The organism is Stenotrophomonas maltophilia (assembly GCF_003970865.1).
In the GTDB taxonomy this organism is placed as follows: domain Bacteria; phylum Pseudomonadota; class Gammaproteobacteria; order Xanthomonadales; family Xanthomonadaceae; genus Stenotrophomonas; species Stenotrophomonas maltophilia_AR.
This window is the reverse complement of record NZ_RXLZ01000009.1, coordinates 57,672-98,721: the sequence shown is the minus strand read 5'-3', so window position 1 is coordinate 98,721 and position 41,050 is coordinate 57,672. Positions and strand designations below refer to the sequence as shown.

The 41,050-nt window shown below is 67.2% G+C and carries 30 protein-coding genes, 1 rRNA gene and 1 riboswitch (1 of these 32 running past the window's edge); of the genes, 20 read left to right on the top strand and 11 right to left on the bottom strand.

Features of this window, described 5'->3' with window-relative positions; translation table 11 throughout:
- Positions 1–3: 3 nt before the first annotated feature.
- Positions 4–118 (top strand): 5S ribosomal RNA (gene rrf / locus EKL94_RS04845).
- A gap of 499 nt (positions 119–617) precedes the next feature.
- Here the strand turns inward: rrf and EKL94_RS04840 are convergent.
- The 3 genes from EKL94_RS04840 to hemH form a co-directional block, all read right to left on the bottom strand.
- Positions 618–2,723 (bottom strand): methyl-accepting chemotaxis protein, encoded by a 2,106-nt coding sequence (locus EKL94_RS04840; RefSeq protein ID WP_126928206.1) that lies wholly within the window; start codon positions 2,721–2,723, stop codon positions 618–620.
- A 290-nt stretch (positions 2,724–3,013) separates the two neighbouring features.
- Positions 3,014–3,868 (bottom strand): alpha/beta fold hydrolase, encoded by an 855-nt coding sequence (locus EKL94_RS04835; RefSeq protein ID WP_126928205.1) that lies wholly within the window; start codon positions 3,866–3,868, stop codon positions 3,014–3,016.
- Complete coding sequence (gene hemH, locus EKL94_RS04830) at positions 3,865–4,827, bottom strand: ferrochelatase (RefSeq protein ID WP_126928204.1); 963 nt, start codon at positions 4,825–4,827, stop codon at positions 3,865–3,867. The genes EKL94_RS04835 and hemH overlap by 4 nt, the downstream gene beginning before the upstream one ends.
- Before the next feature lie 165 nt (positions 4,828–4,992).
- On the opposite strand from hemH, the gene EKL94_RS04825 reads away from it, so the two are divergent.
- From EKL94_RS04825 to tatC, 4 genes are all read left to right on the top strand, one after another.
- Positions 4,993–5,886, top strand: a complete 894-nt coding sequence (locus EKL94_RS04825) for a lipid-binding SYLF domain-containing protein (protein WP_126928203.1) — start codon at positions 4,993–4,995, stop codon at positions 5,884–5,886.
- Between the two features lie 75 nt (positions 5,887–5,961).
- Positions 5,962–6,189, top strand: a complete 228-nt coding sequence (gene tatA / locus EKL94_RS04820; RefSeq protein WP_005420453.1) for a Sec-independent protein translocase subunit TatA — start codon at positions 5,962–5,964, stop codon at positions 6,187–6,189.
- Positions 6,190–6,204: 15 nt separating this feature from the next.
- Positions 6,205–6,666, top strand: a complete 462-nt coding sequence (tatB, locus tag EKL94_RS04815; RefSeq protein WP_126928202.1) for a Sec-independent protein translocase protein TatB — start codon at positions 6,205–6,207, stop codon at positions 6,664–6,666.
- Complete coding sequence (gene tatC, locus EKL94_RS04810) at positions 6,663–7,412, top strand: twin-arginine translocase subunit TatC (RefSeq protein ID WP_126928201.1); 750 nt, start codon at positions 6,663–6,665, stop codon at positions 7,410–7,412. Before tatB ends, tatC begins: the two co-directional genes overlap by 4 nt.
- 110 nt (positions 7,413–7,522) lie before the next feature.
- Here the strand turns inward: tatC and EKL94_RS04805 are convergent, their stop codons facing one another.
- From EKL94_RS04805 to EKL94_RS04795, 3 genes are read right to left on the bottom strand one after another with little or no spacing between them, the layout of a single operon-like run.
- A complete protein-coding gene (locus tag EKL94_RS04805) occupies positions 7,523–8,434 on the bottom strand; it encodes a BPSS1780 family membrane protein (RefSeq protein WP_110714191.1) in 912 nt (303 codons plus the stop codon).
- 50 nt (positions 8,435–8,484) lie between these two features.
- Complete coding sequence (locus EKL94_RS04800) at positions 8,485–9,231, bottom strand: glutamine amidotransferase (protein WP_005411673.1); 747 nt, start codon at positions 9,229–9,231, stop codon at positions 8,485–8,487.
- Positions 9,203–11,038, bottom strand: coding sequence for a GspE/PulE family protein (locus EKL94_RS04795; protein WP_126928200.1), 1,836 nt, complete (start codon positions 11,036–11,038; stop codon positions 9,203–9,205). Before EKL94_RS04795 ends, EKL94_RS04800 begins: the two co-directional genes overlap by 29 nt.
- A gap of 83 nt (positions 11,039–11,121) precedes the next feature.
- Between EKL94_RS04795 and glyQ the strand changes: the two genes are divergently transcribed.
- The 4 genes from glyQ (at position 11,122) to EKL94_RS04775 (ending at position 20,085) form a co-directional block, all read left to right on the top strand.
- Positions 11,122–12,033: a glycine--tRNA ligase subunit alpha gene (gene glyQ / locus EKL94_RS04790; RefSeq protein WP_006403404.1), complete on the top strand. Its 912-nt coding sequence runs from the start codon at positions 11,122–11,124 to the stop codon at positions 12,031–12,033.
- 88 nt (positions 12,034–12,121) lie between these two features.
- Entirely contained in the window at positions 12,122–14,197 is a 2,076-nt protein-coding gene (glyS, locus tag EKL94_RS04785) for a glycine--tRNA ligase subunit beta (protein ID WP_126928199.1), read from the top strand.
- A 234-nt stretch (positions 14,198–14,431) separates the two neighbouring features.
- Positions 14,432–16,228 (top strand): autotransporter assembly complex protein TamA, encoded by a 1,797-nt coding sequence (locus EKL94_RS04780; protein WP_126928211.1) that lies wholly within the window; start codon positions 14,432–14,434, stop codon positions 16,226–16,228.
- On the top strand, positions 16,225–20,085 hold the full coding sequence (locus EKL94_RS04775) for a translocation/assembly module TamB domain-containing protein (RefSeq protein ID WP_126928198.1): 3,861 nt from the start codon (positions 16,225–16,227) through the stop codon (positions 20,083–20,085). The genes EKL94_RS04780 and EKL94_RS04775 overlap by 4 nt, the downstream gene beginning before the upstream one ends.
- Before the next feature lie 292 nt (positions 20,086–20,377).
- Here EKL94_RS04775 and EKL94_RS04770 read toward each other — a convergent pair whose 3' ends face one another.
- A complete protein-coding gene (locus EKL94_RS04770; protein ID WP_126928197.1) occupies positions 20,378–21,202 on the bottom strand; it encodes a hypothetical protein in 825 nt (274 codons plus the stop codon).
- 323 nt (positions 21,203–21,525) lie between these two features.
- Here EKL94_RS04770 and EKL94_RS04765 point away from each other — a divergent pair, with 323 nt between their 5' ends.
- Both EKL94_RS04765 and EKL94_RS04760 read left to right on the top strand, forming a co-directional pair.
- On the top strand, positions 21,526–23,673 hold the full coding sequence (locus tag EKL94_RS04765) for a S46 family peptidase (protein WP_126928196.1): 2,148 nt from the start codon (positions 21,526–21,528) through the stop codon (positions 23,671–23,673).
- A gap of 135 nt (positions 23,674–23,808) precedes the next feature.
- Positions 23,809–27,255, top strand: coding sequence for a hybrid sensor histidine kinase/response regulator (locus tag EKL94_RS04760; RefSeq protein ID WP_126928195.1), 3,447 nt, complete (start codon positions 23,809–23,811; stop codon positions 27,253–27,255).
- 72 nt (positions 27,256–27,327) lie between these two features.
- On the opposite strand, the gene EKL94_RS04755 is transcribed toward EKL94_RS04760, so the two are convergent.
- From EKL94_RS04755 to acs, 3 genes are all read right to left on the bottom strand, one after another.
- Positions 27,328–27,903, bottom strand: coding sequence for a manganese efflux pump MntP (locus EKL94_RS04755; RefSeq protein WP_126928194.1), 576 nt, complete (start codon positions 27,901–27,903; stop codon positions 27,328–27,330).
- Between the two features lie 88 nt (positions 27,904–27,991).
- A riboswitch (yybP-ykoY riboswitch) is annotated at positions 27,992–28,081 on the bottom strand.
- A 336-nt stretch (positions 28,082–28,417) separates the two neighbouring features.
- On the bottom strand, positions 28,418–29,083 hold the full coding sequence (locus EKL94_RS04750; protein ID WP_005420420.1) for a response regulator transcription factor: 666 nt from the start codon (positions 29,081–29,083) through the stop codon (positions 28,418–28,420).
- 121 nt (positions 29,084–29,204) lie between these two features.
- A complete protein-coding gene (acs, locus tag EKL94_RS04745; protein ID WP_110714184.1) occupies positions 29,205–31,148 on the bottom strand; it encodes an acetate--CoA ligase in 1,944 nt (647 codons plus the stop codon).
- Positions 31,149–31,393: 245 nt separating this feature from the next.
- On the opposite strand from acs, the gene EKL94_RS04740 reads away from it, so the two are divergent.
- The 4 genes from EKL94_RS04740 (at position 31,394) to xth (ending at position 37,182) form a co-directional block, all read left to right on the top strand.
- Complete coding sequence (locus EKL94_RS04740; protein WP_126928193.1) at positions 31,394–32,821, top strand: DcaP family trimeric outer membrane transporter; 1,428 nt, start codon at positions 31,394–31,396, stop codon at positions 32,819–32,821.
- 94 nt (positions 32,822–32,915) lie between these two features.
- Complete coding sequence (locus EKL94_RS04735) at positions 32,916–34,580, top strand: MFS transporter (RefSeq protein WP_126928192.1); 1,665 nt, start codon at positions 32,916–32,918, stop codon at positions 34,578–34,580.
- A 198-nt stretch (positions 34,581–34,778) separates the two neighbouring features.
- Positions 34,779–36,188: a coniferyl aldehyde dehydrogenase gene (locus tag EKL94_RS04730; RefSeq protein WP_126928191.1), complete on the top strand. Its 1,410-nt coding sequence runs from the start codon at positions 34,779–34,781 to the stop codon at positions 36,186–36,188.
- A gap of 211 nt (positions 36,189–36,399) precedes the next feature.
- A complete protein-coding gene (gene xth / locus EKL94_RS04725) occupies positions 36,400–37,182 on the top strand; it encodes an exodeoxyribonuclease III (protein ID WP_126928190.1) in 783 nt (260 codons plus the stop codon).
- Between the two features lie 104 nt (positions 37,183–37,286).
- Here the strand turns inward: xth and EKL94_RS04720 are convergent, their stop codons facing one another.
- Positions 37,287–37,538 carry a GlsB/YeaQ/YmgE family stress response membrane protein gene (locus tag EKL94_RS04720; protein WP_012512507.1) on the bottom strand — a complete coding sequence of 84 codons (252 nt, stop codon included), beginning with the start codon at positions 37,536–37,538 and terminating at the stop codon, positions 37,287–37,289.
- An 84-nt stretch (positions 37,539–37,622) separates the two neighbouring features.
- Between EKL94_RS04720 and EKL94_RS04715 the strand changes: the two genes are divergently transcribed.
- From EKL94_RS04715 to EKL94_RS04695, 5 genes are all read left to right on the top strand, one after another.
- Positions 37,623–38,222: a 4'-phosphopantetheinyl transferase family protein gene (locus EKL94_RS04715; protein ID WP_126928210.1), complete on the top strand. Its 600-nt coding sequence runs from the start codon at positions 37,623–37,625 to the stop codon at positions 38,220–38,222.
- A 39-nt stretch (positions 38,223–38,261) separates the two neighbouring features.
- Positions 38,262–38,900 (top strand): 16S rRNA (guanine(527)-N(7))-methyltransferase RsmG, encoded by a 639-nt coding sequence (rsmG, locus tag EKL94_RS04710; RefSeq protein WP_126928189.1) that lies wholly within the window; start codon positions 38,262–38,264, stop codon positions 38,898–38,900.
- Positions 38,901–39,012: 112 nt separating this feature from the next.
- Positions 39,013–39,810 carry a ParA family protein gene (locus EKL94_RS04705; RefSeq protein ID WP_032128472.1) on the top strand — a complete coding sequence of 266 codons (798 nt, stop codon included), beginning with the start codon at positions 39,013–39,015 and terminating at the stop codon, positions 39,808–39,810.
- A complete protein-coding gene (locus EKL94_RS04700; RefSeq protein WP_019338308.1) occupies positions 39,810–40,733 on the top strand; it encodes a ParB/RepB/Spo0J family partition protein in 924 nt (307 codons plus the stop codon). Before EKL94_RS04705 ends, EKL94_RS04700 begins: the two co-directional genes overlap by 1 nt.
- Before the next feature lie 126 nt (positions 40,734–40,859).
- On the top strand, positions 40,860–41,050 hold the 5' portion of the coding sequence (locus EKL94_RS04695; RefSeq protein WP_126928188.1) for a suppressor of fused domain protein. The gene runs 544 nt beyond the window's last position; 191 of the gene's 735 nt are visible here — the first part of the coding sequence; its start codon is at positions 40,860–40,862; the stop codon falls past the right edge of the window.

Here is a 41,050-nt window from a genome sequence, read left to right as displayed (position 1 = left end):
CTCCCTGGTGAAATTAGCGCTGTGGAACCACCCGATCCCATCCCGAACTCGGAAGTGAAACGCAGCTGCGCCGATGGTAGTGTGGCTCAAGCCATGCGAGAGTAGGTCATCGCCAGGGTTTACACCCAAAACCCCGCTGCTCACGCAGCGGGGTTTTTCTTTGTGCGCAGTAAATGCGGGTAGTGCCGGCCGCTGGCCGGCAACCCGATGGCATTACATCGCCCGGTAGATCCACGCCATGCGTGGATACCCCCCGCGAGGAGCAGCGGTGCCAACCAAGGTTGGCAGCTACCAACAACAGGCGCACACAGCGATCGTTTGCCGGCCAGCGGCCAGCACTACCGGTAGATCCACGCCATGCGTGGATGCCCCCTGCGAGAAGCCAAGGTGCCAACCACGGTTGGCCGCTACCAACAGCAGGCCCACACAGCGATCGTTTGCCGGCCAGCGGCCGGCACTACCAGCAGGTGCGTGGATGGGTTGTTCCTGAGAAAAGCGATGCCAACCAAGGTAGGCATCCACCGGTAGAAGCTTGACCGCTACCCAAGGCAGGTCACGCATAAAAAGACGGCGCCCTGCGGGCGCCGTCTTGATCAGGATCGAATTGAAGGCCCGGATCAGGCGGCCCGCGAGACCTCGTGCGGTTCCTGCTGGCGGAATACCGAGACCGCTTCGGTCAATGTGCCGGCCTGCGACTGCAGCTCGCGTGCGGCCGCGGTTGCTTCTTCCACCAGCGCCGCATTCTGCTGCGTGGCCTGATCCATCTGCACCACGGTCTGGTTGATCTGCTCGATACCGATCGACTGCTCCTGCGACGCTGCGGAAATCTCGCGCATCAGGTGGCTGACATCCTCCACGCCGCCGACAATTCCCTGCATGCGCTGGCCGGCGTCGGCCACCAGCTGGGCACCTTCCCCCACCTGCCGGCCCGCCTCGTCGATCAGCTTCTTGATCTCCTGTGCGGCCGCCGCCGAACGCTGTGCCAGCACGCGCACCTCGCTGGCCACCACGGCAAAGCCTCGGCCCTGCTCGCCGGCGCGTGCCGCCTCCACCGCTGCGTTCAACGCGAGGATATTGGTCTGGAAGGCAATGCCGTCGATGACGCCGGTGATGTCGCCGATCCGCTTCGAGGCACCTTCGATGGCCTGCATGGTATCGACCACCCGCTGCATGGCCGTGTTGCCGTCACTGGCAGCGCTCTGCGTGGAGGCCGCCAACGCACTGGCCTCACGCGCATGGGCGGCGTTCTGGCGCACGGTGGCGGTCAGCTCCTCCATCGATGCTGCGGTCTCCTGCAGGTGCGCGGCCTGGCGCTCGCTGCGCTCGGACAATGCGCCGTTGCCGGCGGCAATCTCGCTGGCGGCGGTACTGATCGACGCCGCACATTCCTGGATGCGGCCGACCATGCGTGCCAACTGCCCGGCCGTGGCGTTGGCATCGCGCTGGATGGCAGCGAAGGCGCCGTGATAGTCGCCGTGCATGCGCCGATCCAGATCACCGTTGGCCAGTGCCGAGAGCATCTGCCGCACGTCGTTGACGGTGCTGCCGAGCGTATCGAGCAGCTGGTTGATGCCACCGGTCAGGCCATCGAGGAAGCTGGCGCCTTCAGTGGCCTGCAGGCGCTGGTCGAGGTCACCGGCCGCTGCCGCTGCGACGATGCCGGCCACGGCGTTCTCCAACGCGAGCTCATGGGTGCGGTCATGCCATTCCACGGCGAAGCCCAGGCGCACGCCCTGCGCGTCGAACACCGGGGTGACCACCTGGGCGAAGTGCACCGGGCCGATCTGCACCTTGCCGTTGTGCGTGACCTGCAGACCGTTGAGGATCGCGCGGATGCGGTCCGGGTTGGCGTGGAAGCGATGGATGCTGCTGCCGACCAGGCGCTCGGCGTCGAAATCGGGGAAGGCCTGTCGCAACGTCGCCTGCTGGTTGCGCAGCAGTGCCACCACCGAGCGGTTCACGTAGCGGATCACATGGTCGTTGTCGGCAATCATCATCGCGGTGCGCGAGGCATCGAGGGCCTGGCGGATCTGCGCGTTCTCGGCATGCGACGCGGCTTCGCGTCCCCGCTGGGCCTGCACGTGGCGCGCAGTGTCGGCCAGGGCGTGGGCCAGTGAACCCGGCGCATAGGCGCCGGTATCGGCATGCGCGCCAAGATCGGCACCGGTGGCGATGTCGCGTGCAAGCGCGGCAAGCCGACGCGGGCCGTGGCCAAGGGACTCGGTCTGCTGCCGAAGGCGCAGTGCGACCTGGCCGAGGAACAGGGTCAGGCCCGCGAACATGCCGGCCTGCAGCAGCGTCGGCCACAGCGCGGCACCGCCCTGTAGCGGTGCCAGCAGGGCGAGAGTGCCAACACCACCGGCCAGCCATACCGGCAGGCGATCGCGGTGGCTGAGCAGCACGCCCAGCAGCAACGCGATCGGCAACGCTGGCGACAGGCCGACGATCGCGCACAACACGGCCAGCTGCAGCGACAACAGCAACGCCAGACCGTTGCGGGCGACGGCCCGGCCTGCCTGCGGTCCGCCCAACCACGCGGCGGGCAGCGCGGCGACGGCTGCCAACGCCGCGGCCTGCACCTGCAGGCCACGCAGGGCCAGCACCAGGCCAGCCAGGGCCAGTCCCGCGCTGCCAATCAGCAGGCGGCGGTCAGCGCGGTGCGCGAGCTGCTGCAGATGCGGCAGGCGGGCAATATCGGGGGGACGGGAGGATGCAACGGACATCGGCGACTCCTGGATCAGCAAACGACAACGGCCACGCCGCGGCGCACGCAGGAGTGCGTGACCAGGGCGCGAGCCGGGAATTCGGGGAATGCGACGCGATCAGCGACGCGGAGACGGGACACCGTGGCCACATCCTGTGGATGACGGTGCAATGGAGCAGGCATGCGGACTTCCTTGCAGAACCAGACACACGCCGCAGGCCCGACCGGGCATGCGTGCTGCGGACGCAGGGGCCCGCAACTGATGTATCGGCCGCAGACGCGCAGAGTGAAGCGCGCCGGTGCCTTCGCTCAGCCGGCGTTGTCGTTGCTGAAGAAGCGCAGGATCACGCCTGCGATCTGTTCCGGATCTTCCATGTGCAGGTGATGGTTGCCGGGAAACACCGCCAGACGGCCATCGCGCAGATGCTGCAGGCGATCGCTGCGCATCGGCTCGGGATAGTACGACTGTGCCGGCGTGGCGTAGATCACCTGCGTCGGGCAGGCGATGGCCTGCAGCAGGTTGTCGATCTGGCCTTCGCTGAGGCGGATCGCGGTGGGTAGCATCAGGCGCGGATCGCTGCACCAGCGGTAGCCGCCTTCAACCGGTTCCACGCCACGTTCGACCAGCAGGCGTGCGCAGCCTTCGCTGAGCTGGTTGGTCATCATCCGCGCGCGGACCGGCGCGGCGAGGTCGGGGAATACGCGCAACTGCTTGCGTGCCAGGGCGCGCGTGGCATTCACATGCTCGCGCAGGCGGTTGGCGGTTTCTTCTTCGGGACCACGCAGGCCGCCGAGTGCTTCGATTGCCACCAGCCGTTCGACACGGTCGCTGACCGAGGCGGTGAGGCTGGCGATGCCGGCGCCCATCGAATGGCCGAGCAGGCTGAAGCGGTCCCAGCCCAGTGCATCGGCCACATCGAGCACGTGGCAGATCGCGGCCGCCGTGGTGTAGCTGGCACCGGCCGGCAGATGTGCACTGTGGCCATGACCGGGTAAATCGATCGCCACCAATTGCAGCGACGACAGATGCGGCGCCAGCGGCACGAAGCTGGCCGCGTTGTCGAGCCAGCCGTGCAGGGCCAGCACGCGCGGGCCATCGCCGTGGTTGCGCAGGCCGGCGACGCGCGCGCCACCGACCTCCAGTTCAAACGGTTGAAGGCTCATGCCAGCGAGGCCACGGCCAGCCGCGCAAGCGCACGTGCGTGCTCCGGTTCGGCGTTGAGGCAGGGGATGTAGCGCATCGTCGCGCCGCGCTCGGCCAGCGTTTCGGTGAAGCCCATCGCGACCTCTTCCAGCGTCTCCAGGCAATCGGTGGCGAAGCCGGGGCAGACCACATCGATCTGCTTCACGCCGGACTCCGCCAGCGCCCACAGGCTGGGTTCGGCATACGGCTGCAGCCAGCGCTCGCGGCCGAAACGCGATTGGTAACCCATCTGCCACTCGTCCCTGGCCAGGCCCAGTGCCTTGGCGATGGCCTGCGCACTGGCCTCGCAGCGCTGCGGATACGGATCGCCGGCATCGGCCAGGCGCTGCGGGATGCCGTGGAAGGAGAACATCAGTTTCTGGCCGCGACCGTGCTGTTCCCAGTAGCGGCGGATCGAGCCGGCCACGGCGTCGACCCAGCCCGGATCGACCGAATAGTCGCGCACCAGGCTCACGGTCACGCCCGGATTGCGGCGCTGCCAGGCATCGACGCGGTCTTCGACCGAGGCGGTGGTGGTGGTGGAGTACTGCGGGTACAGCGGCAGCACCACGATGCGGCGCACACCGTCGGCCGCCAGGCGGTCGAGCTCGCTGGCCAGCGCCGGCTCGCCATAGCGCATTGCATGGCGAACCTTCAGGGGCGGCAACAGCGCTTGCATGGCCTGCGCCAGCTGGTGCGTGTGCACCATCAGCGGAGAGCCCTCCGGCAGCCAGACTTGGGCGTACTTGGCCGCTGAACGGCTGCTGCGCAGCGGCAGGATCAGTCCACGCAGCAGCGGCTGCCAGAGCAATGCCGGGATCGAGACCACGCGGGGGTCGGACAGGAATTCAGCCAGGTAACGGCGTACGGCGGGGGCCGTCGGCGTCTCGGGCGTGCCTAGGTTGACCGCCAGCACGGCGGTATCGGGTGCGTCGAGCATGAGCGGTATTGTCGCCGATCCGGTGCCGCGCCGGGATGCAGGGTTCGGATTGCAGGCATAGCGCGCATCAATGTGAGCAGGGAACGCTCATTGGGGATTCATGACAACACTACTAATTTCAGTCACTTGCTATATCTTCCTATGGACTGACTTCTGGAGCCTGCCATGCGTCGCCCGATCCAAGCCCTGCTGATCGCCGCCAGCCTGCTGTCCAGCCAGGCCATGGCCGGACCGCAGGAAGACCAGCGTGCCCGCAATGCCGTGCGCGTGCTGGCTGAAATCCAGGAAATCCCTGAACAGGGCATTCCGGACAAATTGCTCGACGAAGGCCGCGCGGTCATCGTCATTCCCGACACGATCAAGGCCGGTCTGGTCATTGGCGGTCGTCGTGGCCATGGCCTGATGTCGGTACGCATGCCCAACGGCGCCTGGTCCAATCCGGTGTTCGTGAAGCTTACTGGCGGCAGCATCGGCTTCCAGGCCGGCGTGCAGTCCTCCGATGTGGTGCTGGTGTTCCGCAACGACCGCAGCCTGGACAACCTGGTCAACGGCAAGTTCACGCTGGGCGCCGATGCCGGTGTCGCCGCCGGCCCGGTCGGCCGCAATGCCGCCGCTGCCACCGACGGCCAGCTGAAGGCCGAGATCTGGTCCTGGTCCCGCGCCCGCGGCCTGTTTGCTGGCGTTGCCCTGGATGGTGCGGTGCTGCAGATCGATGATGCCGCCAATCTGGACGCCTACGGCAGCAACACCACGCCGCGCATGATCTTCGAAGGCCGCGCCGCCGGTTCGCCGTCGATGGATGTGGTCACTTTCCGCGATCGTCTGGAAGAGGCCACCTACGCCGCGCGCAACAACCGCAGCGGTAACGGCGGCAGCGCCCCGCGTCCGGCAGCGGCCCCGGCGGTTGCTCCGGCGCCTGTTCAGGCAGCGCCGGCCGCCCCAGCCGAAGCCACCACCGCGCCGCTGCAGAACGTGCCGCAGACCCCGCCACCGCAGCAGCAGGGCTTCCAGCCGGTCAACGACGGCGAAATCCGCACGGAAACGCTGGGCGGAAACTGACTTTCGTCACGCGCGCCGGCTAACACCCGGTGCGCTATGCTCGACAGCCTGATCACTAACGTAACGAGCGTCTTTATGGGCAGTTTCAGCATCTGGCATTGGTTGGTCGTGCTGGCCATCGTCCTGCTGGTGTTCGGCACCAAGCGCCTGACCAGCGGCGCCAAGGATCTCGGTTCGGCGGTCAAGGAATTCAAGAAGGGCATGCGCGACGAGGACAAGCCGAACGCGCAGCTGGGCGATGAGTCGCGCAGCCAGGACGCCTCGCGCACCGCGCAGGACGAGCACGACCGTAACGCTCGCTGATCCGGAGCGGTTGCGGTGTTCGATATCGGCTTCAGCGAACTGCTGGTGATTGCAGTGGTCGCCCTGGTGGTGCTCGGTCCCGAGCGCCTGCCCAAGGCGGCCCGCTTCGCCGGCCTGTGGGTGCGTCGTGCCCGCAATCAGTGGGATTCGGTGAAACAGGAACTGGAGCGCGAACTGCAGGCCGAGGACATCAAGCGGCAGATGCAGGACGTGCGCCAGGGCATGCAGGACACCGAGAATCAGCTGCGCGCCAGCGGTGAAGCGATCCGTCGCGAAGCGCAGGAGGCCCAGCAGCAGGGCGATACGCTGGCGCAGGAGGTTCGCGCACCGGCGCCTGCGGATCTGCCGCCGCATATGAGCGCTGTGCCCGACGCCGATGCGCCGGCATACGAGAGCGTTGCTCCCGAGCCGACGCCGGCGACGCCCCCTGAAGCCGGTGCACCGCCGCCGCAGAGCAGCCCGGAGCGCCAGCCATGAGTGAACACGATTTCGGCGAAAGCTCGCTGGTCGAACATCTGGTGGAACTGCGCGGCCGTCTGGTGCGCGCGTTGCTGGGCCTGGGCGTGGTGCTGCTGGCGCTGCTGCCGTTTACCCAGAAGCTGTACAACGCGCTGGCCGAACCGCTGGTCTCGCAGTTGCCGAACGGGCAGACGATGATCGCCACCAATCCGGCCGGTGCCTTCTTCGCACCGCTGAAGCTGACCTTCTTCGTGGCCCTGTTCGTGGCGGTGCCGTGGCTGCTGTACCAGTTGTGGGCGTTCGTTGCCCCGGGCCTGTATGCGCGCGAGAAGCGCCTGGCGGTGCCGTTGCTGGTGTCGTCGGTGCTGCTGTTCTACGCCGGCTGTGCCTTCGCCTACTTCCTGGTGCTGCCGGCGGTATTCCACTTCCTCACCACCTTCAGCCCGGACGTGATCGCGATCACCCCGGATGCGAACGCCTACCTGGACTTCGTGCTGGCGATCTTCTTCGCCTTCGGCGGCAGTTTCGAACTGCCGGTGGCGATGGTGATCCTGGTGCTGCTGGGCTGGGTGACGCCGCAGCAGTTCAAGGAAGGCCGTGGTTACGCGATCGTCGGCATCTTCGTGGTCGCGGCGGTGCTGACCCCGCCGGACGTGGTCTCGCAGCTGATGCTGGCGATCCCGATGTGCCTGCTCTACGAGCTGGGCATCCACGCCGCACGCTGGCTGGTGCCGTCGTCGGTAGTGAAGAAGCCCGCTGCCTGAAAAAGGGGACGGGGGGGATTAAGTCGTTTGTGCCACTGTGCGGCTAACGACTTAATCCCCTCCGTCCCCTTTTTCTATCCACGCATGGCGTGGATCTACCTGCGTTCTGGTCAGGCGTGGAACACGTCGCTGGAGGTCGGCGTGGTCGGAATCGGCGGGGCCGCGCGGCTGCCGCGATGCACGAACATTTGCTTCCAGGCGGCGTAGACCGCGCCGACATACAGCGGCATCAGCACCGTGGTCAGCACCAGCTGGGCGATGAAGGCCGCGGCCAGCGGGCCACCGATCAGCATCGCGATCTGGATCACGATCACGAACAGGATGTACATGCAGAACGCGGCGATCAGGCCGAGTACGGCGAACACGAACATCGCGCCGATGTTCTCGATGCAGCCCTGCAGGCTCAGGCGCAGCGCATGCATGCCGCTCTGCTTGTCGAACACCACCAGCGCCGGCTGGGTGAACATCGCCAGCGACAGTGCTACCGCGCTCAGGAACACCAGCAGCATCCACAGCGCGATGCGCTTGGCCGGCAGGTTGGCGACCAGCGCGGCGGCATCATCCGGCTTGATCTGCTGGCCACTGCGGCTGATCTCTTCCATCTTGGTCATGACCTCGCTGAAGGCGGTGAAGCCCTCGCGGCCGATCATCATGAACAGCAGTGCGCCCAGCAGCAGTACCGCCAGCACCTGGATCGCCAGCGGCACCAGCAGGTGGCTGACGCGGTGGTCGCGGATCGGCTGCAGCAGGTGCGAGGCCAGGCCCGGGCGGCCTTCGTCGATCTCGCCCACGGCGTACAACATGCCGCCGAACATGATCGGCGAGATGGCCAGGGTCATCAGCTGCACGGCCATGCCGGCGGCGCCGGGAATCAGCGTCGACAGCAGCGTGACCACCCAGCTCACCAGCAGCCAGGTCAGGCCGATCCGGGCCAGCTGCAGCGGCGCACGCCGGTACAGCGAGAACGTATCCAGCAACCACTGCGCGCCCGCCGAAGCCGGCAGCTTGCGAATCTCTTTCATGGACATCCGGGAAGGACAGGAGGGGGCCGGGCGGCTGCCCGTGCCGCCGATTATCCCTGTTTTGCCACCGGCTGGGCTGAAGACAGCCGCGCCTGGCGGACGAAGCGGCGCAACAGCTGGCGGGCCAGCGGTGCGGCACTGACCGCGCGCTCGATGCTGCGGGCACAGCCACCGTGGCGACCGATGCAGTCGGCGCGGGCGCGCACGTAGCCGCGCATGTGGTGGGTGGCGAATTCCGGATGGAACTGCACGCCCCAGGCCTGGCGGCCCCAGCGGAAGGCGTGGCAGCCGTCCAGCGGTGAGCGTGCCAGCACCTCGGCGCCGTCGGGGGCGCGCAGCACGGTCTGCAGGTGGGTGGCATGGGCGGCGAAATGCTGCGGCAGGCCCTGGAACAGCGGGTCCTGCGCGGCCTGCGGCTGCAGTTCCAGTTCGATCGTGCCGGACTCACGGCCGGCCGGGTTGTAGGCCACCTCGCCCCCCAGCGCGTGCGCCAGCAGCTGGTGGCCGTAGCAGATGCCGAACACCGGCAGATCGTCGTGGGCGGTCTGGCGCAGCCATGCGGCGCTGCGTTCGCTCCACTCGGCGTGGTCGGTGACGAAGGCGGCCGAGCCGGTCACCAGCACGCCAGCGAAGGCATGTGGGTCGGGCAGGGCGCCACCGTGTTCGACATCGACCACCACCGTCTCGTGCTCTTCCAGCCCGGCGGCAACGCGGATCCAGTGCGGAAAGCGCCCGTAGCGGCGCAGCGACGGTACCGGGCGACCGGTTTCAAGGATCAGGAACGGGGCTGGGTTCATCCGGGGGCGGCAGGACTGACAGGACTTCCTCGATTGTAGTCAGCCCCTGCGCCACCTTTTCAAGCCCGGCCTGGCGCAGGGTTCGCAGCCCTTCAGCCCGTGCGGCACGGCTGAAACCGGCCAGATCCATGTCGGCGCGGATCTGCCCGCGCAGCCGCGAGCCCAATGGCAGCAACTCATACAGCCCGATGCGGCCGAGGAATCCGGTGCGCCGGCACTCCAGGCAACCGACCGGCCGACAGGGCGTGGCGGCATCTGGATATGCAGCATGGCTATCAGCCAGCACGGCCCAATCGGCGGCGCCGAGGCTGTGTGGCTGCTTGCAGTGCGGGCACAGCGTACGCACCAGGCGCTGGGCCAGGATGCCGTTGAGGGTGCTGGCCAGCAGGTAGTGCGGCACGCCTAGGTCGAGCAGTCGGGTGACCGCCGAGGGCGCGTCGTTGGTATGCAGGGTGGACAGCACCAGATGGCCGGTCAGCGAGGCCTGCACCGCCATCTGCGCGGTCTCCAGGTCGCGGATCTCGCCGATCATGATGATGTCCGGGTCCTGCCGCAGCAGGGTGCGCACGCCGCTGGCGAAGTCCAGGTCGATGTTGGTCTGCACCTGCATCTGGTTGAACTCGGGCGCGATCATCTCGATCGGGTCCTCCACGGTGCACACGTTCACATCCGGCGTGGCCAGCCGCTTCAGCGTGGAGTACAAGGTGGTGGTCTTGCCCGAGCCGGTCGGGCCGGTCACCAGCACGATGCCGTGCGGGCGTTCGACCAGCGCATTCCAGCCCGCCGCCTCCTGTGGGCTGAAGCCGAGCTGGTCGATGCTCTTGAAGGCGGCATCCGGGTCGAAGATGCGCATCACGCACTTCTCGCCGAAGGCGGTGGGCATGGTCGACAGGCGCATCTCGACCTCGCGGCCGCCCGGCGAGCGGGTCTTGATGCGGCCGTCCTGCGGGCGCCGGCGCTCGGCCAGGTCCATGCGGCCGAGCACCTTGATGCGGCTGACCACGGCGGTCATCACTGCCGGCGGGACCTCGAACACCTTGTGCAGCACGCCGTCGATGCGGAAGCGCATGCGCCCCATCTCGCGGCGCGGCTCCAGGTGGATGTCCGACGCGCGCTGTTCATAGGCGTACTGCAGCAGCCAGTCGACGATATGCACGATGTGCTGGTCGTCGGCATTGACGTCGCCGGTGCGGCCCAGCTCCACCAGCTGCTCGAAGCTGGGCAGGGTGGTGTTGGCTTCGCCACGCACGTCGCCACGGGCGCCGCGCACCGAACGGGTCACCCCGTAGAACTCCATGGTGTAGCGGTGCAGGTCCAGCGGATTGACCACGGCCAACTCGATGCGGCGGCGGGTCAGGTGCTGCAGGTCGCGGCGCCATTCCTGCACCAGCGGCTCGCTGGTGGCCACCAGCACGCGCTCGGCATCCACCGCCAACGGCAGGAAACGGTGGCGGCGCGCGTAGGCGTGCGACACCAGCGCGGTCACCGCAGCGACGTCGACCCGGGTCGGGTCGATGCGCAGGTAGCGGCTGCCGGTGCGCTGCGCCAGCCACTCGGTGAGGCGCTCCAGGGTCAGTTCGCCACCGCCGCTGGCGGCCAACTTGAGGTTGGACAGCAGCACCAGCGGGTGCACTTCACTGGCATTGCGCGCGCCCTGTGCGGAAAACCGCATGCGCTCGCGGTCCTGCTCGGCCACCAGGTCATCGGCGACCAGGGCCGCGGCAATCTGCTCGAACTGCAGGCGACCCCACGGCAGCGGTACGCCGCCAGCCTCGCCGGGCGTGCCCACCGGCAGCCGATGTTCCATCTGCCTGCTCCTCCCGGGTACGGAATGCCCCGCAGGTCGGCCGTTATACTAACGCACCCCCTTGCCGGCCAAGACTCGTACGCATGTCCGCGACCCCGACCGTTCCGATCACCTTCCAGGGCCTGATCCAGACCCTGAACCAGTTCTGGGCCCAGCAGGGCTGCGTGCTCATCCAGCCGCTCGACCTGGAGGTGGGCGCCGGTACCTTCCACCCGGCCACCTTCCTGCGCGCGATCGGTCCGGAAAGCTGGAACGCGGCCTACGTGCAGCCCTCGCGCCGCCCGACCGACGGCCGCTACGGCGAGAACCCGAACCGCCTGCAGCGCTACTACCAGTACCAGGTGGCGATGAAGCCGGCGCCGGACAACATCCAGCAGCTGTACCTGGATTCGCTGAAGGCGCTGGGCATCGATCCGCTGGTGCACGACCTGCGCTTCGTCGAGGACAACTGGGAATCGCCGACGCTGGGCGCCTGGGGCCTGGGCTGGGAAGTCTGGCTCAACGGCATGGAGGTGACCCAGTTCACCTACTTCCAGCAGGCCGGTGGCCTGGAGTGCCGCCCGGTGCTGGGCGAGATCACCTATGGTCTCGAGCGCCTGTGCATGTACCTGCAGAACTGCGACAACGTCTATGACCTGGTCTGGACCTACGGCCCGGACGGCCAGCCGGTGACCTACGGCGACGTCTACCACCAGAACGAGGTGGAGCAGAGCACCTACAACTTCGAATACGCCGACGTGGAAGAAATGTTCCACCGTTTCGACGCCTGCGAGCGTGAAGCGCAGAAGCTGGTGGAAGTGAACCTGCCGCTGCCGGCCTACGAGCAGGTGATGAAGGCCAGCCACACCTTCAATCTGCTCGATGCGCGCCGCGCGATCAGCGTGACCGAGCGCCAGCGCTACATCCTGCGCGTGCGCGCGCTGGCCCAGGCGGTGGCCAAGGCGTACTACGAGCAGCGCGAGAAGCTGGGATTCCCGGGTGCGAAGAAGGCCTGACCGCCGCTTCCACTGCCATCCGCTTTTCATCAATTACCCGGGGCGCCGGACGCGTTGCGCGCTGCGCCCCCACCACAGGATCGAACCGATGAGCCAACTGTCCCCCCTGCTGATCGAACTGGGCACCGAGGAGCTGCCGGTCAAGGCGCTGCCGGGCCTGGCCCAGGCGTTCTTCGACGGTGTTGTCGAAGGCCTGCGCAAGCGCGGTGTCGCGCTGGAACTGGGCGATGCGCGCCCGCTGTCGACCCCGCGCCGCCTGGCCGTGCTGCTGCCGGGCGTCGGCCTGGAACAGCCGGAACAGCACAGCGAAGTGCTGGGCCCGTACCTGAACATCGCGCTGGACGCCGAAGGCCAGCCGACCAAGGCCCTGCAGGGCTTCGCCGCCAAGGCCGGGATCGACTGGACCGCGCTGGAGAAGACCACCGACAACAAGGGTGAGCGCTTCGTGCACCGCGCGGTGACCCCGGGCGCGAGCACCGCCAGCCTGCTGCCGGAGATCCTGCGCGAGGCGATCGCGGCGATGCCGATTCCCAAGCCGATGCGCTGGGGTGACCACGCCTGGGGCTTCGCGCGCCCGGCGCACTGGCTGGTGCTGCTGCACGGTGCCAACGTGGTCGAGGCCGAGCTGTTCGGCCTGCAGGCCGGCCGCGTCAGCCGTGGCCATCGCTTCCACCACGACCAGGCCGTGTCGCTGGCACAGCCGCAGGACTACGTTGAAGCCCTGCGCGCCGCGTTCGTGCTGGTCGACCCGAGCGAGCGCCGCGCGCGCATCGTCGCCGAGGTCGAGGCCGCTGCGGCCAAGGCCGGTGGCAGCGCCCGCATCACCGAGGACAACCTGGAGCAGGTGGTGAACCTGGTCGAGTGGCCGTCGGCGGTGCTGTGCAGCTTCGAACGCGCGTTCCTGGCCGTGCCGCAGGAAGCGCTGATCGAGACGATGGAGATCAACCAGAAGTTCTTCCCGGTGCTGGATGACAGCGGCAAGCTGACCGAGCAGTTCATCGGCATCGCCAACATCGAATCGAAGGACGTGGCCGAAGTGGCCAAGGGCTACGAGCGCGTGATCCGCCCGCGCTTCGCCGATGCAAAGTTCTTCTTCGACGAGGACCTGAAGCAGGGCCTGGTATCGATGGGCGAGGGCCTGAAGACGGTGACCTACCAGGCCAAGCTGGGCAGCGTGGCCGACAAGGTGGCACGCGTGGCCGCCCTGGCCGAAGTGATCGCACCCCAGGCCGGCGCCGACGCCGCGCAGGCCAAGCGGGCCGCGCAGCTGGCCAAGAACGATCTGCAGTCGCGCATGGTCAACGAATTCCCGGAACTGCAGGGCATCGCCGGCCGCCACTACGCCGTGACCGGTGGTGAATCGCAGGAGGTGGCGCTGGCCATCGACGAGGCCTACCAGCCGCGCTTCGGCGGTGACGACATCGCGCTGTCGCCGCTGGGCAAGGTGCTGGCCATCGCCGAGCGCGTGGACACGCTGGCCGGTGGTTTCGCCGCTGGCCTGAAGCCGACCGGCAACAAGGACCCGTTCGCCTTGCGCCGCAACGCGCTGGGCCTGGCCCGCACGATCATCGAAAGCGGTTTCGAACTGGACCTGCGCACGCTGCTGGCCAGTGCCAACGCCGGCCTGGCCGTGCGCAACGTGCAGGCCGACGTCGGTGAACTGTACGACTTCATCCTTGACCGCCTGAAGGGTTACTACGCTGACAAGGGCGTGCCGGCCACGCACTTCAACGCCGTGGCCGAGCTGAAGCCGGCCTCGCTGTACGACTTCGACCGCCGCCTGGATGCGATCGGCACCTTCGCCGCGCTGCCGGAAGCCGAGGCACTGGCAGCGGCCAACAAGCGCATCCGCAATATCCTGCGCAAGGCCGAGGGCGACATTCCGGCCCAGATCGACCCGGCACTGCTGCAGGAAGATGCCGAGCGCGCGCTGGCTGAGGCGGTCACTGCGGCGATCGACGACACCGGCGCCAGCCTGCACCAGAAGGATTACGTGGCCGTGCTGGCACGCCTGGCCCGCCTGCGACCGCAGGTCGACGCCTTCTTCGATGGCGTGATGGTCAATGCCGAGGATCCGGCGCTGCGTGGCAACCGCCTGGCGCTGCTGACGATGCTGGGCGAGCGCCTGGGCAAGGTGGCAGCGATCGAGCATCTGTCGAGCTGAGATGTGGTGCCAAGCAAGCTTGGCACCCACCGGTAGTGCCGGCCGCTGGCCGGCATTGCCCCCGCGCACCGAATCGCCGGCGGATGTCCATCGGGGTCATTGCCGGCATCGCGCACGATGCCGGCATCCTCGGCTGCGATCACGACGATCGCCACAAAGGCGCGTATTTTGACCGCCACTTAACAACCGATCCCCAATGACGTGATGCATTTCGCATCGTCACCTTCGGTCGGTATGCTGTGCCGCATGCAGCCAAAGAAATACGCCCTGCCGCTGATGGTCCTGTCGCTGGCCGCCACCTCCGTGGCCCACGCGCGCGGCACCATCGACAAGGTGGACATCAAGGGATTGGACAAGGGCGACGACGCCGCAATCATCGAGAACATCCAGGAATCGCTGTCGCTGTACGACACGATCGGCAAGGAACAGGGCGAATCGCGCCTGGAGTACCTGCTGTCACAGGCCGAGCGTCAGACCCGCCAGGCACTGGAACCGTTCGGGTACTACAACCCGGTGATCAAGGTCGAGGCGCCGCGCGAGGACGAGCACGTGCGCGTGCTGATCCATGTCGACAAGGGCACCCCGGTCACCGTCCGCCGCGAGCACATCGACATCACCGGGCCGGCGATGTACGACCAGTACCTGCAGGACGACCTGGCCGCGTTCAAGCCGCGCAAGGGCCAGCGTTTCGAGCACACGCAGTACGAAGCCAGCAAGATCACCGTCACCCGTCGCCTGGCCGAACGTGGCTATTTCGATGCCGACTACACCCAGCGCCAGGTGCAGATCACCCGTGCCGACAACGCGGCCGACATCGACCTGACCTGGGACAGCGGCCGCCGTTACAACATGGGGCCGGTGCGTTTCGAGCAGGATTATTTCGTCGACAAGCTGTTCGACCCGCTGGTGTACTGGGAACAGGGCAGCTACTTCCACGAGGGCAAGCTGGACCGGCTGCGCGAATCGCTGACCAAGCTGGACTACTTCAGCGTGATCGACATCCAGCCACGGCCCGACCAGGCCGATGCGAACGGCGAAGTGCCGGTGGATGTGAAGCTGACCCGTGCCAAGCGCACCATCTATACCGCGGGTCTGAGCTACGGCAGCGAGAGTGGCCCGGGTGTGCGCGGTGGCATCGAACGGCGGTGGCTGAACAACCGCGGCCACAAGATGAACACGCAGCTGGACTATGCGCAGAAGCGCAAGAGCCTGGTCACCAGCTACCGCATTCCGGCCTTCAACTGGCTTGATGGCTGGTACACCTTCGCTGCCAGCGCTTACGACGAGCAGACCGACTACATCGACCTGCGCAACTTCAAGCTGATCGCCAGCCGCAGCGGCGAGATCAACGAACACTGGACCGCGATCGCCTCGATCAACGCGCTGCGCGAGCGCTGGCGCTATGCCTCCGGCACCGAATTCACCGATGCGGTCTACAACACCTCGACGCTGGTCTACCCGCAGCTGGTCGCCGACTACGTCAACGTCGATGACGAACTGTTCCCGCGCAAGGGCATCAGCGGTACCGCGACGATGCGCGCCGGTGTGGAGGGCGCGGGTTCGGACACCAGCTTCATACAGGCCAACGCCGTGCTGCGCTGGTACATCCCGGTGGGCGAAAGCAACCGCCTGATCCTGCGCGGCGAGGGTGGCACCACCTGGACCAGCGACCTGGTGGCGATGCCGCCGAGCCTGCGCTACTTCGCCGGTGGCGACCGCAGCATCCGCGGCTATGCCTATCGCGAGGTGGGCCCGCGGACCCCGGCACCGGACAAGTACGCGCTGGGCGCCAAGAACCTGGTGATCGGCTCGGCCGAGTACGAGCACTACTTCAATGGCGGCCCCTGGGGTGCGGCGGTGTTCGTCGATACCGGCAGCGCCTTCGACAACACCATTGATCTGCACACCGGCGTCGGCTTCGGCGTGCGCTGGAAATCGCCGGTGGGCCCGGTGCGCATCGACGTGGCGCATGGCCTGAACAACCCGGATTCGCAGTTCCAGCTGTACCTCAACATCGGAGCGGACCTGTGAGTACGCCCGCACCCACTCCGAACCCGACCACGCCGCCGCGCGTGCGCTTCTACCGCCGCCGCCGCTTCTGGGCCTGGTCCGGTGTGGGCGTGCTGGGCCTGGTGCTGCTGGCCCTGCTGGCGGTGTACTGGCTGCTGCAGACCGTGGCCGGCCGTGACGTGCTGCTGGCACAGGTGGTGGCACGGCTGCCGGTGGGCGCCAGCTTCACCTGGGACAAGGTGGAAGGCCCGGTGGCCGGCCCGCTGACCCTGTACAACGTCGACTTCCGCTACGACGACATCCATTTCCATGCCGAGCGCGCGCACCTGGAGCCGGACCTGCGCCCGCTGCTGGGCCGCAAGCTGCTGCTGGACAAGCTGGAGCTGACCAACGCGACGCTGAACCTGGCCAAGAGTGACGAGCCGTTCAAGCTGCCGTCGTGGCCGGATTCGCTGCCGCAGATCGAGATGCCGCTGGCGATCCAGGCCGATGCCATCGCCATCGATGGCTTCCGCATCAGCCAGGCCAACGAACCGGTGATCGACATCAGCCGCGTGCGTGGTGGCATCGAGATCGCCAACGGCGAGTTCCAGGCGCACAAGCTGGTGGTGGACAGCGACATGGGCAATTTCACCGCCCAGGGCCGCTACATCCCGGCCAAGGACTACGACACCGACGTGACCGTCACCGCGGTGCTGCCGGCGCCGCGTGGCCGCACGGCCGCCACCGTCGGCCTGGTCGCCCGTGGTGACCTGTCGCACATGGAAGTGGCCGTAGCCGGGCGCGCGCCGAAGCCGTTGCACGCGATGCTGGTGTTCGATGGCCGCACCGATCCGAGCTGGAGCGCCAGCATCCGCAGTGACGAGCTGGATCTGGCGCTGCTGTCGCCGGCACTGGCCAGCTCGGCGATCGCGCCGCTGGCGCTGGACTTCACCGCTGCCGGCAAGGGCGGCAACGCCAACCTGCGCGGCAAGGTGAAGCAGGGCGATCAGGAACTGGAACTGGCACCGTCGGTGGTGTCGCTGCAGGACCAGGTACTGAAGGTCTCGCCGCTGCTGGTGAAGGGCCTTGGTGGCGAAGCACGGCTTGAGGGCACCGCCGATTTCAGCCAGGAAGACCAGCAGAAGCTCAACTTCTCGGTGGTCGCACATGATCTGACCTACGTGCCAGCGGCGGACCCGAACACCGCCGGCAGTGCACCGGTGCCGGTCACCTTGAACGAGGCACGCTTCGGTCTGGCCGGTACCCTGAAGGCCTGGGCCGCGATCGGCCGCGCCGAGGTCGAGCGTGACGCGCAGAAGGCGCAGCTGCACTTCGATGTGCGCGGCAACGACCAGGCCGCGTCGATCCACCAGCTGCAGGCGCAGACGCCGGGTGGCCAGCTGCAGGTGGAAGGCCAGGTGGCGTGGGCACCGCAGCTTGACTGGGATGCCAAGGCCACGCTGAAGGACTTCGACCCCGGCTATTTCGTGCCGGGCTGGAATGGCCGCCTGTCCGGCAACCTGGCCTCCAAGGGCCGCCAGCTGCCGCCGCCGGCAAACGCGCCGCCGGGCACCGCCGGCACGCTGGAAGCCACGGTCGATCTGCCGTCGCTGAAGGGCGTGCTGCGCCAGCGCAATCTCGATGCGCAGGGCAAGTTCGCGCTGCAGGGCGCGCAGGGCCAGGGTGACCTGAAGCTGGCGCTGGGCAGCAGCCGGGTGACCGCTTCGGGCAAGGTCGGTGATCGCCTCGACATCGATGCGCGCTTCGAGCCACTGCAGCTGAGCGATCTGCTGCCGGGCGCCGATGGCGGCCTGCGTGGGCAGGTACAGGTGAAGGGCCCGCGCGATGCGCCGGACATCACCGCCGACCTGGTCGGCAACAACCTCAACTGGGACGGCTACGGCGCCGAGAGCGTGAGCATCAAGGGCCACCTGCCGTGGCGCGGCGACAGCGGCACGCTGGCGATCCAGGGCCAGCAGGTCAATGCCGGCATGCTGCTGGAACGCTTGAACGTGGATGCGCAGGGCAGTGTCTCCAACCTGCGCCTGGCCGCGCAGACCCGCAACGAGATGGGCGCGATCGAGCTGCAGGGCAGCGTCCGCCAACAGGGCGCGCAGTGGCGCGGCGAGCTGGCCGCGCTGCGCATCGCACCGGTGAAGGGTGATGCCTGGTCGCTGCGTGCACCGGCGGCGTTCGCGATCAATGGCAGCAACTACACGCTGGGCGAAGCCTGCCTGGCCGCTGCCAGCAGCGGCACACTGTGCGCACAGGCCAACTGGCCGCGCGAGGGCCTGGTGGTGCGCAGTGATGCACTGCCACTGGCGCTGGTGCAGCCGTGGTTGCCGCCGCAATCCGGCCGTCGCATCTACCTGCGCGGCGATGTCAGCCTGGACGCGCAGATCCGCCCGCGCGGCAACGCCTGGGAAGGCCATGTGGAAGTACGCTCGAAGGAAGGCGGCGTGCGCCTGGGCGAGAACCGCAACACCGTGGGGGACACCACCCGCGGCGAGCTGGTGCGCTATGACCAGTTCTCGCTCAAGCTCGACATGACCCCAGCCAGCATCAAGGGCTATCTGGGCATGGGCTTCCAGGGCAACGGCTTTGTCGATGCCAGGATGCAGACCGGCTGGGAAGCCAGCGCGCCGTTGAACGGCGAGCTCTATCTCAACATGTCGCGGCTGTACTGGCTGGAGCTGTTCTCGCCGGACATCGTGCGCCCGACCGGCCTGATCGAAGGCCACGTCAGCCTGCGCGGCACGCGCGGCCAGCCCTCGCTGGGCGGTGACGCCCAGCTGAGCAATTTCAAGGGTGAATTCCCGGCGCTGGGCCTGACCTTCGACCAGGGCAAGGGCAGCTTCGTGGCCCAGCCCGACGGTTCGGCCAAGATCACCGCGCAGGCCAACTCGGGCCAGGGCACGCTGTATGTCGATGGCGGCCTGTCGTGGTTCGGTGATGCACAGCCGCTGCAGTTGAAGATCCACGGCGACAACGTGCTGCTGTCCAACACCAGCGAGCTGCGCATCGTCGCCAACCCCAACCTCGACTTCACCCTGGCCAAGGCGGCGATGGAACTGCGCGGTACCGTGCACGTGCCCGAGGCCGACATCGACCTGGAGCGCCTGGACCGCGGCACCTCGGTGTCCGAAGACGTGGTGGTGCTGGACCCGGCCGATCCGGAAGAGTCGCGCACCTCGCCGTTGGACATGGAGCTGGTTGTCAGCCTTGGTGACAAGGTGAAGATGACCGGCTTCGGCCTGAAGGGCGCGCTGACCGGGAAGATGCAGGTCTGGGCCAAGCCCGGCCGCGAGATGACCGCCAATGGCGGCCTGGAAGTGAGTGGACGCTACAAGGCGTATGGGCAGGACCTGACCATCACCCGCGGCAACCTCACCTGGAACTACAACGCGGTGTCCGACCCGCGCATCAACATCCGTGCCGAGCGCCGGATCGGTGATGTCACCGCCGGCATCGACGTGACCGGGCGTGCGCAGCAACCGCGTGCGGACGTGTGGTCCGATCCGGCGATGTCGCAGTCCGAAGCACTGGCCTACCTGGTGCTGGGCCGCAGCCTGACCGGTGCCAGCAGCGACCAGACCCAGCAGGTCAACGCGGCCTCTGCCGCATTGTCTGCGGGCAGCGGCCTGCTGGCCTCGCAGCTGGGTGCCAAGCTGGGCCTGGACGATGCCGGCGTGAGCCAGTCGCGCGCGCTGGGTGGTTCGGTGATCGGCGTCGGCAAGTACATCTCGCCGAAGCTGTACGTCGGCTACGGCGTGTCGCTGGTCGGTGCTGGTTCGGTGATCACGCTGAAGTACCTGCTGCGTCGTGGCTTCGACGTGGAAGTGGAGTCGAGCACGGTGGAAAACCGTGGGTCGATCAACTGGCGGCGGGAGAAGTAGAGCCCGCCATGCGTGGCTGCGGTAGCGCCGGGCACGGCGCTGCCGCAATCAACGGTTAGGCCATCGCAGACGGCCTTGATGAGCATGAAGGTCTTTCGCCCAGTAGACCTGCATCCGTACCGGCGCGACCATCACGACCGTGTCCACCGAACCGGGCTCAGCGCGTCGAGCCCCTTCGGGGCGAAGCGTTGCAAGAACTGATGGGTGATGCGCAGTAAGTACCGCTGTCGACGACCAGCAGGACCAATGCGCTGACCGAACCGCGGTCGTGACCCGCAACCCAATCATTCGCTCATGGGCTGGCTTCATCGGGACCCTGCACCGATCGATTCACGGTAGAGGCCCTGTAGACCATCGCTACAACGCCCAACAGGGTGCACGCCAACAGCAGCGCCACGACAACACGCTGCCACAGGGGCCTTCGGCGGCGCGGCGCTGAAGGCAGCCGATTACCGGCCGCTGCCGCCCAGAACAGGACCTGCTTGCGCTGCAACGGCGGTGGCGGAACCACGAACCACATGATGGGCTCGCCGACCAGGTAGTGCAGAGTGTCGCGCATCTCGCGTCGCGTGTGCGCTGACCGCGCCTGCCAGCGTGCGCGTAGCGGTCGCCAGGGCCCACTCAGCCGAGCCACGCGCGCGCGGGCTTGTGCCACAGAAACCGGTGCATCATCGCGATGCATGTAGCGAGCAAGAGCAACCTCGTTGCCTCGCAACAGCAACCAGCGGATGTGCATGTTCCGGCCATGGGCGGCCATGTCGTAGGATTCGCGTACGTTGCCTCGGTCGTACCACTGGAAGTGTGCGTCAAGCCGCTCGAAATTCGCGCTCTGCAACGGCACGTTCCCGCCCATCAGCAGCCGCCATGTTGCCAGCTTCAGTTCTTTGCAATCGGTCAGCTTCTGCAGCTCCAGGCACTGCTGGAACCACAACGCGAAGGCTGCCGGATCGCACTGCTGGCCCTTGGCGATGATGCGGTGGGCAAGGTCCTCGGCGGCAGTGCGTTCGGTCAGTTTCGATGCGTCGCTCATGCGTGGCAGCTCCAGAAATGGGCCGATGGATTGCGCCCCCTCAAATCCGGTGGCAACAGTCCCTCGCAGCAGAAGCTCCGATCGCACAGCCGGATCTGACGGCCTGGGCCCATCCGGCGCTTGAAATTCGCCAGACCGTGCACCGGATGGCCGACAACCGAAGGCGTCAGTAGTTCGCCGTCTGCAGTAGGGAACAGCCGACTGCCACCTGTCTCGTGAATGCTTACCGGCGAATAGGGGGTGCCCGGGTCGATGCCGACGCTCATGCCGCTTCCCTGACCGCATGTGATGGGATATCGATTGTAGGCGGCGAACATCGTCAATGAACGTGCCGCCCCAACCATCGGCCGTTGCCCCATCCGGCCCCAGCGGCTATGGTCCCGGGCTGTTCTGTCGTACCGGATTGCCTCATGTCACCACGCAAAGCCCTTCCCACCGCCCTGGCCCTGGGCCTGACCCTCGCCGCCGGCGCCCACGCCGATGAAGGCATGTGGATGCCGACCCAGCTGCCGGAACTGGCCAAGCCGCTGCAGGCCGCAGGTTTCAAGGGCAATCCGGCCGACCTGGCCAATGTCACTGCGCCGCCGCTGAGCGCCGTGGTGCGTGCCGGTGGCGGCACCGGCTCGTTCGTGTCCGCCGACGGCCTGCTGCTGACCAACCACCACGTGGCGATGGGCGTGATCCAGTACAACAGCTCGCCCGAGCACGACCTGATCAACGGTGGCTTCATCGCCAAGGACCGTGCCGACGAGCGCCCGGCCAACCCGGACTTCCGCGTGCTGGTCACCGTCGGCTTCGACAAGGTGACCGACCAGGTGCTGGCGCAGGCGCGTGGCAAGACCGGCCGCGCCTACTTCGATGCCGTCGATGCGGCCAGCAAGCAGATCGTGGCCGAGTGCGAGAAGGACGGCAGCGTGCGCTGCTCGGTGGCCAACATGTACTACGGCACCGACTTCTACCGCATCGCCCAGCTGGAACTGAGCGACGTGCGCCTGGTGTACGCGCCGCCGCGTGCGATCGGCAACTACGGCGACGAGATCGACAACTTCATGTGGCCGCGCCACACCGGCGACTTCACCCTGCTGCGCGCCTACGTCGGCAAGGACGGCAAGCCGGCCGCCTACAGCAAGGACAACGTGCCCTACCAGGCGCCGGCGCACCTGCAGATGTCGGTGGAAGGCCCGAAGGAAGGCGACTACGCGATGCTGGCCGGTTACCCGGGCATCACCTACCGCCACCGCACCGCGGCCGAATTCGCCGGCCAGATCGATGCTGTGCTGCCACGCCGCGTGTCGGTGTTCCAGCAGATGATCGACACCATCGAGGCCGCCAGCGCCAAGGATGCGCAGGCGCGCACCCGCTATGCCTCGCAGCTGCAGTCGCTGAAGAACAACCGCAAGCGCGCTGCCGGTGAACTGGAAGGCCTGCTGCGCAGCGATGCCAAGGCCCAGCGTGCCGCCGACGAGACGGCGATGCTGGCCGCGACCGACCGCAAGTACCAGGGCGACATCCAAGCGCTGCTGGGCAACCTGTCGCAGGGCGCGGCGGTGGGCGAGCGTGACCTGCTGCTGGACCAGATGGCCGCGCAGAGCCAGCTGCTGCGCTCTGCGCTGCTGCTGGAGCGCCTGCGCATCGAATCGGCCAAGCCGGACGCGCAGCGCGAGAGCGGTTTCCAGCAGCGCGACCAGGCGATGATCGAAGGCGTGCTCAAGCAGGTCCAGCGCCGCTACGCGCCGGAGGTCGAGAAGGCGCTGCTGACCACCCTGCTGACCCGCTACCAGAAGCTGCCGGACGCGCAGCGCGTGGCCGAGTTCGACGCGGCCTTCGGCCGTACCCCGCAGCAGCTGGCCAAGGCGCTGGACACCCTGTATGCCGGCACCCAGCTGGGTGACGAGGCGCAGCGCCTGTCGCGCTTCGCTGCTGCGCGCGAAGGCAAGTCGCTGGCCGCCGATCCGCTGATCGCCGTGGCCGGCCCGCTGGTGGCCGCGCAACTGCGCATCGAGAACGAGAGCAAGACCCGCGAAGGCGAGCAGCTGCGCCTGCGCCCGGCCTACATGCAGGCGCTGTTCGCCTGGCGTGCCAAGCAGGGCCGCGCCGTGTACCCGGATGCCAACCGCACCCTGCGTATCAGCTACGGCAAGGTGGAGGCGCTGCACCCGCGCGATGGCGTGACCTACTCGCCGGTGACCACCGTGGCCGGCATCGTCGAGAAGAACACCAACGCCTATCCGTTCGATGCACCCAAGCCGCTGCTGGCAGCCATCGCCAAGGGTGACTTCGGCAGCACCGCCGACCCGGCACTGAAGACCCAGACGGTCAATTTCCTGACCAACCTGGACACCACCGGCGGCAACTCCGGCTCGCCGGTGCTCAACGCCAAGGGCGAACTGATCGGCCTGAACTTCGACAGCAACTGGGAATCGGTCAGTGCCAGCTGGTGGTTCGACCCGCGCTACAAGCGTGCCGTGCACGTGGACATGCGCTACCTGCGCTGGCTGCTGGCCAAGGTCTACCCGGCGCCCGAGCTGCTGAAGGAAATGGGCGTGCCGGCCCAGTAAGAAGCCGGGCACGACCAACGGTCGTGGCCCGCACCGCGTAGGCCCCCACCTTGGTGGGGGTGGTTGCCCCCAACGAGCCCGCACCCCCGGCCACGCCTGGCCTACACTGCGGGTTCTCCCGACGGAAACGCGCGCGTGGTCTCCAGCTGGATCCTGCTGCTGGTCTCGGTTGCCTATGCCGCGCTGCTGTTCGGCGTGGCGTGGTGGGGCGACCGTCGGCCGATGTACCCCGACCGGCCGTGGCTGCGGCCGGTGGTCTACAGCCTGGCGCTGGCCGTGTACTGCTCGTCGTGGACCTTCTACGGCGCGGTCGGCACCGCCGTGCGCAACGGCGTGGGCTACCTGCCGATCTACATCGGCCCGCTGCTGCTGCTGCTGTTCGGCTGGCGCATCATCGAGCGCCTGGCGCTGATCGCACGCAGCCAGAACGTGGTCTCCATCGCCGATTTCATCTCCTCGCGCTTCGGCCGCTCGCGGCGGTTGGCGGCACTGGTGGCGATCATCGCGCTGATCGGCATCATTCCGTACCTGGCGCTGCAGTACAAAGCGGTGGCGATGAGCCTGCAGGTGCTGACCGGCAACACCGGCCCGACCGGCTTCTTCACCGATCCGGCGCTTTACGTGGCGCTGCTGATGGCGTTGTTCGCCACCCTGTTCGGTACCCGCCAGGTCGATGCCACCGAGCACCACCACGGCATGATGCTGGCCATTGCGCTGGAGTCGGTGATCAAGCTGGTGGCGATGGTGGCGGTGGGCGTATTCGCCTACGTCTGGCTCAGCGACCGCAACGAGGCCGTGGTGGAGTCGGTGCATACGCTGTTCACCGGGTTGCCGCCAGTGGGTTTCATCTCGCAGACCCTGCTCAGCTTCCTCGCCATCATCTGCCTGCCGCGCCAGTTCCATGTGGCGGTGGTCGAATGCGGTGATGTGCGCGATGTACGCCGTGCACGCTGGATGTTTGGTGGCTATCTGGTGCTGATTTCGGCGATGGTGCTGCCGATCGCCACGGCCGGTGTCAGCCTATTTGGCGTGGGCAGCGGCGTTGCCGATGACTCGATGGTGCTGGCGCTGCCGTTGGCTGAAGGGCGCAATGCGCTGGCGCTGATCGCCTATGTGGGCGGCTTCTCGGCGGCCACCGGCATGGTCATTGTCTCGTCCATCGCGCTGGCTACCATGGTCAGCAACGACCTGGTGATGCCGGTGCTGCTGCGTCGCAGTGGCGATCACCAGGAAGCGGCCGACGTCGCCTCGCGGGTGCTGTGGATCCGACGCCTTGCGATCCTGCTGCTGGCGCTGATGGCGTACAGCTACTACCGCAGCAGCAGCAATGACAGCACCCTGGCCTCTTACGGCCTGATGGCGTTTGCCGCCGTGGCGCAGTTCGCGCCGGGCCTGATTGGCGGCCTGTACTGGCGCGGTGCCAGCCGCCGCGGTGTCGAGACCGGCATGCTGCTGGGCTTTGCCACCTGGTTGTATACGCTGTTGCTGCCGGCGATGACCATGGCCGGCTGGATGGATGCCGGCTGGGTGCAGGACGGCCCGTTCGGCATCACCTGGCTGCGTCCGCAACAGCTGTTTGGCATGACCGGGTGGGACCCGCTGACCCATGGCACGTTCTGGTCGCTGCTGGTCAATGCGGCAACGATGATGCTGGTGTCCGCGCGCTGGCGGCCCGGTGTCGACGAGCGCCTGCGCGCCGCACCCTTCCTCGACCCGTATGCCGAACGCCCCTCGGTGGCGGGTGGTTGGCCGGGTCACGTGCATGTGGGCGATCTGCTGGCGCTGGCCTCGCGCGTGGTCGGCGAGCGCCATGCGCGGCGCTCGTTCTTCGAGCAGGCGCAGTCGCTGGGCCGGGAGCTGCAATCCTCGGCGCCAGCGGACCGGCCGTGGGTGCAGTTCACCGAGCGCCTGCTGGCCGCGTCGATTGGTGCGGCCTCGGCGCGCCTGCTGCTGACCAGCCTGCTGCGTGGCTCGGGCATGGACCTGGGCGAAGTGGTGGCGGTGCTGGACGAAGCCGGACAGGAACTGCGCTTCAACCGCGAGATCCTGTCGACCACGCTGGAGAACATCAGCGCCGGGGTCAGCGTGGTCGATCCGGACATGCGGCTGACCGCGTGGAATCGTCGCTACCAGGACATGTTCGGCTACCCCGACGGCATGCTCTACGTGGGCCGCCCCGTGGCCGACCTGATCCGCTACAACGCCGAGCGCGGCGAGCTGGGCGAGGGCGATATCGAAGTGCAGATCAATCGCCGCATCGGCTACATGCGCGCTGGTTCACCGCACGTGTTCGAGCGCACCCGCAGCGACGGCAAGGTGATCGAGATGCGTGGCCAGGCGCTGCCCGGTGGCGGTTACGTGACCAGCTACAACGACATCACCGACTACAAGCACGCGGAAAAAGCACTGTTGGAGGCCAACGAGACGCTGGAACAGCGCGTGGCCGAGCGCTCGCATGAGGCCGAGGTCGCGCAGCAGTCGAAGACCCGCTTCCTGGCGGCGATCAGCCATGACGTGCTGCAGCCGTTGAATGCAGCGCGCCTGTTTGCTTCCGCGCTGCGCGACAGTGATCACGTGAGCGACGAGCAGAAGCATCTGGCCGAACGCGTGGATGCGTCGCTGCGCGCGGCCGAAGAACTGCTCGATGGCCTGCTGGATGTATCGCGTCTGGATGCCGGTGGCCTGCATCCGGTGATCGGCGAGTTCGACGTGAGCGCGCTGATGCGCGAACTGGCCGCACAGTACACCCCGGTCGCCGCCGGTCGTGGCCTGCGCCTGGACCTGTTCGCACGACCTGCATGGGTGCGCAGTGACCGCCGTCTGCTGCGCCGCGTGCTGCAGAACTTCATGGCCAATGCGCTGCGCTACACCCGCCAGGGCCGCATCGTGCTGGCCGTGCGCCAGCGCGGTGACGAGGTGGAGCTGCAGGTATGGGATACCGGCCCCGGTATTCCCGAGCACCACATGCGGCAGATCTTCGAAGAGTTCCACCGCTACCAGCAACCGTTCGATTGGGGTGAGCAGGGGTTGGGGCTGGGCCTGTCGATCTGCCAGCGCATCTCGCGCCTGCTCGACCATCGCCTCAATGCACGCAGTCGCGTGGGTCGTGGTTCGATGTTCTCGATCATCCTGCCGCGGGTGGCGCCGCTGCCGGGCTACACCGAGCTGGCCACGCCGGTACAGGCCGTGACCGTACCATTGCGCAGCGATTCACTGGCGGGCCTGCGCGTGCTGTGCGTGGACAACGATGAAGAGATCCTCGACGGCATGCGCGCGCTACTGGGTCGCTGGCAGGTGCAGGTGATCACCGCTGCCACCGTCGACCAGGCGCTGGAGAAGATTGCCGAGCGCCCTCAGGTGATGCTGGTGGATTACCACCTGCACGACCGCATGGATGGCCTGGATGCGCTGGTGGCGCTGCGCGAAGCCGCCGGCTACCCGCTGCCGGGTGCGTTGCTGACCGCCGATGGCCGCGACGAGCTGAAGCGGATGGCACGCGAACGCGGCTATCGCGTGCTGACCAAGCCGATCAAGCCGGCCTCGCTGCGCGCCTTCCTGGGCGCGCTGCGCGACGCGCAGTAGATCCACGCCATGCGTGGATGTGACGTCAGGTAGTGCCGGCCGCTGGCCGGCAACCACGTAATCGCGGAAGCGTTACCCCACACCGTGCAGGTGTTCGTACAGGATCGTCGCGCCGATGATCACCAGGATCACGCCACCGATGATCTCGGCACGCTTGCCCACCATGCTGCCCAGCACACGGCCGAGCATGATGCCGGCGGTGACCATGGTCAGCGTGCACAGGCCGATGACCGCGGCCATCACGCCGATATGCACGTCCATGAAGGCCAGGCCGATGCCCACCGCCATCGCGTCGATGCTGGTGGCGAAACCGGTCAGCGCCAGCTTCCAGAAGCCGTGGTGCTGCGAGGGGTCTTCGTTTTCCTCGCCACTGTCCGGACGCAGGCCGTTGTAGATCATGTGGATGCCCAGCGCACCGAGCAGGCCGAAGGCGATCCAGTGGTCGAAGGCTTCGACGTACTGCAGCGCGGCGCGGCCGAGCAGCCAGCCGATGATGGGCGTGATCGCCTCGATGACGCCGAAGATGATGCCGGCACGCAGTGCATCGCGGAACACCGGCTTGCGCATGGCCGCACCCTTGCCGATCGCCGCGGCGAAGGCATCGGTGGACATGGCAAAGCCGATCAGGAGGATCGAAATGGGGGACATGGGCGGCTGCTGAGGTCGGGCTAGGACGGACGCACGGCCTGCGCTCGCGCCCAACCTGACGTTGCGCGCGCGGGCCGCTGGTCTCGCCAACCATCATGGTTGTCCACGCCACGGCGCACTGGCCGAGTATGTTGACGTGGACGATTCCTGCGTAGGAATCCGGCTACTCCCCAAGGGGACGCGAAGCTTAGCATCGCGATTCGCGCGTGGCGCATTTCCAGCGAAACGCGCAGGCAGGGCTGGTTTGTATAGCGATGGCTATAACAGGGCGAAGCAAAGGCGTGCCAAGCAAACTTGGCACCCACCGGGGATGCGGTAGTGCAGGCCGCTGGCCGGCAGGGCAGCGTGGAGAGCGTGCCAATCAAGCTTGGCACCTACCGGGAATGCGGTAGTGCCGGCCGCTGGCCGGCAGGGCAGCGTGGAAAGCGTGCCAAGCAAGCTTGGCACCTACCAGTGCGGTTTCAGATGATGTTGCACGTTCCAGGCCAATGCCGGCCAGCGGCCGGCACTACCGTCAATCTTCTTCCGGCGGCAGCACGATGGCGTCGTCGTCGATCGCCAGCTTGCCGGCCATCAGCACCGCCTGGGTGCGGTTGGTCACGCCCAGCTTGCGCAGGATGGCGGTGACGTGGGCCTTGATCGTCGCTTCGGAAACGTTGAGGTCGTAGGCGATCTGCTTGTTCAAGCGGCCTGCGCCCAGCATCTGCAGCACGCGGAACTGCTGCGGGGTCAGCTCGCGCAGGCGCTGGCCGACTTCGCGTTCTTCGCTGCCGGTAGGCGGCACGTTGTGCGCTTCCGGCGGTGCCCAGGTCTCGCCATCGAGGATGGTGCCCAGTGCGTGGCCGATGGTGTCCGAATCCGCAGACTTCGGAATGAAGCCCAGCGCGCCGTGGTCGAGCGCGCGGCGCATCACCGTGGCTTCTTCGCGTGCGGACACTACCACCACCGGCAGCTGCGGGTGCAGTGAGCGCATGTGCACCAGTGCGTTGAAGCCCTGCGCACCCGGCATGTTGAGGTCCATCAGGACCAGGTCGGCGTCGTTGTGCTGGTCGGCCAGCGCGTACAGCGCTTCCACGCTGTCGGCCTCGAACAGTTGTACGCCCGGGATGACCCGCTGCACGGCCCCACGCAGGGCTTCGCGGAACAGCGGGTGGTCATCGGCAATCAGGAGGGTGGTCATGGGTCGAGCTTATCGATCAGGAAAAAGAGCGACGTGATGGCAGGTGCAGGACGGGTCGGACACGGCCGGGTCCCTCCTCCCGGCCACGTCCCTGGCGCGTCCTGCGCCTGCAGTCACGCCATCAGCGCACCTTGCGCTCGTCCACCAGCGACGCCACCACCGACGGATCGGCCAGGGTCGAGGTGTCACCGAGCTGGTCAGGCGCGTTCTCGGCGATCTTGCGCAGGATGCGGCGCATGATCTTGCCCGAGCGGGTCTTCGGCAGGCCCGGCGCCCACTGCAGGTGGTCCGGCGTGGCGATCGGACCGATCTCCTTGCGCACCCAGGCAACCAGTTCCTTCTGCAACTCGTCGCTCGGTGCCTCTTCGGCCACCAGGGTGACGTAGGCGTAGATGCCCTGGCCCTTCACGTCGTGCGGGAAGCCGACCACGGCCGCTTCGGCCACCTTCGGGTGCGAGACCAGCGCGCTTTCCACTTCGGCGGTGCCGATGCGGTGGCCGGACACATTGATCACGTCATCGACGCGGCCGGTGATCCAGTAGTAGCCGTCTTCGTCGCGGCGGCAACCGTCGCCGGTGAAGTAGCTGCCCGGGTAGGTACGGAAATACGTATCGATGAAACGCTGGTGGTCGCCGTACACCGTGCGCATCTGGCCAGGCCAGGAATCACGGATGATCAGGTTGCCCTCGGTCGGGCCGTCCTGGATCTCGCCATCGGCATTGACCAGCGCCGGCTGCACGCCGAAGAAGGGCAGGGTGGCCGAACCCGGCTTGAGGTCCATCGCGCCGGCCAGCGGTGAGATCAGGATGCCGCCGGTCTCGGTCTGCCACCAGGTATCGACGATCGGGCAGCGGCTGTCACCGACCACCTCGTAGTACCAGCGCCAGGCTTCCGGATTGATCGGCTCGCCGACGCTGCCGAGCAGGCGCAGCGACGCGCGTGAGGTCTTCTTCACCGGTTCCTCGCCTTCGCGCATCAGCGCACGGATGGCGGTCGGGGCGGTATAGAAGATGGTCACCTTGTGCTTGTCGATGACGTTCCAGAAGCGCGAGGTGTCCGGGTAGTTCGGCACGCCTTCGAACATCAGCGAGGTCGCGCCGTTGGCCAGCGGGCCGTACACGATGTAGCTGTGACCGGTGACCCAGCCGACGTCGGCGGTGCACCAGTAGATGTCGTCTTCGCGCAGGTCGAACACCGCTTCATGGGTGTAGGCCGCATACAGCAGGTAACCGCCGGTGGTGTGCAGCACGCCCTTCGGCTTGCCGGTGGAACCGGAGGTGTAGAGGATGAACAGCGGGTCTTCCGCGTTCATGCGTTCCGGCTCGCAGGTGGCCGGCTGGCTGTCCACCACGTCGTGGAACCAGCGGTCGCGCGGGGCCTGCATGTCCACCGCGCCGCCGGTGTGGCGCACCACCAGCACGGTTTCCACGGTATTGGTGCCGGGCAGCTTCAGCGCGGCATCGACGTTGGCCTTCAGCGGAATCCTGCGGCCACCGCGCAGGCCTTCGTCGGCGGTGATGATCAGCTTGCTCTGGCAGTCGCTGACGCGGTCGGCGATCGAGTTCGGCGCGAAGCCACCGAACACCACCGAGTGGATCGCACCGATGCGCGCGCAGGCCAGCATGGCCACGGCGGCGTCGACGATCATCGGCAGGTAGATGGTGACGCGGTCGCCCTTCTTGACGCCCAGGTTGCGCAGCGCGTTGCCGAGGCGGCAGGTGCGCTCGTACAGCTCGCGATAGGTCACGTGCTGGGCCGGTGCATCCGGGCCGTCCGGCTCGAACAGCAGGGCGGTCTTGTCGCCGCGCGTTTCCAGCTGGCGATCCAGGCAGTTCACGCTGGCATTGAGCTCGCCATCCTCGAACCACTTGATGTGGAAGTCGGACAGGTCGTAGCTGACGTTCTTGATCTTCGTCGGCTTGCGCATCCATTGCAGGCGCTCGGCGGCCTTGCCCCAGAAACCATCCGGGTCGGTCACCGAAGCCTGGTACTGCTGTTCGTACGACGTCTTGTCGATGCGTGCCTTGGCGGCGAACTGCGGATCGACGGGGTAGATATCAGCCATGGCACCCTCACTTGCACGTTGACTTTGTATGTGCGGTCGCAGCATCGCAGCGACCGATCCCCTTCAGTTTGCCCCATCCACCCCCGGCCGCGTCACCACCTTGGTTAGACCATGGTCGAAAGTGAGCGCCCAGCAGGGCCGGGTTCGACCAATGGCCAATAGCCGCTGTGCGTGAACGCCCCGCAGTCTCGGCTCGACCGTGCCCCACGCGCGGCATCACCTTGCCACTTGGGAGAGAGGGCAACATGAGCCACCGTACGTTGAAAGCCGTGCGCAAACCTTTGGCGGCCTGCCTGTTGGTCGCCCTGGTCGCACCGGGCATGGCGTTCGCAGAGACCGCCAAAGAGAAAGCGCTGGAAGCACGCGTTGCTGAACTGGAACGCCAGGTCCAGCTGCTGCTGTCTTCGCAGCAACAACAACAGACCCAGATCAGCCAGACCCAGCAGGCGGTGACCGAAGTCCGCACGGTGCAGGCCGAGCAGAAGCCGGTCGCACAGGTGCCGGCGGGCAAGCAGCCGATCCAGGTCACCACCATCACCCCGGGCGCGGCGCCGGGCACCACGGTCAAGATCGGCGGCTTCATCAAGGCCGACTTCCTGGCCACCCAGACCAGCGATGGCCAGTTGGCCGACGACGCCACCGGCCGCTCACTGTACCTGCCGGGCCAGACCCCGGTGGAAGGCGCCGGCGGCAGCGGCAAGCGTTCGGGTACCGACTTCAATGCCCACGCCAAGTTCTCGCGCTTCAACCTGGGCATCGACAACGTGAGCGAATCGGGCAACAAGGCCGGTGCGTTCTTCGAGATGGACTTCTTCGGCAACTCGCTGGGCAACCAGACCGCCACCAATACCTACGGTGTGACCCTGCGCCACGCCTACATGTACTGGAACAACTGGATGGCCGGCCAGACCTGGTCCAACTTCATGGACGCGGCCGCACTGCCGGAAGCGGTCGACTTCGTCGGCCCCACCGACGGCGTGATCTTCGTGCGCCAGGCCCAGGTGCGCTACACCCAGGGCGGCTTCAGCTTCGCGCTGGAAAACCCGGAAACCACCACCCTCACCGGTACCCGCAATCCGGTCACCGGCGCGTGGACCAACGCCAGCGCCAACTCCGACCGTGGCAGCCTGCCCGATCTGACCATGCGCTATGGCTGGAAGGGCGAGTGGGGCACCTTCGGTGTCGGCGGTATCGTCCGTCAGCTGAAGGTCGACAACCAGGCCACCGGCGCCAAGGCCGACAAGGTGGCCGGCGGCCTGACCCTGGGCGGCAAGTGGGTGATGGGTGACAGCGATTCGCTGCACTACCAGCTGACCGGCGGCGAAGGCATCGCCCGCTACATCGGCCTGGGCATCACCGCGGACAGTGCCTATGACGTGGCCCGCGACGAGCTCAACCCGACCGGCGTGCTTGCCGGCTACGTGGGCTGGCGGCATGCGTTCTCGTCGAAGCTGCGCACCAACCTGATCTATGCGCGCAGCGACTACGACAACGACAGCATCCTCGGCCCGCTGGTGACCAAGAGCGTGCAGAGCATCCGCGGCAACATCTTCTACTCGCCGCTGCCCAAGGTCGATATCGGCGCCGAGCTGATGTACGGCCGTCGCGAAGTGGAGAACGGCAACAAGGGTGATATCACCCGGTTGCAGTTCACCACCAAGTACAGCTTCTAAATGAGTGCCGACCAAGGTCGGCACCTACAGAGATTGTGTGCCGACCAACGGTCGGCACCCACCAACAACGATTGCTTCGGAGGGGAAGCGTCTTATGTCCAGCACTGCATCAAGCCCGCACAATGCGGCGGGCACCCTGACCAAGGGCCACAAGAAAGTCATTTTCGCCTCGAGCCTCGGCACGGTGTTCGAGTGGTATGACTTCTTCCTGTACGGCTCGCTCGCGGCCATCATTGCCAAGCAGTTCTTCAGTGGCGTCAATGAAACCACGGGCATGATCTTCGCCCTGCTGGCGTTCGCCGCCGGCTTCTTCGTGCGTCCGTTCGGCGCGGCCTTCTTCGGCAGCCTCGGCGACCGCATCGGCCGCAAGTACACCTTCCTGGTCACCATCCTGATCATGGGCATCTCGACCTTCCTGGTTGGCGTGCTGCCCAACTACGCCTCGATCGGCTTCGCCGCACCGGTGATCCTGATCATCCTGCGCCTGGCCCAGGGCCTGGCGATGGGCGGCGAGTACGGCGGTGCCGCCACCTACGTGGCCGAGCATGCGCCGGACGACAAGCGCGGCCTGTACACCAGCTTCATCCAGTGCACCGCCACGCTCGGCCTGTTCATGTCGCTGCTGATCATCCTGGCCTGCCGCTACTTCCTGGGCAATGAAGCCTTCGAAGCCTGGGGCTGGCGCATTCCGTTCCTGGTCTCGATCCTGCTGCTGGGCGTGTCCGTGTGGATCCGCCTGCAGCTGAGCGAGTCGCCGCTGTTCCAGCAGATGAAGTCCGAAGGCAAGGGCTCCAAGACGCCGTTCCGTGACAGCCTGAAGGGCGGCAACCTGAAGCTGATGCTGCTGGTCCTGCTCGGCGCTGCAGCCGGCCAGGCCGTGGTCTGGTACGGCGGCCAGTTCTACGCGCTGTTCTTCCTCAGCAGCATGCTGAAGGTCGATGCCACCACCTCCTACCTGCTGATCGCGGCCGCGCTGGCGCTGGGCGTGCCGTTCTTCATCTTCTTCGGCTGGCTGTCCGACCGCATCGGCCGCAAGAAGATCATCCTGGCCGGCTGCCTGCTGGCGGCTGTTACCTACATCCCGATCTTCAAGGGCCTGACCCACTTCGCCAACCCGGCCATCGAAGAAGCCCGCAGCAGTTCGCCGGCCCTGGTCGTGGCCGATCCGAATACCTGCTCGTTCCAGTTCGATCCGGTTGGCCTGCGCAAGTTCACCAGCTCCTGCGACGTGGCCACCGCTGCGCTGACCAAGGCCGGTGTGCCGTACGACGTGCAGCCCGCCGCCGCCGGCTCGCTGGCGATGGTGAACGTGGGCAGCGCCAGTGTCACCTCGTATGAGGCCGCCGGCCTGACCAAGGAAGACGGCAAGGCCAAGGCCGATGCGTTCGGTGCGGAACTGAAGACCGCCCTGACCACCGCCAGCTACCCGGCCAAGGCCGATGGCGCCCGCATCAACATCGCCGGCACCATCTTCATGCTGTGGCTGCTGGTGCTGTACGTGACCATGGTCTACGGCCCGATCGCCGCCTACCTGGTCGAACTGTTCCCGACCCGCATCCGCTACACCTCGATGTCGCTGCCGTACCACATTGGCAACGGCTGGTTCGGTGGCTTCCTGCCGGCAATCTCGTTCGCGCTGGTGGCCGGTACCGGCAACCTGTACTACGGCTTGTGGTACCCCATCATCATCGCGCTGATGTCGGTGGTGGTCGGCGGCCTGTTCCTGCGCGAGACCAAGGACGTGGATATCACCAAGTAACCGGTGGGTTCCATGCAATGAAGGGAGGCCGCGGTGCAGACCGCGGCCTTTCTGTTTGTGGGCCGTGCCCACTCGGCTCGCATTCCGGTAGTGCCGGCCGCTGGCCGGCAACCTCATGAATCTCCGCGGACATGAAGCCGTTGCCGGCCAGCGGCCGGCACTACCATTGCGTTGCGCAGCACGCCGTATAGTCAGCCCATGACTACCACCACGCTGACCGACCTCCCCGCCATCCTGCACACCCTGCGCAGCGCGTGGCAGGCCCAGCGCCCGCTGCTCGACCAGCGCGAAGCCGACCTGCGCCGCCTGCGCGAGGCATTGAAGCCGCGCCTGGACGAAATGGCGCAGGCCATCGCCGAGGACTTCGGGCATCGCGCCCACGTTGAATCGAAACTGGCCGATGGGATGAGTGTGCTGTCGGCCATCGACCACCTGCGCCGCCACCTGCGGCGCTGGTCGAAGCCGCAGCGGGTAGGTGCCGGTTGGCGACTGTGGCCGGCGCGCGCGCAGCTGCGGCCGACGCCGCTGGGCGTGGTCGGGGTGATCTCACCGTGGAATTACCCGGTCACCCTTGCCCTGGTGCCGCTGGCCACCGCGATTGCTGCCGGCAACCACGTGCTGCTGAAGCCGTCTGAGCACACGCCGCGCACCAGCGCGTTCCTGGCCGATCTGCTGGCCAGTGTGTTCCCGCCCGATCGGGTGGCGGTGGTGCAGGGCGGGGCGGACGTGGCCGCAGCGGTGTCTTCGCTGCCACTGGACCATCTGCTGTTCACCGGCTCGACGGCGGTCGGCCGCAAGGTGATGGCGGCCGCTGCCGAGCATCTGGTGCCGGTCACGCTGGAGCTGGGCGGGAAGTCGCCGGCCATCGTCTGCCGTGATTTCCCGCTGGACAAGGCAGCCGCACGGCTGGCCACCGGGAAATGGTTCAACGCCGGGCAGACCTGCATTGCGCCGGACTACGTGCTGATCGATACCGTGCGCCAGCGCGAGTTCGTGCAGGCGCTGCAGCAGCAGGTACGCGAGCGCTACGGCGATTTCAGCAGCGCCGACGACTACACGCGCATCATCAACGAAGGCCAGTACCAGCGCCTGCAGGGCTATCTGGCGCAGGCGCGGGAACGTGGGGTGCCGGTGATTCCGCTGGCGCAGGTGGATGAGGCGCGCGCTGACCGCGAGCGCCTGCTGGTGCCGACCGTGGTGCTGGACCCGCCGGACGACCTGGATCTGATGCGCGAGGAGATCTTCGGCCCGATCCTGCCGGTGCGGGCCTACCCGGATCTGGATGCCGCGCTGGCCGACGTGCTGTCCCGTGACCGGCCGCTGGCGCTGTATCCCTTCAGCCATGACACGGCGACGGTGGAGCGCATCCTCGGCCAGGTGATGGCCGGCGGGGTGACGGTGAATGACACGCTGCTGCATTTCGCGGCCGATGGCCTGCCGTTTGGCGGGGTAGGGGCCAGCGGCATGGGCGCGTACCACGGCCGGGCCGGGTTCGATGCAATGAGCAAGCGGCTGCCGGTGCTGTGGCAGTCGCGCTGGGCGGCCAGCGACCGGCTGCGGCCGCCGTATTCGAAGATTGCGGGGTTGTTGAAGCTGCTGCTTCGGTAGTGCCGGCCGCTGGCCGGCAAATGCAGGGTCTCGCCGAGGGTTCATGGGGTTGCCGGCCAGCGGCCGGCACTACCGGTAGATGCCAACCCGCGCGGCCCCTTCCGGTAGGTGCCAACCTTGGTTGGCACAGGGTGATTGCCGGCGCCAACCAAGGTTGGCGTCTACCGGGGTATATGGGCGCCCATCAAGGCCACCCGGGTAGAATGGCCCCATGAAAATCGCCTCGTGGAACGTCAATTCGCTCAATGTCCGCCTGCCGCACCTGGAGCAGTGGCTCAAGGATTTCGGCCCGGACATCGTCGGTATCCAGGAAACCAAGCTGGAGGACCACAAGTTCCCCGATTCGGCGCTGATCGCCGCGGGCTACCGCAGCGTGTTCGCCGGCCAGAAGACCTACAACGGCGTGGCGCTGCTGTCGCGTGAGCCGGCGCAGGACGTGCAGATCGGCATCCCCGGCTTCGAGGACGAGCAGAAGCGCGTCATCGCCGGTACCTTCGGCGATCTGCGGGTGATCAACCTGTACGTGGTCAACGGCCAGGACGTCGGCACCGACAAGTACGACTACAAGCTGCGCTGGCTGGAAGCGGTGCATGCGTGGATCGCCGAAGAACTGCAGCGGCATCCGAAGCTGATCGTGATGGGCGATTTCAACATCGCCCCGGACGCGCGCGACGTGCACGACCCGGAGGTGTGGAACGAAAACCACATCCTGACCTCCACCGCCGAGCGCGGCGCACTCAACAAGCTGCTGCAGCTGGGCCTGCACGATGGCTTCCGCCTGCACAATGACGAGGCGGGCACCTTCAGCTGGTGGGATTACCGTGCAGCCGGCTTCCGCCGCAACCTGGGCCTGCGCATCGACCTGACCCTGGTCTCCGACGCGCTGAAGGGCAGTGCGGTGGCCTCGGGCATCGACCGCGAGCCGCGTACCTGGGAACGCCCGAGCGACCATGCGCCGGCGTGGGTGGAAGTAGAGTCGAGCTTGCTCGACTGATCTCCCATGCAGTCGAGCAAGCTCGACTCTACAGAACGGGGCCCGACGATTGCCGGGCCCCGTTGTGATGCGTCTGCCGGCCAGCGGCCGGCACTACCATCAGATCACCGTATGCTCTTGCGGGTGAACAGGTTGACGATCGCCAGCAGGATCACCGCACCGATCAGCGAGAACAGGAAGGTGCGGATGGTGATCGCTTCGTTGATGCCGCCGCCGAACAGCCAGCCGGAAATCAGCGCGCCGACGATGCCGACCACGATGTTGAGGATGATGCCCTGCTGGGCATCGCGCTTCATGATGATGCTGGCCAGCCAGCCTACGATGCCGCCGACGATCAGCCAAACGATGATGCCCATGATCGAACCTCCGGTGGGGAACTGTGACCAGTTGACGCGCAGGCCTGTGAACCCGTCGTGGAATTGCGTGATGGGCGCGTGCGGATGAGCCTGCCAGCGACCCTCGACGGCCCGTGGCGCTTCGGTCCGGTGACGGTCTGGCGGTGCCCGCACGTGCCGGGCCACCGCGGTGAACCGCAGGCGCGGCAGGTGCTGGCGCAGGCATTGGGCGCCGACCCGGAGACGCTGCCGCTGCTCCGCGATGACAAGGGCCGGCCGGAACTGAGCGGCGCGCTGGCCCACTACGGCACCGGTTGGAGCCACAGTGGCGAGGTGCTGCTGGTGGCGCTGGGCGAAGGCGTGCGGCTGGGTGTCGACCTGGAACTGCTGCGGCCGCGGCCGCGTCTTCTGGAAATCGTACGGCGCTTCTTCCACCCCGAGGAGGTGGCCTGGCTGGAAAGCCTGGACGAGGCCGGACGCGAGCACTGGTTCTTCCGCGTGTGGTGCGTCAAGGAGGCCATCCTGAAGGCGCACGGGCAGGGCATCTCGTTCGGCCTGCACCGCCTGCAGCTGGCGCCGGGGGCCGATGGCGCCCTGCACCTGCGCTGGTGCGACCCGGAACTGGGCGAGGCCGCGCGCTGGCACCTGCACGAATGGCAGGCCAGCGGCCAGTTCCGTGCGGCATTGGCCTGGTATCCGCACTGAAGCGGGGAATCAGCGCGCAAAACCGGCGATAATGGCGGCATGAGCGAACACCCACTTCCCGCCAGCGTGGCTGCCACGCTGGAACAGGGCCTGGCCAGCATGGGCCTGGACGCCGCGCTGGCGCCGCCGCTGCTGCGCTACCTGGCCCTGCTGCACCGCTGGAACGGCACCTACAACCTCACCGCCATCCGCGACCCGCAGGAGATGGTCACCCGCCACCTGCTCGATTCGCTGGCAATGCAGCCGTTCGTGGCTGACGGCAGCCTGGCCGACCTCGGTACCGGCCCCGGGCTGCCCGGCATCCCGCTGGCGATCGCCTGCCCGGGCCTGCAGGTCACCCTGGTCGAGAGCAACGGCAAGAAGGCGCGCTTCATGCGCGAGGCCGTGCGCCAGCTCGGCCTGGACAACGCCCGCGTGGCCGAATCGCGCGCCGAGGCGCTGGACGAGGCCGGTCGTTACGACCAGCTGACCGCGCGCGCGATGGACACCCTGGCCGGCATCGTCCGCGTCGGTGGTCACCTGCTGCGCCCCGGTGGCGTGCTGCTGGCCATGAAGGGCGTCTACCCGCATGAGGAGATCTCGGACCTGCCGGCTGGCTGGCAGGTGCGCGAGGTGACCCCGCTGAGCGTGCCCGGCCTGGCCGGCGAACGCCATCTGGTCACTGTTACAGGTCCCTGATTCCCGCCGCCAGCCCCTTGTGGAACAACGGGTTGGCGATTCACGATTTCCGCAAGGGGCCGGTTGTACGCATAATGACCGGTCCCAGCACACGTCGACGAGGCACACCCGCATGGCCCGCATCATCGCCATCGCCAACCAGAAGGGTGGCGTCGGCAAGACCACGACCGCCGTCAACCTGGCCGCTTCCCTGGCCAACGCACCCAAGCGCGTGCTGTTGGTCGACCTGGATTCGCAGGGCAACGCGACCATGGGCAGTGGCGTGGACAAGCGTGAGCTGGTCTCCTCCACCTACGATCTGCTGCTGGGCGAGTCCAGCGCCGCCGATGTGCGCGTGCAGACCGCCGAAGGCTACGACCTGCTGCCCGGCAACATCGACCTGACCGCCGCCGAGATCCAGCTGATGGCGCAGAGTGAGCGCGAGCAGCGGCTGAAGCGCGCGCTGGCACCGATCCGCGACGAGTACGACTACATCCTGATCGACTGCCCGCCGGCGCTGTCGCTGCTGACGCTCAACGCACTGGCCGCCGCCGATTCGGTGATCGTGCCGATGCAGTGCGAGTACTACGCGCTGGAAGGCCTGAGCGCGCTGGTGGAAACCATCGAAGCGCTGCGTGCCAACCTGAACCCGGCGCTGGAGATCGAAGGCGTGCTGCGCACCATGTTCGATGTGCGCAACAACCTGGCCAACGCGGTGTCGGCCGAGCTTACCGAGCACTTCGGCGACCGCGTGTTCCGCACCATCGTGCCGCGCAACGTGCGCCTGGCCGAGGCGCCCAGCCATGGCCAGAGCATCGTGGGCTACGACCGCGCCTCGCGCGGTGGCGTGGCCTACCTGGGCCTGGCCGGCGAGATCATCCGCCGCAACAACGAACGCAACAAGGCCGCCAAGGCCGTGGAGACCGTCTGATGACCAGCAGCAAGCCGGCAGCCAAGAAGCGAGGCCTCGGCCGTGGCCTGGATGCGCTGCTGGGTCCCAAGGGGGCGGTCAGCCAGGTGCAGGCCACCACCGCGGTGATCGAGCCGCTGCCGGGTGAAGTGCTGCGCAAGCTGGCCGTTGGCCAGCTGCAGCCGGGCAAGTACCAGCCGCGCCGCGAGATGGACGAGGGCAAGCTGTCCGAGCTGGCCGACTCGATCAAGTCGCAGGGCGTGATCCAGCCGATCTTGGTGCGCCAGCTGCCGGCGGGCAACTACGAAATCGTCGCCGGTGAGCGCCGCTGGCGCGCATCGCAGCTGGCCGGCCTGGACGAAGTGCCGGTGGTGGTGCGCGAGCTGGAAGACCGCACCGTCATCGCGATGGCGCTGATCGAGAATATCCAGCGCGAAGACCTCAACCCGCTGGAAGAAGCCGAGGCGCTGCAGCGCCTGATCAGCGAATTCACCCTGACCCATGCCGAGGCCGCCGAGGCCGTCGGCCGCTCGCGCGCGGCGGTGTCCAACCTGCTGCGCCTGCTGGAGCTGCCGGTGGCGATCCGCCTGCTGCTGGAAACCCGCCGCCTGGAGATGGGCCACGCCCGCGCGCTGCTGACCCTGGCTCCCGAGCTGGCCGGCAAGCTGGCGCAGGAAGCGGCCGATGAAGGCTGGTCGGTGCGCGAGGTCGAACGCCGTGCGCAGGCCTTCGCCGCCGGCAAGGTGCCGAGCAACCGCCCGGTGGCGACGCCGAAGGTGCAGCAGGCCGACATCGCCTCGCTGGAAACCGAACTGTCCGAAGCGCTGGGTGCCAAGGTGGCGATCAGCCACGGCCGGGGCGGCAAGGGCAAGCTGATCATCCATTACACCGACCTGGATACCCTGGACGGTGTGCTGGAAAAACTGCGTACGCGCCAGGGCTGAGCCCGGCGCAGCGACAAGGGGTGCGGCCTGTTCCCGCCGCGTCCTGCAGATGACAGGGAACGCACCGCCGCGTGTGCCGGGGGATGCACTGCTCTCCGGTCCGTGGCCTCATCCAGGGAACAGGACGTGAGCAACGAATACGAGGACATCAGCCCGGACGGCACCCAGATACTGGTACATCGCCGCGAAAAGGACTTCGCGCTCGCCATCGGCGAAGAAAAGCACATCGAGGCGATCAGCGCACACATCACGCATCATCTCGGGCCGATCGAGACGGTTCTTCACGAGCTCATCTCCGACCTGGTGCACATCGACGT

Bases quoted from the DNA above. Each gene is read 5' to 3' on its own strand.
- EKL94_RS04825 (WP_126928203.1), top strand. From the start codon at position 4,993: ATGCGTCGCCCGATCCAAGCCCTGCTGATCGCCGCCAGCCTGCTGTCC.
- xth (WP_126928190.1), top strand. From the start codon at position 36,400: ATGAAAATCGCCTCGTGGAACGTCAATTCGCTCAATGTCCGCCTGCCG.
- EKL94_RS04755 (WP_126928194.1), bottom strand. From the start codon at position 27,903: ATGTCCCCCATTTCGATCCTCCTGATCGGCTTTGCCATGTCCACCGAT.
- EKL94_RS04780 (WP_126928211.1), top strand. From the start codon at position 14,432: ATGCTGTGCCGCATGCAGCCAAAGAAATACGCCCTGCCGCTGATGGTC.
- EKL94_RS04730 (WP_126928191.1), top strand. From the start codon at position 34,779: ATGACTACCACCACGCTGACCGACCTCCCCGCCATCCTGCACACCCTG.
- acs (WP_110714184.1), bottom strand. From the start codon at position 31,148: ATGGCTGATATCTACCCCGTCGATCCGCAGTTCGCCGCCAAGGCACGC.
- EKL94_RS04750 (WP_005420420.1), bottom strand. From the start codon at position 29,083: ATGACCACCCTCCTGATTGCCGATGACCACCCGCTGTTCCGCGAAGCC.
- glyQ (WP_006403404.1), top strand. From the start codon at position 11,122: ATGTCCGCGACCCCGACCGTTCCGATCACCTTCCAGGGCCTGATCCAG.
- hemH (WP_126928204.1), bottom strand. From the start codon at position 4,827: ATGCTCGACGCACCCGATACCGCCGTGCTGGCGGTCAACCTAGGCACG.
- EKL94_RS04735 (WP_126928192.1), top strand. From the start codon at position 32,916: ATGTCCAGCACTGCATCAAGCCCGCACAATGCGGCGGGCACCCTGACC.
- EKL94_RS04715 (WP_126928210.1), top strand. From the start codon at position 37,623: ATGAGCCTGCCAGCGACCCTCGACGGCCCGTGGCGCTTCGGTCCGGTG.
- EKL94_RS04700 (WP_019338308.1), top strand. From the start codon at position 39,810: ATGACCAGCAGCAAGCCGGCAGCCAAGAAGCGAGGCCTCGGCCGTGGC.
- EKL94_RS04740 (WP_126928193.1), top strand. From the start codon at position 31,394: ATGAGCCACCGTACGTTGAAAGCCGTGCGCAAACCTTTGGCGGCCTGC.
- EKL94_RS04840 (WP_126928206.1), bottom strand. From the start codon at position 2,723: ATGTCCGTTGCATCCTCCCGTCCCCCCGATATTGCCCGCCTGCCGCAT.
- EKL94_RS04795 (WP_126928200.1), bottom strand. From the start codon at position 11,038: ATGGAACATCGGCTGCCGGTGGGCACGCCCGGCGAGGCTGGCGGCGTA.
- EKL94_RS04805 (WP_110714191.1), bottom strand. From the start codon at position 8,434: ATGAAAGAGATTCGCAAGCTGCCGGCTTCGGCGGGCGCGCAGTGGTTG.
- rsmG (WP_126928189.1), top strand. From the start codon at position 38,262: ATGAGCGAACACCCACTTCCCGCCAGCGTGGCTGCCACGCTGGAACAG.
- glyS (WP_126928199.1), top strand. From the start codon at position 12,122: ATGAGCCAACTGTCCCCCCTGCTGATCGAACTGGGCACCGAGGAGCTG.
- tatA (WP_005420453.1), top strand. From the start codon at position 5,962: ATGGGCAGTTTCAGCATCTGGCATTGGTTGGTCGTGCTGGCCATCGTC.
- EKL94_RS04720 (WP_012512507.1), bottom strand. From the start codon at position 37,538: ATGGGCATCATCGTTTGGCTGATCGTCGGCGGCATCGTAGGCTGGCTG.
- tatC (WP_126928201.1), top strand. From the start codon at position 6,663: ATGAGTGAACACGATTTCGGCGAAAGCTCGCTGGTCGAACATCTGGTG.
- EKL94_RS04835 (WP_126928205.1), bottom strand. From the start codon at position 3,868: ATGAGCCTTCAACCGTTTGAACTGGAGGTCGGTGGCGCGCGCGTCGCC.
- EKL94_RS04765 (WP_126928196.1), top strand. From the start codon at position 21,526: ATGTCACCACGCAAAGCCCTTCCCACCGCCCTGGCCCTGGGCCTGACC.
- EKL94_RS04800 (WP_005411673.1), bottom strand. From the start codon at position 9,231: ATGAACCCAGCCCCGTTCCTGATCCTTGAAACCGGTCGCCCGGTACCG.
- EKL94_RS04705 (WP_032128472.1), top strand. From the start codon at position 39,013: ATGGCCCGCATCATCGCCATCGCCAACCAGAAGGGTGGCGTCGGCAAG.